This is a genomic window from Halovenus anhuiensis (assembly GCF_037080055.1).
GTDB lineage: Archaea > Halobacteriota > Halobacteria > Halobacteriales > Haloarculaceae > Halovenus.
Genome location: NZ_JBAOJI010000003.1, coordinates 1 through 53783 on the forward strand (window position 1 = coordinate 1; position 53783 = coordinate 53783).

The following is a 53783-nucleotide window of genomic DNA, read 5'->3' on the forward strand; positions in this document are numbered from 1 at the left end:
GTCGCCTCGTGAGCCACGTCGACATCGGACTCCTGAATCTCCATGTACGGCATCGTATCGGAGGTGGAGGTGTTGTCGAACATCAGCGCGTCACACTCGACGGCCGTGGACGATCCCTCGGCACCGTCGGCGATGTGGACGAGTCCGCGGTAGTTGGTGCGGCCACCGTCTTTGCTGATACTCTTCGACTCGATGGTTGAGGAGGTGTTGGGCGCGTTGTGGTAGACTTTTGCGCCGGTGTCGATATCCTGACCCTCACCCGCAAACGCAATCGTGATGTGGTTGTCCGTCGCACCGGGACCTTTGAGGACGGTCGATGGATAGAGCATCGTTGCCTTGGAACCCATCGAACCGGAGACCCACTCCATCGTGGCGTCTGCTTCGGCAATCGCTCGCTTGGTGTTGAGGTTGTAGGTGTTTTTCGACCAGTTCTGCACCGTGGAGTACTGAACGTGAGCGTTCTCACGGACGAAGACCTCGACTCCGCCACTGTGGAGGTTGAACTCCGAATATTTCGGCGCGGAACAGCCTTCGATGTAGTGGACTTCGGAATTCTCCTCGGCGATGATCAGCGTGTGCTCGAACTGACCCATGCCGTCGGAGTTCATCCGGAAGTACGCCTGGACCGGCATTTCGACGGTGGTATCCTCCGGAACGTAGACGAAGGAACCGCCGGACCAGATAGCGCCGTGCAGCGCGGCGAACTTGTTGTCGCTCGGCGGCACGGCTTTGGTCATGAAGTGCTCCTTCACGATTTCCGGGTGCTCCCGAACCGCCTTGTCCATGTCACAGAAGATGACGCCCTTCTCCTCCCAGCGCTCCTGCATGTTCTGGTAGACAATCTCGGACTCGTACTGCGCACCGACGCCGGAGAGAGCGTTCTTCTCAGCCTCGGGAATCCCGAGTTTGTCGAAGGTGTCCTGAATCTCTTCAGGCAGATCCTCCCAGTCGTCGACACCGCCGCGTGTCTCGATGTCCGGGCGGATGTACGGGACGATTTCGTCGATTTCGACCTCGCTGAGGTCTGGTGCGCCCGGCCAGTCGTCGGGCATCGGCATCTGCTGGAACTGCTCCAGCGCGCGGAGGCGTCGCTCGAGCATCCACTCGGGCTCGTCTTTGTCTTCGGAGATGACGCGAATCGTCTCCTCGGTCAGCCCCTTCTCGGCCTCGAAGGCCGATTTTTCCTCTTTCTTGAACTCGAATCGTTTCTCGGTGTCCGTCTCTTCGAGGTGATCTTGGTCTGAACTCATGCTTTCACCTTAGGCTGCCTCGTAGACTTCTTCGCGGACCCAGTCGTACCCCTTGTCTTCCAGCTCCTCGGCGAGTTCGGGACCGCCGCTTTTCGCGACCTGGCCGTCGAGCATCACGTGAACGTGATCTGGCTCGACGTAATCGAGGACACGCTGGTAGTGCGTAATCTGGAGAATTCCTGCGTTCTGCTCGTCACGCAGCGCGTTGATGCCGTTGGAGACATCCTGCAGTCGGTCGATATCCAGCCCGGAGTCGATCTCGTCGAGCACGGCGATTTCTGGCTCGAGGATCGCGGCCTGCAGCACTTCGTTCTGCTTTTTCTCCCCACCGGAGAAGCCAGCGTTGAGATAGCGGTTGGCGAACTTCTCATCCATGTCCAACTGCTCCATCTTCTCCTGGAGGATCTCCTGGAACTCTGCAACACCGATCTCGCCCTCTTCGACGTCCCCCTCCATCGGCGACGTATCGTAGCCGGCGGCGTCCTCGTTGGTCGCCTCCTCGGCCTCTTCTTCCTCCTCCTCGTCGTCCTCGAACAGCTCTCCTCGCTCTTCGAGTTTGGCGTTCAGGGCCGTGCGGAGGAAGTTGACCATCGTGACGCCCTCAATCTCCGCGGGGTACTGGAACCCGAGGAAGATACCGAGTGCGGCTCGCTCGTTCGGTTCGAGGTCGAGCAGGTCCCAATCCTTGAGGTCGTCAGTGATGTCCTCGTCGAACTCGTCGCCGTCGAGCACGAGCGTCACTGAACCGTCTGTGACTTCGTAGGCTGGGTGGCCAGCGATGATCTTCGCCAGCGTGGATTTCCCGCTGCCGTTCGGGCCCATCAGGGCGTGGATCTCGTTGCTCGCGACTTCGAGATCGACGCCGTGGAGGATCTGTTCGCCGTCTTCCTCTGCGACTTCCGCGTGAAGGTTTTCGATTTTAAGTACTGCCATAGTAATCTTAGGTCATCCGAAAAATGGGGTGACTGACGCATAATAGTTTCGCATTTCCTCCTCCTCGTTTCCCTGGTGAGAACTCTATTTTTGATTTGTGGAGAAATTATTTTCAATATCCGCGAACAGACGGTGTCGAAATAATACGCAAACCAGTGCCAAATTCCCTCTAACAGCGGTATTCGGAGAAATATACCGACCTTCGAGGGTGGCTCGTCCAATCTGGCCTCTCAGACAGCGCTAAGCAATGTAATTATCTGCCTGTCAGTGATTTCCGCTCGCGATCACATATACTCGCCAAGACCTTTCTGCTCTTGGCCGGATTTGACCTCTTCCCACGAGACGCCGAGAGCTTCGAGGATACGCTCGATCGGTCCCTTCAGTGTCTTGTCGAGCATCTTCTCCCAATCGATCTCGAACTCCTCGGGGAGTTGGTCGGCGTACTCAAAGCAGATCACGTCGGGGTCGCGTTTGAATTCGCCGTACAGCGGATCATCGTTGACGTTTATCCCCTCCTGCTCCTCGATGCGTTCGAAGAAGTCGGCGTGGACGCGGTCGAGATAGACGCGTTTGGGTTTCGACCCCCGGTCAAAGTTCGTCCCGAGCAGGAGATTCGCGTACTTCGCGCCCCGTACTTGGGCGGTATCGGTGTCGTAGTTGTCCAGTCGCTTACCGATCCCGCCGGGGATGCCGATTTCCTCCGGGCTAACTTCGCCGTTCTGGAAGTCGTCGATCACCTCGGTGACGTAGGTTTTGATCGACTCGATGTCCTCGCCAGTGACGATCCGGTCGATCACCTCTTTCTGGACTTCCTTCGTGATCGGCGCGATATCGGAACGCTGGTGCTCGAAGCCCGTGATGTCGATATCGTCGACATCTTTGCCTTCTTTCCAGACGATGTGGCCGGCGTAGCGTTTCTTTTTGCCGGCCTGGAAGAATCGGCGGTACAGCTTCTCGAATTCGATCTCGAAGCGGTGTTCGACGGCGTTGAGTTTCTCGCTGGCGAACTCGTCGTAGGAGGCGTTGATCTCTTCCTCTAGCTCGAAGGACTGCTCGATTGCCTCTTCCTTCGAGATGTCTGCACCGAGTTCGATCATAACCGAGTCGGTGTCACCATATACCAATTCTTTGTCAAGCTTGTCTGTGATCTCCTCTGTAAAGTCGATCACCTCTCTGCCCGTTGCAGTGACTGCAGCGCCCATCTCCCGGTCGTACAGCCGGAACCGATCCCACCCCAGCACTCCGTAGAGCGACTGTCCGACGAACTGGAACTTTCCGTTTCGGCCGGCGAGCAGGGTGTGATTGTCTTCGACAGTCACGCAGTAGACGCCATCGTCTGCAGTGCTCCGGCCTCCGCTCCGGTGCATTCGGAGGGTGTTCTTCGCATCTTCCGTGACGTAGATTCGGTACGTTCCGCTGTCTTCGTTGTAACTCGCCGTCAGTCCGAGGTGGGTACAGAGGCGGAGCACGTCGTCACGCAGTTGTTCGCTCGCGGTGCTGTACCGCCACGAGTTCGGTTGCCTGTCCCCGTCGCCAGCGATCAGTGTTTCGAGGAACCGGCGCTTCTGTCGCTCGGTGGTCTCGAAGACGAACTCGGGGATGCGTTTCTCGAAGCTATCTCCGCCGCAGGCCGTTTCGAGCCATTTGCCCAGCAGTCGAGACGTGAACTGATATGCTCGTTCGTCAACGTAAGAATCGAATCCCATCCGATCCAGCAGCTCACCGATGCGGGCGTGGTTGTCGGTCGTTCCACCATCAGTCATCGCCTCCTGTGCGATTTTCACCGTCGTAGCACTGCCTCGGAAGTTCTCACCGAACTGCTTGTCCCCGGAGGTGTAGACATTTCCTTCCGTGATGTACCAGGCCAGCAGATCGAGGAAGTCATCACCATCGTAGAACCGCGGGATCCACTTCCGCCCACGCTCGGAGTGGAGGTAAAACTCGGAACAGGCGTCGTCGAGATAGTCCCGATGCTGGTCGAACTCCTCGGCCGAAAAGACGTATCCCGTATCGTCGACTTCCTGTCGGAGGATCTTGTCGGGATACCAGCCGAGTTCGGCCGCCAGCGTGTGTCCATGGACGTCGTTGTTCGCCCAGACCTCGTACTCGCTGTCGAGCAACTCTGTCAGATCCACCTGCTCTATCTCTTCACCACCCGGGCCGTCCCAATCGTGGGGCAGTTCGTAGTTTGTCGCTCGATCGAGTTCTCCTGCCTCGACGAATTGGTACTCGTCTTCGGTGATCCCGTTCGTCTCGTTCTTCCGAACGAGCATCCGATGGTTCGGCGTGACGCTGAAATCGATCTTGCTCGTCTGGATGTCGACCAACTCCCTGCGATACTCCGGATACTCGTGGGTCTCCGTCACCGGCTTGACCTCCATTTGCATCGTCTCTGGATCGAGCGAGTAGACCTCGTCGCCGACCTCCAGGTCACGAATCCCGCGGACGCCGTCCGGTGTCAGCACCTCGGTGTCCGGTGTGAAGCAGTTCATTATGACCTTGACAGCTGCCTGCTGGCGGTCGTACTGGTCGTATTCGGGCTCTTCGGGGTCGTGGTCGTTGCGGAGCGCCTTCTTCTGTTCGCGCTCTTCGAGCAGTTCGTCGACCATCTCTCGGATGGCTCCGTCGGGCTCCTTCCGGAATCGTGTGCCGTTGGGTGCCCGGAAGGTCTCGCCGTCGTACTCTTCAGGATCGACCTTCGTCTCCGGCGAGGCGTTGATCGTCACCATGCACATCGGGTAGAGACTCTTCAGGTCGAGCACGCTGACGTTCTCTCGAACGCCGGAGATTGGATCGAAGACGGCTCCGCCTTCGTAGTCTTCGCTCTCCTGCTGGCCCTTCGAGGGCAGCGCGAACTGGTTGTGGAGTTTGTGCAAGACGTACATGTCGACCGCGTCGCCGGGTGTGGTCGCGTCTTCGATCTTACAGCCGACGAACTGTCGGACCTCGTTCCAGAACGCGATGATGTCCTGATCGCGGTCCAGTTCGACACACAGCTCCACGTCCCGGAGGTTGTACTCCAGCAGTCGCTCGGGGTCGTTCTCCCAGAGGTCGCCGATGTCGCCGGGGTAGCGCTCCTTTCCGATGCCGAGTTCGCGCTGGCCCACGTCTTCCAGTCGGTAGGAATCGAGTTCGGTGAATTTCGTCCGCTGGTAGGCGTAGAGTAGATCGAACATCACTCGGCCTTTCACGTCCGGTCCCTGCCAGTCGCTGCGCCAGACCTCGTTGACCCGCGAGAGACGGTTGTAATCCAGATCGTGGTCGGTTCCATCCTCGAGAACTTCCAACCGATCCAGCAGATACGGCGCGTCGAAATCGGTGAAGTTCCAGCCCGTCGCCAGATCCGGCTCAGTTCGCTCGAAGTAATCGAGGAAGGCTTCGAGCATCGCCTCCTCGGTGTCGAAGACGCGAATATCGTGGTCGAGATGTCGGGTCGCACCGTCAGCAACGTCGATCGGTTCGTAATCAGGGATCTCCTCCGGTGGCTGTTCGCCCGCTGGTGGATCGAACAGCCACAGGATATACTCGTCGTCGTAGGAGTCGTGGCTGGCGATACAGATAATCGGCTCCTCGCCGTCCTCGGGGAAGCCCGAGCGGTCGTCGACCTCGATGTCGAAGGTGTTGACCCGCGGACGAGCATCGACCTCGACCGGTTTGACCTCGTCGTGGTGAACTCGGACCGTTCGGGCACCGTTGGCCGACTCCTCGCTTTCGACATCGCGGGCAGGGATGTGAATGCCGCTGGTGATGTCCTTGTCGATCAGAAACCGGTTCGGGAAGAGAATGTCTGCCTCGTAGTGGTCGAAGTCGTCGCGCATCTGACCCACGTCCCGCGGCGTCTGGCCGAAGATCTTGGTGAGTTGCTCCCCCCGAATAGACTCGTAGGGCTCGCCCTCGTCGTTGGTCTCTTCCCAGTCGGTGATCCGCTCGTATCCCTGCAGACGGTCTTCAGTGAGGTTGTCCGTCGGCGCGTAAAAATAGGGCTTGAACTCGAAGACCTTCGCGTGGACGAGTTCCTCCTCGGCGGTTCGGCCGAAGACGTGGATGATGGGATACTCGTCGTCGCCCCGGCCTTCGATGGTGTAATCGACCTGCATCACGGCCATCTCGACGGTTTCTTCGACGGCAGGAAAGAGCTGTTCGCTCGTATCCACTTCCGCGGCGTTGGTTGCACCACTGGAGCCGGCAACGGCGCGCGCCTCGGCGGCGGGGCGGTTCCCGCCGTCGTCGGCGCCCTCGTCGGTGCCGTCCTCGAAGGCCCCCAGATCGGTTTGAGACATACTACTCGTATGTGCCTGCCCGGGTAAAAACATCCGCGGTCTTCCGGTCGTGCCCGTCAGCTTTAACCGAATACTCCCCGATGGCAGAGGCATGGACGTGCCAGGGGAGTCGGTGACGATCTACCGCGAGACGTTACCCATCCTCGTCGTCTCCCTCGGCGGCGGCTTGTTCTCCGGACTCGTTCTCGAAGGCATGCTCGAAAGCGTCGCGGAGTTTCCCGGATTGCTCGTGATGGTGCCGGTCTTTCTGGCGACCCGCGGCAACGTCTACGGGGCGCTCGGCGGCCGTATCGCGAGCGGCCTCCACCAGGGGCTGATTGAGCCACGACTCCAGTACGACGAGCGGTTGGTCAACGCCGCCCTCGCGTCGCTGGTCAACGGGGTCGGGATCTCGATCGTAATTGGCGTGCTCACGTGGCTCGTGTTGACGATCCTACCGAACTGGGAGCCGGCGATGCTCGTCCAACTGGTCGGGATCATGTTCATCGCAGGTGTGTTGACCTCCCTGGTGATGATCGTCGGCATGCTCGTGCTCATCTTTGCCGGCTTCAAATACGGCTACGACCCCGACAATCTGGTCGGCCCGATCGTTACCACGCTGGGCGATATCTTCGGGATGGTCTTCCTGCTGTTTTCCGTCTGGCTGGTCGGGGTGATCCTCTGATGGTCACGAGCAGTGGCTCGCTAGGCTCCTGGGAGTGGACGCGCATCGTCCGGACAATGTTTCCCCTTCTGGCCGTCCTCTCGGTGATCGTCCTCTGGGCGGGGATCACGCTCGAAAGCGCCCAGTCGCTGTTGGAGGAGTTCGGGATCCTCGCAATCATGGTCCCGACGATGGTCGGGACAGGCGGCAATCTCGGTGCGACGTTGAGTTCGCGACTCTCCACACGCTTTCACCTCGGGACGACCAGCCTCGATCCTCGCGACGAACTCCTCTGGGCCAACATCCTCGCTATCCTCGCCCTCGCCGCCTCGATCTTTACTGCACTGGCTGTTGGTGCCTTCTTGCTCGGGGTTGCCATCGGCTCGACCATCCCGTTTCCGACGCTGCTTTTCATCTCGCTGGTCAGCGGCATGTCTGTCGCCGTCGTCGCAATCGTGTTCAGTTTCGTCGCAACGTATCTCTCCTATCGCTTCGGTATCGATCCCGACGACACGACTATTCCGATCGTGACGAATGTGGTCGACGTATTCGGGATGCTCATCTTTATCGGCGTCTCGACATTCGTCTTAACGTGAGCCGTCGCTCGCCGCAGTTTCGAGAACTCGCTCCGTGGCGTTCCACGTCCCGCGGACGATCAGCACGTCGCCGGCCGTCACTTCCTCCTCGCCGCCCGGATAGAACACCCACTCTCCACTGGACTCGTGGATCGCGATGATCGAGACACCCGGCGTGTCCTCGAGGATGTTCTCGACGGTTCTGTCCGCGAACGCGCTCTGGCTTCCGATCTCGGCCCGCCGGACCGCAACGTCGCTCTCGCGGACAGATTCGGCGATGACCGGATGGGTGTCGATATCTCGGAGAATCCCCTCCGTAATCTCCAGCGCGGCGTCGCTGATCATCTCGCTGCTGCTGGCGAGTCGTAGCAGTCCGCGCAGCGAAACTGGATCGTCGATATCCGCCGCGGCCTGTAGTGCCCAGGCTTCCAGCCGTGAGTGGAGGCTGTCGACCTCGACTTCCAGCGAACTGACTTCTTCGGCGAGTTCCTCGTCGTCGAACAGCACGCTCGCGTAGGCCAGATCGACGGCCAGTTCGCTGACGTTTTTCATCAGGACGATGGTGTCGACGGCCCGTTCGAGGTTGCTGAACTCCGGATCTCTCACCTCCGGTTGTTCGTATCGCTGCGCGGTGATCCGCTGGTACACGTCGGCGACGTTGTCCTCGCTGCCGCGCAGGAGCAGACTATCGCCGGCGGTGAGCCGACTCCTGTCGTCGGGATCCAGTTCCCACCCACTCTCGCTCCGGATTCCGATCACCCGGACGCCCGTTTCGGTTTCGAGGTTGATCTCGCCGAGTGTCTTCCCGGCATAGATCGAGTCCTCAGCCATCGTCGCCTGTTCGAGCACTTCGATCGCTTCCGGGAGGGCGGTCTGGATCGACCCCGGCAGACTCTCCTCGCCGAGGACCAGCGTGGCAATCTCACCGGCGGCGTCGCTGATCTTCTCGGCTGCGCCGATGATCCCCAGCACCGGCGCTAGCTGGCGAGCGTCGTCGGGGTTACGGGCCGCCATCAGCATGTTCATCCGCGCCTGCAACTGCAGCAGATCCATCTGCTGTTCCAGTTGCAGAACCTCTTCGGCGAGATTCTCGCTGTTGTGCAACAGCGCAGAGTAGGCGAGATCAACGATAAGCTCCGAGCTGTCTTTCATCGAACTCAGAAGGTCCTTGACGCCGATGGGCTCGTAGCTCACCGTCCCCGCGTCGGCGTCCGCACCGAACGAATCCATATGTTGCTGTACTCAACTCATCCGTTTGGTTCTATCGGCTGGCCGAGCGGGCACCACTCAGGCTTCCTCGGCCGCTGCCGCACAGACCTCGGCCCACCGGCCTTGCTCTTCAAGATGTGACTGCAACTCTGTCGCGTACTCCTCGACGAGTTGGCTCGCCGCCGCCAGTTCGTCCTCGTCGACGCCGCTGCCGTTGGCATCGCTGCCGTCGAACCCGAAGACGCTTTTCAGCGAGTCGATGACGCCGCCGCTGTCGCTGCCGCCAGCCTCGCCGCCGGGCCGGGCCATTCCCTGCGGAAGATTATCCAGTTCCGGCATGATCTGTTCGAGTTTGTCGGTGTTGGCCGTCATCTCAGCGCTGTCCGGCGTCTCCGGACTGTCGATATCGAACTCGACGGCGGTCATGATCAGTCCCCACTCCTGATTCGAGAACTGTGAGTCGAGCACTCGCTGGTTGAATTCCTGGTCGACGCGCATCCGTGCCCCGGCGAGTTTGTCTCGCCACCCGTTGGTCATACCACTATTTGGGGTAAACTGCTAAAATGGGTTCCGGCTGGTCGTCGGGACCCTCCTCAGAAGTCGACGTCGTCTTCGACGCTAATCTCGGCCTGCAACTCCTCGCGCAGTGCCGCGTGAACGTGGCAGATTCCCTCTGCCCGTTGGACGATATCGTTTACCGACTCGCCGAGGGCTTCCTCGACGTGAATGTCGAAGGAGATGTATTCGAGGTCGTCTTCCTCGTCGAGGTCGGCCCCGACATCGACTTCGATCTCGCCGACGTCGTCGAATCCTTCCTTGTTCGCGCCGACGCGGAAGGCGGGAATGAAACAGGACGCATAGGTCGCGACGAGGGCCTGATTTGGATTCGGTCCCTCCTTTTCGGCCGCGTCGATGCCCAGTTCCCATTCGCCGATCAGGTTCGTCGTTGCGTAGCCTTCCTTGCTGATGCTGGTAACTTCGATGTCTGGCATACGTCTGTCTACGATAGCCGCGCAGAAAACAGTATGTGTTACCGGCGGAGCACCAACTGGGACGCCGGTGAGTCGGCAACCCGTTCCGCAACCACATGTTCATTCTGGTCAGCGGCTCTGTGTTACTGTGTGTCTCGATTGAATCGGCGGACATTCCTCCGGTCGGCTGCGTGTGCCGGACTCGGTTTTGTCGGTCTGTCATCGTCACCGCTCGCCGACGCACAGGCCGGAGTGACCGTCAGCGAGCTATGGCAGTTCCGGACTGAGGGCCCGGTTTTTTCGTCACCGACAGTCGTCGACGGGACCGTCTACGTTGGCAGTAATGACGGGACCCTCTACGCGCTGGACCGAGCCAGTGGTACCGAACGGTGGCGATTTGGGACCGGCGGCGGGATCGAATCCTCTCCGACGGTGGCTGATGGCACAGTCTACGTCGGGAGCTTCGACGACACCGTCTACGCGCTGGACACAGCGGACGGAACCGAGCGCTGGCGCTTTCAGACCGAGGGAGACGTATTCTCTTCGCCAACGGTGGCCGATGAGACCGTCTTCGTCGGGAGTGAGGATGCGAACGTCTACGCGTTGGATACGAGCAACGGAACCGAGCGCTGGCGCTTTCGGACAGCCGGTAAAATCGCTGTCCAGAGTGGAGGACGCGTCCGTTCTTCGCCGACGGTCGCCAACGGGATCGTCTACGTCGGGTGCCGCGATGGGAATCTCTACGCGATCGACGCCACGGACGGAACGGAACAGTGGCGCTTTCCCACCGGCGGGCGGATACGGTCTTCTCCGACGGAATCCGACGGCGTCGTCTACGTCAACAGTTTCGACGACACCCTCTACGCGGTCGGGGCGGCTGACGGTGTCAAGCAGTGGCAGTTCGCGATGCAATCGGGCGGTTTCTCCTCGCCGACGGTGGCTGACGGTACGGTGTACGTCGGCAGCGACGCCGTCAGCGTTTACGCGCTGGATTCCGACACCGGAACCGTAGCGGGTCGGTTCCGGGCGGGGATCAACGGCGTCCGCTCGTCACCGACGGTGGCCGATGAGACTGTCTTCGTCGGCAACGGCGGCGGCAGTATCTACGGCTTTGCTCTCAGTGATGGAACTAGGCAGTGGCGCTTTCAGACGGGCGGGTCGGTCTTCTCCTCGCCGACGATTGTCGACGGGACGCTCTACGCCGGCAGTGCTGATGGCAGCGTCTACGCGCTGACGACAGCGGTGTCGGGCTCGTCCCGGGGGTCGCGTGTCGCGCTCAACACGATGGGACATCACGACACCCGCGCTGACAGAGTAACGACCGAAGATCTTCAGACGGACGGTCCGGCCACGAGCGATCGTGACGAATCTAGCGAACCTGCGGACGATGGAAGCTCTGACGACGCCTCTGGCCGGGGTTTCACCCTTTCCGGGGCAGTCGCTGGTTTCGCCGGGATCGGGTACGCACTGAAGCGTTGTATCGCCACCGCGGAGGCGCCTCTGTCTGATCGGCCGTCACGAAAATAACGACGAGTCGGCAGGGACTCAGTACTCGAAAGTCTCGTCGCCGTCGAGGACAACAGCCTCTGTGCCGGGCGCATTGCCGTCGACCGCCCGCACGAAGTCGTCAGTGTCGATTTCGATCGGTGGGAACGAGTCGTAGTGCATCGGCATCGCGTACTCGACGTCGACCCAGTCGGCGGCGATACCGGCCTGCAGTGGACCCATCGTGAAGTGATCGCCCGCTGGCAGGGCGGCCACGTCGGGTTCGAGATACGAACCGATGACATCTTTCATCTCGGACATCAGCGCCGTATCGCCGGCGTGATAGAAGGTCTCTGAGTCCTCGTCTGCAACCTTCGTCGGATTCGTGTCCGAGACGACGAACCCGGCGGGCATCCCGCCCGTGTTCTGGTAGTCGGTATCGAGGCCGTTGGTGTGGTCGGCCCGGACCATCGTCACGAACGCATCGCCCAGTTCGATGGTGCCGCCGATGTTGAATCCGATCGTGTTGTCCTCGTCGATACCGTACTCCGCGGCGACGTAGCCAGCCAGTTCGGGCGTCGTCGCAACTGTTGTATCCGCGAACTCGCCGACGTGTGCGATGTGGTCGGCGTGACCATGAGTCAGGAGGACGTAGTCGGGATCGAGTTCGTCCGGCGATACGTCGGTTTTCGGATTGTCAAAAAATGGATCGATCAGAAGCGATGTGTCTCCGAGTTCGACTCCCCATGTCGAGTGGCCGTGCCAAGTGAGTTCCATTGCATTCGATACATCGATCACGAGACACTTATAAATAGTCCAACCGGCGAACCTGTGCTCTTGTCTGGATATCAGTCGGCTCTGTATCACTGCTGGCCCCACCAGAGATTTATTTTTATCCCGATCTAAAGGATCGACATGTCCGACAATCGGCAATCACGGCGTGCGTTTCTCACCGCGTCTGGATTGGCCCTGACGACAGCAATCGCCGGTTGTGCATTGAATCCGCCACAGAACAACGCCGAGAGTGAGACGCCGGGCAACTCGAACTTTCCGGAGGATCCGGCGGCTCCGGGGGCGGGCGAACAGATCCCGGCCGATACACAACTCGGGGAGGTCTACGAGGAGACCATCGATTCGGTCGCCGCCGTTCAGGCCGACAGCACGAGCATGCCGAGTCCGGCCGGCGGGACGGCGTGGGTCTACGACGACTCCTATCTGGTCACGAACAACCACGTGATTCGAGGTGCGACCGATATCTATCTCCGGTTCCGGGACTCGGGCTGGCTCGAAGCCGAACTGGTTGGCTCGGATCGGTACAGTGATCTTGCGGTCCTCGAAGCGAGTCGGCTCCCCGAGTCGGCGACACCCCTCGAACTGGCCGACCAGTCCTACCCCGTCGGCACGCAGGTCGCCGCGCTCGGCAATCCGTTCCGGCTGGCTGGTTCCTTTACAACGGGCGTCATCAGCGGCCGTAACCGGACGATTACGATCCCCGACTCACCGTTCTCGATCGCCGACGGTATCCAGACCGACGCCGCGGTTAATCCGGGCAACAGCGGCGGGCCGCTCGTCACACTCGACGGGGTCGTCGTCGGCGTCGTCAACGCCACACAGGGTGACAACATCGGCTTTGCAATCTCGGCGGCGATGGTCCGGCAGGTCGTCCCGTCGCTCGTCGAGTCCGGGGAATACGAACACAGCTATCTCGGGATCGGGTTGTCAGATGTCTCTCCATCGTTGATCGAGGCCAACGACTTCGGCAACTACACCTACGGCGTCTACGTCAACCAGGTCGTCCCCGGTGGTCCCAGTGACGGTATCCTCCGGGGCACACGGACGAGGACTTCCGTCCGGGGTGACCGCGTCGATGTCGGCGGCGATCTGATCATCCGCATGGACGACTGGACGATTCAAAACCGCGAGCGACTCTCCGCCTTTCTCGCGCTGGAAGCAGCGCCGGGCGATACTATCGAGATCGAGGTCGTTCGTGGCGGCGAGACCGAAACGGTCGACGTTACCCTCGGAAATCGTTCAGAGGCCAACACACAACTGTAGCGACCGACCGGGTCACCGCATCTCCGGATCGAGTCGCGGTAGTTCGACGCTGACCGTCGTCCCGTCTGCGTGTTCTTCTGCCGAAAGCTGGCCGCCGAGTTCGCTGGCCAGAATCTCCGCGTGTGCGAGGCTGAGTCGACTCCCGTGCAGCAGTGCTGCGGATTCATCACGTTGCAGAAAGCCCCGTTCGCCTTCGGTCAACTGCTCGCGGTTGTCGGTTATCGAGACGACGATTCGGCGTTCGACCGCAACGTCGATGCTGACCGAGGGCGGGTCGCTGTTTGTGTGTTCGATCGCGTGATCGACAAGTTCGGCGAATATTGTCCGTGCGATATCCGGCACCGACACAGACGGAATCTCCTCGCTGAGTTCGATCTCAACTGGCGGGTGGTCGTCCTGAATCTGCTCGTATAGCCCGGTCAACAGCGCGTCGAGGGCGACGGGAGCCGGTGATTCGACCCGGCGGAGATCGTTGTTGATTCGCTCGGCCTGATCGCTGAGTCGGATTAGCTCCTCGGTCGCGTCGATCAACCGGCCGGAGAAATCTTGGTCGCCGATCGTCTCGTCTTGCTCTGTGATCAGTCGCTCTCCGACGGCGTAGATCACGTTCAGTTTGTTCCGCAACGTGTGCCGCATGATCCGATGGAGGACGCTCAAGTGTTGTTCGCGTTGCTTGAGCGCCGTGATGTCAATTGCGGAGACGATGATCGAACTGACCTCCCCACCCTCGCGCAGCGGGTGGGCGTACAACTCCACGTCGACCAGTGAGCCATCCCGGCCCTGATGGGTCGTCTCCAGCCCGACGATCCGCTCACCGGACAGCACGCGTTCCATAAACGCCTCCCGGGTCGCTGCGTCAGTAAAGAGTGGGTACTGCTCGCTGGAGACGGTCGCTCCCCGCCAGCCAAACGTCGTCGTCGCCGCCCGGTTCCAGCGCTCGATGGTTCCGTCTGCGTCGAGGACCATCATCGGCACCGGCGAGGCCTCGAACAGCGCCTCCAGTCGGGCAATTGTCGTCCGAAGGGTCTGCTCGCGGTCGATCTGCTCGGTGATCTCCCGGCACTGACAGAACAGGAACGAGTCGCCGCCGTCGTAGATCCGCTCGACGGTGATCTCGACCGGCCGGCGCTCGCCCGCGAGCGTCTCGACTCGAATCGGTGCGCCGTTGTCGAAGCGGTCAAGCCGACCGTCCGGGATCTCTTCGAGCAACGCCCGAAAGTCCGCCTGGTCGCTTTCGGGACAGCATTCTCCCCACTGTTGGCCAACGAGTGCCCCCGGTCGGCAGTCGAACAACTCCCCGGCCGCCTCGTTGACATCCGTGATCCGCTCGCTCTCGTCGACGAGCAACACCGGATCGGGCAGCGTTTCGAGAATCGTCTCCAGTGGCACATACGCGGTCTCCGCTGTTCCCGCGCTGTGCCTGTCGGTCATCGCTAGTCAGTCTCTTGGCCTTCCACTTAAATTATTACCGCGAGTATCAACAGAGATACTGCGACAGAGCGGTCGAATCCGTTGTTTATGCACATTCGGCCGCTATACACGGCAGTACCAGACTTGGTATGTCGAGTGATAATCAGCGCCGCGCCACCAAAATTCAGAAGCCGTCAGATATCGCTCTCGAAGTCGTCGAGACCGTATGCTGGTTCGGCACCGCGCCGATCCAGCGTCTCGTTGGCGAGCAGCCAGTAGACGACCGACAGCGCTTTTCGACCCTTGTTGTTCGTCGGGACGACGAGGTCGACGTTGCTGGTCGTGTTATTCGAGTCGCACATCGCGATCACTGGGATGCCGACGGTGATGGCCTCTTTGACGGCCTGTGAGTCACCGATCGGGTCAGTGACGACGATGACATCTGGCTCGATGTAGCCCTCGTACTGTGGGTTGGTCAGCGTGCCCGGGATGAAGCGACCGGTTCGAGCGCGTGCGCCAACGGCGTCGGCGAACTTCTCGGCAGGGAAGCGGCCGTACTGTCGCGAGGAGGCGACGAGGATCTGTTCGGGCTCGTAGTTCGAGAGGAAGTCTGCGGCCGTCCGGATCCGGCTGTCGGTCATCGACACGTCCAGCACGTAGAGTCCGTCGGTGCGGACGCGGTGGATGAACCGCTGCATGTCCTTGGTGTTCTGCTGGGTCCCGATGTGGACACCAGCACCAAGGTAATCCTCGACCGGGATCAGGAGGTCGGCCTCCTCGTCGGACATGACGTCCTCGTCGAGGTCTGGCCCCTCGTCTTCAGGTGGTTCTGCCTCGGCCTCGGCGGCCTCGGCGGGCTGTTCGGCTTCGTCGGTAGTCTCGGCGTCCTCGTCGGCTGTGACTGGCTCCTCCTCGGCGGGGTCGACATCCGACTCGGTTGCGTCGAGACCTTCGTTATCGTTTCCGCTCATACGTTGTGTTCGATTCTGATTAGTTCGTTCAGTTTTGCCGTTCGCTCGCCACCGACTGCGCCCGTCTTGATGAACGGAGCGCCCGTCGCCGTGGCCAGGTGTGCGATCGTCGTATCCTCCGTCTCGCCGCTGCGGTGGGAGACGACTGCATCGTAGCCGTTCTCGGTCGCCAACTCGATGGCATCGACGGTATCCGAGAGGGTCCCGATCTGATTTGGCTTGATCAGGATGCTGTTTGCTGCGCCCTGATCGATCCCATCCTGGAGTCGGGAGACGTTCGTGACGAACAGATCGTCACCGCAGATTAGCGTATCCGTGCTGATGCGGTCGGTCAGTTCTGCGAAGCCGTCGAAATCCTCCTCGTCGAGCGGGTCCTCGACGTAGACGAGGTTGTACTCCTCGATTAGCTCCGCGACGTAGTCGATCTGTTCTTGACGGCTCCGATTTCCGTCGCTGTACTCGTAGACTTCTTCGTCGGCGTCGTACATCTCCGCCGCGGCCACGTCGAGTCCGAAGCGCATCTCGAAGCCGACTTCGTCTTCGACGGCGTCGACGGCTTCTTCGACGACTTCGAAGGCCTCGGCGTCGGAAATCGACGGCGCCCACGCGCCCTCGTCGCCCTTGCCGCAGGCGTGTCCCCGGTCGTCGAGGATGTCCGCGACGGCGGCGTGTGCGGCCGCGTTCGCGAAGACCGCGTCCTCGACGGAGGGTGCGCCGACGGGTGCGACGAGAAACTCCTGAATGTCGGTCGCCTCGGCGGCGTGTTCGCCGCCGCCGACGACGTTTCCGAGCGGGGTCGGCATCTCGTCGCCGCGGAAGGTGCCGCCGAGATGCTGGAACAGTGGTGCGCCCAGCACGTCGGCAGCGGCCTTCGCCGCGGCCATCGAGATGGCCACTGCGGCGTTGGCACCGATTTCGGAGAAGTCCTCGGTTCCGTCTGCGGCGTGCAGTACGGCGTCGACCGAACGCTGGTCGCCGGCGTAGACCTCGCCGACGAGTCTCGGGACCGCCTGCTCGCGCGCACTGGCGATGGCCTCGCTGACGGGGAGTTCGATGGCCTCGTGTTCGCCCGTGCTCGCCCCGGAAGGAGCTTTTGCACGGCCGAAGCCGCCGCTTTCGGTGTGTACGTCGGCTTCGACAGTCGGATTCCCCCGAGAGTCGAGCACGCGTCGCAACCCGACCTCGGTGATGAGCGTCACGCCTGTTCACCCCGCCGCACGGTGAAGGGCAAGACGCCGGAGTCGTACTCCTCGGCCGCGATCAGGATCGGTTCGGTCTGCTCGGTGTCGATCAACACCGGCGCACCGTAGGCTACCTGCAGTGCTCGCGCACCGATGATCCGCGCCCGTTCGTAGCGATTGTCTGTCCGTGGCATGGTTACTGATACGGTGCGACGATATCGACGAGATCCTTGTGCGAAACGAGCATCCGCCGACAGCAGTGTCGTTCGACACCGAGTTCGTCGAGTACCTTGGCCGGATCCTCCGGATCGTCGGCCTCGCGGGTCCGATGTTTGAACTCCTCCCAGTGTTCGCCGACCACGTTACCGCAGGTGAAACACCGGACTGGTACCATCATGGATGATCACCGATAGGATTTCTGGTAGCGCGCCCGGGCACCCGGACCGCCCCATTTCTTGGCTTCGCTCTGTCGAACGTCGTTGACCAGCAGCGACCGGTCGAACTCCATGTACGCATCCCGCAGTTCGGCGTCGTTCGTGTGCTGGACCAGTCCGCGTGCGATGGCTGTCCGGGCAGCGTCTGCCTGGCCCATGACACCGCCACCTTCGACGCTGACATCGATATCGATGCTGTCGCGCAGGTCGTCGTCGGTGATGCGGAATGGCTCCAAGATTTTGAGCTGTGCCATCTCGGGGTCGACGAGTTCGACGGGCTGGGAGTCGATTCGGACTTTCCCAGAGCCGTCACGGATTGTCGCCCGTGCGATTGCCGTCTTCTTCTTGCCTGATGTGTTCGTTACCATGTGACGTTTGCTCCGAGTGATTCACTGATCTCCCCGAGGGAGACGAATTTGATGTTCGATAGTCGATCCAGCGAGGTGCCGTCGAGAATCTCCCCGTCGTCCTCGTACGGATTGCCGAGGTAGACGCGGGTGTTCTCGAGGGCTTCCCGGCCGCGCGGTTTCTTGTGCGGCACCATCCCGCGGATGGAGCGTTTGAAGATGCGGTCGGGCTGTTTCGGGTAGGCCGGCCCGCGGTCCGAGCCGACATCCCGCCGTTTCTGGAAGGTTTCGATGATCTGTTCCTCTCGACCGGTGATCACGGCTCGCTCCGCGTTGACGACGGCGACCGTCTCGCCGTCCAGCGCACGCTCCGCGACGTGGGAAGCGACGCGGCCGAGGATGCAGTCGCCTGCATCTACGACGAGGTCAGCCTCGATCGTGCTGACGCTCATCGGATCACCCGTACGTTCGATCCGTCTTCGTTCTGTTCAAGTGCCTCTTCGAGTTTCATGGTATCGCCAACCTGTTCGATTTTGGTCTGCGCTGTTCCCGAAAAGTCCACGGCGGCGACGGTGACATCCTTCTGCAGGACACCGCTGCCGAGGACCTTGCCGGGCACCACGACGGTCTCGCCAGCCTGGGCGTACCGCTCGATGCGGCCCAGGTTGACTTCTGCGTGAGTGCTCCGGGGTTTCTCCAGTCGGTCGGCGACGTCACTCCAGACGTCGCCCTCGGAGTTCCGGGCAGCCGACTTCAGATCGGCGATGAGACTGTTTAGTCTCGGGTTCGTCTTACTCATGACCTACCTCCTGATGAAAAATGCAGGGAGCAGGATTTGAACCTGCGGACCCCTACGGGACAGCGCCCTGAACGCTGCGCCGTTGGCCAGACTTGGCTATCCCTGCACGTATTCGATGTTGGTGGCCGTCCCCCCAAACCGTTTTCGATTTCTCCGGCGTCGCCGCTCTCCAGCGACGCTGGTTCCGTCCGGGTTCGGGAGGACTGCCCTGTCATAGTTGAATCGATTCTTTCAGTTCCGCAGCGCGATCTTCGATCGTGCCGACGGCCTCGACGACGAGTTCGTCGACGCTGAACGAGCCATCCGTCTCGACATCGAAGACGAACGCGCCGTCGATATCCGTCACTTCTACGTCCTTGCCGGGGTACCGGTTCGTCAGGTCGTTGTCGAAGGCCTCCGTCGGGACGAGTTGGCCGTTCTCCGGCTCGTACCCGCCAGTTTCGACGGCGTCCTCGGCGGCCTGTTCCTGGATGACCCCGCGCAGCACGTGCGGTTCCTCGTCGTCGAACTCGCCGGCGTCGCCGACGACATCGATTTCCTGGAGATGCCGGTAGGAGACGGCCACGCCGCCCTGGTGTTTGGCGTGTTCCTTGCCGACATCGAGGACGGCGTCGGCTTCGAGTTCCAGCCGCTGCCCCTCCTTCAGGTCGATGATCGGGATATTTTCGTCGGCTGGCTGGACCAGTTCGTCACTGGAGACCAGATCGCCCGAGTAGGCCGTCTCCGGCCCTTCGACGTCCAGCGAGAGGGTGACTTCCTCGCCCCCCTGAAACTCACCGGGCGGGGTCGTCAGCGGAACGAGTCCCAGCCGCAGTCCGATCTGCTCGTCGAACATCACGCTCGAGTTCTCGATGAACCGAACGGTGTCGATGCTGAAGGTGGGCACGTCCGCGATCATCGCCCGGCGAATGCCGTTGGCGAAGGCCGGCGTAATCGGACGAACGACGAATCGCGCCGAGCGCTCCGACCGGTCGACGAACTGGACCTCGTAATCCTCCATGTGTTAGAACCCGGCGTTTTTCGGTCCGCGAGTTCCGTCGTGTGGAATCGGGGTCACGTCTTCGATCCGGCCGATTTCGAGGCCGGCTCGTGCCAGCGCTCGAATCGTCGCCTGCGCGCCCGGACCGGGGTTGGTCTGCTGGTTGCCACCCGGACCACGAACGCGGACGTGGACGCCCTCGATTCCCTGTGCCTGTACGTCTTCTGCGACCGCTTCGGCCATCTGCATCGCCGCGTATGGCGAGGCCTCGTCGCGGTTCTGTTTGACGACCGTCCCGCCGCTGGATTTGGCGATGGTTTCAGCGCCGGTCTGGTCGGTGATCGTGATGATCGTGTTGTTGAACGATGCGTGCACGTGGGCAATGCCCCATTTGTCTTCTTCAGCCATTTATTGTTCCTCCGCTCGTTCTGGGTGAAGTTCGTCCGTCAGCGGCGAACTCTCGTCGAATCCGACGGTGCCCTCCTCGGTGACCTCGACCTTGTAGGAGGGGATGCTGACCTGACTCCCCTCGACCGTGATGTGGCCGTGGGAGATGAACTGTCGGGCCTGCTCCGGCGTGTTGGCGTAGCCCTTCCGGTAGACGACCGTCTGGAGTCGCCGTTCGAGGATGTCCGTCACGTCCAGCGCCAGCACGTCGTTGAGTCCGTCCTCGTCGCCGAGCACGCCGATACGTTTGAGTCGGGTGAGGAACTCCTCACCTTCGACGCCCGCTGCGGCAGCGTCGCCGCCGGCCTCGCCGATCAGGCGTCGGGCCTCACGGCGGAACTGTCGCAGTTCCGACTGGGCCTTCCAGAGTTCCTCTTTGTTCTTGAGTCCGTACTTGCCCGACAGCCCCATCTCCTCGGAAATCCGCTCGCCCTGGTATGGGTGATTCGGCGTCTCGTAGAACTTCGTGTTCTGTCCAAGTGCCATTTATTCCTCCTCCTCGTCGCCGCCTTCTGCGGCTTCTTCTTTGATCGCTTCGACGTTGACCCCGATGGTCCCCTCGGTACGACCGGTGGACTTCGTTCGCTGGCCGCGGACCTTCTGGCCGCGCTTGTGTCGAACTCCCTTGTAGGAGTCGATCATCTTCATGCGGTTGATGTCCTGCCGGCGGGTGAGTTCGAGGTCGTTGCCGATCTCGTGGGTTGTCTCGCCGTCGAAGAAGTCGTTGCGGTGGTTCGTGAGCCACTCGGGGACTTCCTCTGCGAAACCTTCGACGTACGATTTGATCTCTTCGATCTCGTCGTCTTCGAGCGCACCGAAGGTTGCGCGGCGGTCGATACCTGCCTTGTCGGCGATAATACGCGCTGATCGCCGTCCAATACCGTCGAGTTCGGTCAGCGACCGCTCGACTGACTTGGTGCCGTCGAGGTCGGCCTGACCGATGCGGACGAAGTAACGAATGTCGTCGTCTTCTTCCTCCGCGTCTGTGGGTTCTTCTGCACTCATGGATGGTGGATGTTACACGTCGTGGCGGGGATTCGAACCCCGGAGGCATTATGCCACATGGTTAGCAACCATGCGCCTTGGGCCGCTTGGCTACCACGACACGTGTAGCTTGTATGTATTTCCGCCCATTGCTGGACTCGGGGCCCGACGCCCCTACACGATTCTATCATGTCTTCCGATGCCGGCCTATTTAAACACAACGATCCCCCTCCCACCTGGTGGCGCTGTCACATACGGCTTCGGTGCTGGTTCCGTGTACGTGGTTCACAACCCTTTTCGCCTGCAATCTCCCTATTTGTAGCTATGAGTACACCGGACGAATCCGCGATCCGCGAGCGCCTCTCCGGAGTCATCGACCCGGACCTCGGCGAAGACATCGTCTCTCTTGATCTCATCAACGGTATCGACATCGACCACGACGAGGAGACGATCTATCTCGACCTCACCCTCGGTGCGCCCTTCTCACCCGGCGAGACCCAAATTGCAGAGGAGACTCGGGAAGCACTCGCTGACTTTTCGTACGACCTCGAACTGTCGGCCTCGGTCGACCGCGGACTCGACCCCGAAGATGAGATTCTCCCACACGTCCAGAACATCATCGCCGTCGCCTCCGGGAAAGGCGGCGTCGGCAAGAGTACCGTCGCGGTCAACCTCGCGGCCGGCCTCGCGGACATGGGCGCACGCGTAGGATTATTCGACGCAGATGTATACGGCCCGAACGTCCCGCGGATGGTCGACGCCGACGAACGACCCTCTGCGACTGAAGACGAACAGATCATCCCGCCCGAACAGTACGGAATGAAATTAATGAGTATGGACTTCCTCCTCGGCGAGGACGACCCGGTCATCTGGCGCGGCCCGATGGTCCACAAGGTCCTCACCCAACTCTGGGAGGATGTCGACTGGGGCTATCTCGATTACATGGTCATCGACCTGCCGCCGGGCACCGGCGATACCCAACTGACGATGCTCCAGAGCGTGCCCGTCTCCGGCGCTGTCATCGTCACGACGCCGCAGGATGTCGCCATCGACGACGCCCGCAAAGGACTCGAAATGTTCGGCGAACACGAGACGCCCGTGCTGGGAATCGTCGAGAACATGTCTTCGTTCCACTGTCCGGACTGCGGCGGCCGACACGACATCTTCGGCAGTGGCGGCGGCAGCGAACTGGCCGACGACGTACAGTTGCCCTTCCTCGGCGAGATTCCACTCGATCCGTCGATCCGTGAGGGTGGCGACGACGGCGAACCGATGGTCCTCGGCGAGGGCGAGACCAGCGAGAAACTCCGAGAGTTCGCCCACACGACGGCAGATATGCAGGGGATCATTCACCGCCGACAGAAGAGCGGTCGGTAGTCCCCGGTTGCGAACCCAAAGATTCCTATCGTTTTCGCTGTACGTCTCGTAACGAATGGCAGAGACGCCGCCAGCACAGTCGACGAGACGGATCGTGCCGGATCCACCGCAGGGATTTACGGGTCCACGCCGACTCGGACAGTCTTCGCTGATTCTTACCGTTGGCGGTGCTGTGCTCACGCTCGTCGCGGGTGTCGCGTTTTTCAGCCTCTACACGACCGTTCAGCCGGGTGGTATCGACTGGGCTGCAGGTCCGATCACGCTGTGGATTCCGCCGGTTGCCGGAATCGTGCTGACGGTTCTTTTCCACGAAGGAACCCACGGGCTCGCCTACCGATATTTCGGCTACGAAATCGAATACGGCATCTCTTGGCGTGGGTTCCACACGGCCGCACCCGGTCAACTGCACAGCAGGCGAGAGAGTATCTGGATCACAGTCGCGCCGCTACTCGTCGTGACACCCATCGGTCTGTTTTATCTCTTCTCCCCTGTCCAACCACTTGCACAGGTCGGGCTCTATCTGCTGGTGCTCAACACAGCAGGATCGATAGCTGACCTCGAACAACTCGGCCGACTACTCGGGGTGCCCCGCGACTCCTTGGTCTGTGATGGAGCGGAAACGTACATCTACCTCCCGACAGACACAGTCTAATCAGATCCCTTTGCTCATCAGGTGACTGCGGAGGATATCGGCCTCGCGGTTCGCCGTTGCGGGGTTGATCAGCACCACAGCGTCGTCTTCGTCGAATGCGCCCGATTCGGCGAGTTTAGTCAGACCAGCGACGGCCGTCGCGCCGGTCGCGCTCACTGGCACGCCGTCCTGAGCGAGGGTCGTCCCGGCTTCGAGCAGTTCCTTGTCCTCGACGGCGACTGCGCCACCGTCGGTCGCATCGAGTGCGTCCAGCACGTACTCGCCGCCCTCCGGATCCGGAATCTCCAGCGCGCCTGCGATCGTATCTGGCTGTTCGACCGGCGTGATTTCCTCGTTGCCTTCCCACGCCTCGACGATGGATGCACAGCCGTTGGGCTGGGCGGCGTACAGGCGCGGCACGGCTTCGATTGCGCCCGTCGCGGCGAGTTCTCGGAAACCGCGGTGGATGCCGAGCAGTCCAGTGCCGTGAGCGGTCGGGTGGACGACGGCGTCGGGCGCGCTGCCGACGCTTTTGGCGAGTTCGTAGGCAATCGTCTTCGCACCTTCGTGGCGGAACGGCGTTCCGAACGGCGCGAGCGAGTACCAGTCTTCATCCTCGCTGGCGGATTCGAATGCCTCGGCGGCGTCGCCGTAGCGGCCGCCGACGACGTTCATCTCGCCGCCGTGGACGTTGATCATCGCCTTCGTCTCGAATGTCGCCCGCGAGGGGACGAAACTCGTCGATTCGAGGCCTGCGCGGGCGGCGTAAGCCGCGGCCGACTGGCCGGCGTTGCCGGTCGTCGGCAGCGCAACCGCTTCGACGCCGTGTTCCGCCGCGGCGGCGACGGCGACAGCCATCTCCCGGTCGGTGATCCCACCGGTCGCGTTGCGCGCCTCGTCTTTGAGATGGACTCCACCAACGCCGGCCTCCTCGGCGAGCGTCGGGCAGTCGACGGTCGGCGTCCCGCCTTCCTCGACTGTGGGGATGGCGTCGACAGTGAACGGCAGAACATCGGCGAACTGCGCGAGTCCCGCGGCGGAGTCACCGCCGAATAGCTGATCGTGGGCGGTTTCGAGCACGCTCTCGTCGTAGACTGGTTCGAGCACGCCGCCGCAGTCCGCACAGCGGTTCGGCCCGTTGATACCGAACTCCGTGCCGCAGTCCAGACACCGAAGCCCGTCGAAGCCGTCAGTCGTTTGCATACTGGGGGGTTGGACTGCGCTCACTAATTCCTGCCGTCTGCTCCGGATCGGTGAGAACGGTGGGAGAATTGCTCAGATCGCTGGATCGTTTCTTCTCTGAGACTGTTGGCTCTGATGACAAAAATGATATACGTTCCGTATCTCAATCGTATATCGAGATGAGCAGTCGGTTATTGCCGGAGAGTTGGTTACTCCGACTAATTATCGGGTTGGGTGTTGTGACCGCGGTGGTCATGTCTGGAGAGGTTGTTCTCATTGTCACCGGAGTGGTTTCGATTCCTGATGGTTACACGACGGCGTTCTTTACTTCGGTTCTCTCTGTCGCCGGATTGCTGTACGGCGGCTACTGGACGTGGGTGAACGATATTTCTCCGGAGCGGTACCGCCGGTTGACCGGCTGGTGTTTCGCGGGAGCGGGGCTGTTTCTCGTGATCAATCTCGGATTCATGCTGGCGATCCCGCCGGAGTCCCTGTTCATGACCGTGAGCTGGATTCGCTGGGCCGTCAGTCTGGGCGGTGTGATCGGGCTGGCACTCGGTCTCTTCGAGGCGCGAGCGATCGAACGCGCCGTCGAAGCCGAGCGAAGTCGTCTCCGCCGACAGGAACTCCAGCAGGAACGTGACCAACTCGACGAGTTCGCTGGTATCGTCTCTCACGACCTCCGAAACCCGCTCAACGTCGCCTCTACACGGCTCTCTCTCGCCCAGGAGGAGTGTGACAGTGAACATCTCGACGACGTATCGCGGTCACTCGAGCGGATGGACGAACTGATCGATGACCTTCTCACACTCGCCCGGCACGGCCAGACGGCACGGGAGACCGAGCCGGTTGATCTCGGAGCCACCGCTCGGCTCTGCTGGGAGACCGTCGAGACGACAGATGCGACGTGTGAGGTTACGGTCGACAGAACCATTCTCGCCGACGAGAGCCGACTGCGGCAGTTGCTGGAGAACCTCATCCGCAACGCAATCGAACACGGCGGCGAGGACGTGACCGTGACGATTGGCGAACTCCCCAACGGATTTTACGTCGAGGATACGGGCCCCGGAATCCCCGAGGAGATCCGCGAGTCCGTCTTCGAGACTGGCTGCTCGACGACCGAGGCGGGAACGGGACTCGGTCTCAGCATCGCCGAGGAAATCGCTGAGGCCCACGACTGGGACATCGAGATCACTGATGGCTCAGACGGCAGGACACGGTTCGAGATTACCGGCGTCGTGTTCGCTGCGGAGTAGTTCGGGCACGCTGGGGCCGAGCGGCCGACTCCTCGTAGCCATTTTACTGATGGGCGACAACGTCCCGAGTATGACCGATGTGATCGTCGCCGGCGGTGGACTGGCTGGACTCGTCGCCGCCCGACACTTGGCGGCCAAGGGCGCGGACGTGACTGTCTTCGAGCAAAACGACGATGTCGGCGGCCGCGTCCGAACCGACCACGGTGATGGGTTCACCTTCGACCGCGGATTTCAGGTGCTCTTTACTGCCTACCCCGCCGTGCAGGACGAACTCGACCTCGCGGCGTTAGATCTGCGTGCGTTCCGGCCCGGCGCGATTCTCGCCAAACCCGGCGAGCGTTCGACGCTCGCTGATCCGCTGCGCGACCCGAAGGCGCTGCTGCCGTCGCTGCTCAACCGCGACGTATCGTTCGGGGACAAACTCCGGACGTTCAAACTCCGCTGGGCGATGAGTCGCAAACCGATCGCCGATATCCTCGCCGAAGACCACGAGAGCATCGACGACGCCCTCCGTGGACTGGGGTTCTCCGAGCAATTCCGCGACCGTTTCGCCGCACCTTTCTACGGCGGGATCACGCTCGACCGCTCGCTGTCGACCTCTCGGCTGGTCTTCGAGTACACCTTCAAGATGCTGTCGACCGGCAAGATTGTCGTCCCGAGTGCGGGGATGCAAGCAATTCCCGAGCAACTCGCCACGTCTGCTCGTGAGGCGGGCGCGACGCTCGAAACCGGGCGGACTGTCCACTCCCTTTCACACGATTCCGACGGTGTTGAGTGTGAGATTGACGGCGAGACCATCGAAGCCGATGGTGCCGTGGTGGCTACAGACCCGAAATCGGCCCGCGAACTAACCGACTGCGAGGGCATTCCGACCGACGGCGACGGCTGTGTCACGCAGTACTTCTCGCTCCCGGAGACCCAGCCGCTGGGGACCGACGGTCGGCTCATTCTCAACACCGTCGACGACAGACCGAACCAGATCGCGCCGCTGTCGGCTGTCGCGCCGGAGTACGCCCCCGACGGCCAGCAACTGCTGAGTGCGACGTTCCTCGGGACACCCGAGGAAAGCGACGAGGAACTGGCTGCGGAGGTACGGGATACCCTCGAATCGTGGTATCCGAAACACAGCTTCGGCGAGCTAGAACTGCTCGAAACACACCGGATCCCCTTCGCACAGTTCGAGCAACCATCCGGCTTCACCGAGGAACTTCCCGCGGCCGACGCGCCGGAGGGACCGGTCTATCTGGCCGGTGAATTCACCGAGTGGTCCTCGATTCAGGGGGCGATGGAGAGCGGGCGGACCGCGGCGCGTCTCGTTTCGCGGGACCTCTAATCACCCCTCGACGACGATGGCACCGTGCATCCCGACGGCTTGGTGCGGTGTACAGTAGTACAGATATGCTCCGGTTTCCTCGACCACCGTTGTGTAGGTGCGGGTTTCGCTCTGCACTATCTCCCCACTATCGAATTTGCTCGCGCTTTCCTCGGCCGAGACGACGTTGTGAGCACCGCCCTCTCCAGTCCACTCCCAGACGATTTCAGTTCCGGGATCGACAATCACTGCCGGCGGATCGAACGAGAGTCCGCTCTCACCGCCCCCGACTGAAATCGTCACCGAGTCCTGTCCCGTGAAGTCGGTGAACTCCCCGTCGTACTGTTGGGCATCGTTATCTTCGAGGTACTCGTCGGCCTTTGCGGCTGGGCCGTCGTAATCCGGTTCGGGTGGTTCTGAATCGCCATCGTTCGTCCCGTTCGGTTCGGCCTCACCGCCTTCTCCGACGACGACAGCACCCCACATCCCTATCGCGCGATGTGGCTGGCAGGCGTAGAGGTAGTTCCCCTCTTCTTCGAACGTCGCCGAGTACGTCGTTTCTTGCTCGGCGACCGGATCACCGCTGTCGAACGCTCCTTCGGGTTCCATCGCGAGGACGTTGTGCGCACCGCCGTCGCCACTCCATCGCCAGGTCACCTGCGTGCCAGGAGCGACCTGTACAACGGGCGGGTCGAATGCGAGTCCATTCTCTCCACCGCCGACTGTGATCTCGACAGAATCCGATTCAAGCATGTTGGCGATCTCTCCGTCGTAATTCTGCGTATCGCGCTCTCTGAGCGCGTCGTCGACTGGGGCGGGTGGTGAGTCGAGCGCCGCTGTGGTGTCGCCTGCTGTTACACCGTCATCGTTCGGTTCCTCGTCGGGCTGGTCTCCGTCCGAGTTATCGTTATTTTCGGCCGCGTCTTCGTCGACACAGCCAGCGAGGAGGGCAAGACCGACACCAGCACCGAGCCGCCGGAGGTACGTTCGCCTGTTTGTCATCCTTCATTTTCCACGTAATTTACAACTCGTATCAGTCTTGTGGAGCGTTTCTGGAAGCGAAACAAACTCTACTTTCTCAGAGTCCTTCGAGGGCTCGGAGTTTAGAGGCCACGTCTGAGGGCATTCCGCTCGGGCCGTCGTTCACGCGGTGTGTCGGGATGAAAATCGGCGCGGGATTGGCTGCGAGGGCGTCCTGTACCGCGGCCAGATCATCTTCGTCCTCCGGACTGCGACCGGGAACCATCATCGTCACCTGTCTCACTGTTCCGCTGTCGCCGTAGGGAATCTCTCGGACTTTCTCCAGTACGTCTCGCTTGTCCGTCGCCATCGTCAACGCGACAGTCACGTCCGCGAACTCGTCTTCTTCGCCCTGCAGATACGCCTCGATACGGTCGAGTAGTTCGTGCGTTGACTCCGCCTCGGCGTCGGGTTCGTACGGGAACTCGACGGAGAGGACCCGTCCCTGTGCGATGCCGAGTTGCACGTACCGATCCAGAAAATTCGACTCGCGTGCGTAGATGCCGGCGTCTTCCATACACTGAGTGTCGGCGTCCCGAGGTTTGTGTGTGTCGACGGGGGCGCGGTGGTGGCGTTCAGTTAATAGCTGTATTGCGGAGCGTAGCGATGTAACTGACCCGGAAGCCCCCTCGCGTTCGACCGGTTGTGACTCGCTGTAGTCCTCGGATGGCGTCATGCGGTCCTTGCGTCGTCTCACCGGACCGAGCACTCAGTCTTTTCCAGTCCCACCCAACAGTGGCTTGTGCAGGACACCTCCGCGTATTTGAACACCATGTGCTCAGTGCCACGAGGATTTACGGTCGTCCAGTCCAATCTCCCGGCGATGGTCGGACCCGTCGTCGGAGACGCCCCCGAGTACGACATGACTGACGAGCATCGCGTCCCCTGGGTGCTGGGTACCCAACTCCACCCCGAGGTGGGACCGCTCGGCCGCGCCCCCGAGGGGAGTCGCGTGCTCATGATCGAAGCCCACGACTTTGCCCGCCGCAAACCGTATCACCACGACAAACTCACGCTGGTCTTCGCCGCGATGCGGCAGTTCCGGGATCAACTCCGCGACCGTGGCTACGCTGTCGAGTACATCCAGGCCGACACCTTCCGCGAGGGATTGGCGACCTACTTCGAGGCCTACCCCGAGGATACCCTGGTCGCGATGCGCTCGCCGAGTTACCGCAGCGGGCCGCGGATGGCCGAACTCGTCGGTGAGGTCGGCGGCGACCTCGAAGTCGTCGACAACGAACTGTTCGTGAGCACACGGCAGGCCTTCGACGAGTGGGCCAACGGCGACACCGACTCCTTCCGACACGAGACGTTCTACCGGTGGATGCGCCGCGAATCGGGCGTCCTCCTCACAGACGACGGCAATCCGGTCGGCGGGGACTGGAACCTCGACGAGGAGAATCAGGAGTTCCCGCCGCCGGAGTGGGACTCGCCGGAGCGTCACGAGGTCGAGCACGACGCGACCGTCCGAGAAGTCAGCGAGTGGGTCAGCGCGGAGTTCGAGACGTGGGGTGATGACGAAGCGTTCGTCTGGCCGACGACCCGGGAGCAGGCACTCGACGTACTGGATCAGTTCTGCGATCAGCGACTCCCCGAATTCGGCCCGTATCAGGACGCGATGCGGAGTGAGGACTGGGCGATGGCTCACGCACTGCTCAGTCCAGCAATCAACCTCGGTCTCTTGCATCCGTGGGAGGCGATCACCGAAATCGAGGAGGCGTACGAATCGCGTGAAGACGTTCCGCTCAACTCCGCAGAAGGTGTCCTCCGACAACTGCTCGGCTGGCGGGAGTTCATGCGGCACGTCTACCGCCACGCGATGCCAGAACTTGCTTCGGCAAATCAACTTGGTGCAACCAAGCAATTACCTGACTTGTATTGGAGCAGCGAGACGGAGATGAACTGCCTCGCCGAGACGGTCGAAGACGTTCACGAACGCGGCTACGCCCATCACATCCAGCGGCTGATGATCCTCGCCAACTTCGCCACGCTGTGGGGGGTCGAACCCGACCAACTGAACGACTGGTTTCACGCCACCTACGTCGACGCCTATCACTGGGTGACGACGCCGAACGTCGTCGAGATGGGCCAGTACGGCTCCGGCGTCTTCGCGACCAAACCGTACGTCTCCTCGGCGAGTTACGTCGACCGGATGAGCGATTACTGCGGCGACTGCCACTACTACAAGACCAAAGATACGGGCGACCGGGCCTGTCCGTTCAACGCACTGTACTGGGACTTTCTGGCTCGCAACGAGGAGCAACTCCGGAGCAACCATCGCATGGGGCTGATGTACAGCCACGTCGACACCAAACGGGAGAACGGCGACCTTGCCGAGATCAGAGACCGGGCCGATGAGCTTCGAGCGATGGCCGAGGCTGGCGAGTTATGACTGCGACACTCCGGCGGTTCTCCGGTCGTATCTGTCGCTGAGTACTCCGCCAATTCCCCCGAGCAGGCCCGGAATCACAATGCCCACGAGCAGCGTCGGAGCCATCATTCTGATGGGCGTAATCGCGCCGTGGCCGAGGACGAGCGCAACGCTCACGATGAGTGTCACGGGAACGTAGCCGACCGCGATGGAACTGCCTGTCCGGAAGCCAGTTCCGACCCGGTCCCGGACGTGCTGGGTGACGACGAAACCGGCCACCACGAGCACGGTTGCGAGAACGACGGTGTACGGGACAACTGGCCACTGCACGGTGAACTGCCAGACCGGCAGGTGGGCCGCGTGGTGAACGAGGAGATAGCCGATACCGTCCGAGCGTTCCCAGACGCCGGTTGCGGGGGCAACGCCGGCGAGTGCGGTCCCGACGATCACTGCAACCCCGAGCAGATAGGCGGCTCCGCCGGCAACCAGACCGCTCGCCGCCGGTGACTCCTCCGGAGCGGACAGAAGCGCCATACCACTCGTTCAGCGCAGCGACGCAAAAATCGTTTGCCGATGACTTGGCCTGTGAACAAGCCGGAGCGGGAACCGCGGAGGAGATCCAGCGACCATCTGTCGCGTCGCAGTGAAGATCCCAGCCCCAAGCCGTGGTCTTTTTACTTCCTAACTGCTTGCAGTATGACAATGAACGGCAATCGATTCGGTCGGCTCTTTCAGGTGACGACCTTCGGTGAGTCTCACGGCGAGGCGATGGGCTGTACAGTCAGCGGCTGTCCGGCCGGCGTCGAACTGAGCGAGGAGGACATCCAGGCGGAACTCGACCGACGGAAACCGGGTCAGTCGATGATCACTACCTCCCGGGGCGAACCCGACGAGGTGTCGATCAAATCTGGAGTACAGGACGGCTACACAACCGGGACGCCAATCGGGATGGTGATCCAGAACAAAGACGCCCGCTCGGGCAAGTACGAACCCTTCGTGACCGCTCCCCGACCCTCCCACGGCGACTACACCTACTCGGCGAAATTCGGAACGCGCAACTGGGGCGGTGGGGGGCGCTCCTCCGCACGCGAGACGGTCAACTGGGTCGCTGCGGGTGCAATCGCCAAACAGGTCTTCGAGCAAAGCGAGTACGACATCCAGGTCAAAGCCCACGTCAACCAGGTCGGTGACATCGAGGCCCCTGAGGTGAGTTTCGAGGAGATGCTCGAACACACCGAAGAGAACGAGGTCCGGTGTGCTCACCCCGAGACGGCCGAGAAGATGCGCGAGGCAATCGACGAATACCAGCAGGAAGGTGACTCCATCGGTGGCTCTGTCTACTTCGAGTGCCGTGGTGTCCCTCGTGGACTCGGCGCGCCACGATTCGACTCCTTCGCCGCCCGCCTCGGGCAAGCGATGTTCTCCATTCCGGCCACCAGCGGCTTCCAGTTCGGCAAGGGCAGGGAGACGCGGACCATGCGCGGTATCGAGCGCAACGAAGACTGGGAGTTTGACGACGGCGAATCTCACCCCGAAACCGTCAGCGAGGAGGGCGACCCCGTCCCGGTTGGCAACGACCACGGCGGTCTCCAGGGGGGCATCACGACCGGCGAACCGATCTATGGCGAGGCCACCTGGCACGCCCCGACGAGCATCCCGAAAGAGCAGACGACCGCGGACTGGGAGACCGGCGAGCGCAAGGAGATTCAGGTCGTCGGCCGACACGATCCGGTGCTGATGCCGCGAGCGGTGCCTGTCGTCGAGGCGATGCTCCGGCTAACGATTCTGGACTTCATGCTGCTGGGCGGGCGGATCAATCCTGACCGACTCGACGACCAGCCGGGCGAATACGACACCGAGTATCATCCGAGTAGCCCGGTCGACGATCCCGATAACGCCGACACTCACGCCGAAAGCGTCGACGAATAGCGACCATGTTCCAGATCCCCCAGCTCGTTACCCAGCTTGCGACAGAAACCTACAGCGAGTTCGGGCTGCTCCAGCCCGATAAGGGGACCACAGCACTCGAACGGGAGTACACCGACCGAACGTCGGGGTTCGTCGAAGTCGGCGACAGTCGTATCCACTACCGGGAGGCCGGTGATCCATCGGATCCGACGGTCGTGTTGCTCCATGGAACCTACTCCTCGTTGCATACGTGGGACGGCTGGGTCGCCGAACTGAAAGATCGATACCACGTCCTCCGGCTCGACATGCCCGGATTCGGCCTGACCGGACCGCGCCAGCAGGGCGAACACACGCTCGAATATCTCATCGAGACGGTCGGGAAGTTCTGCGATGCACTCGGCGTATCGGGAGTGACGCTGGTCGGGAATTCACTGGGCGGCGGCATCGCGTGGCGACTCTCGGTCGATCGGCCGGATCTCGTCTCTCAGTTGATCCTCATCGACGCCGGCGGCGCGACGCTCTTGGCTCGACTCGCGGGGAACCTGATGACTCTCGGCACGGATTTTGTGCCGCGATACGTCACGCCTCGGCTGATCATCCGGCTGATCATCAGAGACGCCTACGGTGACGAATCGAAGGTTACACCGCAGTTAGTCCGGCGATACCACGATCTGTTACTCCGCTCCGGCAACCGCAGCTCGGTGCTGGAAATCGCGCGCAACTATGCGGCTGACCACCCCGGCGGCGAAGTCGACGATCCGTACGGATCACGACTCCCGTACCTGCCGTCATCGTACAATCCATCGCCACACATTCTGGACAATTACGACATCGAGGCCGTCTCGGTCCCGACGTTGTTCCAGTGGGGCAGCGAAGACGAGTGGTTGCCACTCGCCTTCGGCAAGCAACTGGCCGAGCGAATCCCGGAGAGTCACTTTCTCACCTACGACGGCATCGGCCACATTCCGATGGAGGAAGTCCCAATCCCGACGGCCCGGGACGCCGACCGGTTCCTTCTTGACTACCAGTGAATTTCCCTCGTGAGAATCTGAACAGGTGGTCGATATTATCACAGACCTTTCAGCACGAAATATTGATCATATGAGTATATGAGTCACAGTTAAGTATATAGAACGATAGAATCAGCCTACGCCGATGGCTTGTGTGACTCATTCACAGACTGGGTGCTCTTGGTGTGTGGCCGCATATCGTCTTTCTGCTCGGATCGACTCGTCCGGTGGGGGGATCTAGACATGCTGGCGTTTCCACTCACGACAGGGATTCAGATGGCACAGTCGGTCGTTTCCGAGACCTACAGCGAGATCGTTCCGTTCCAACCGGACCGTCCTCGTCGAAATCTGGAGCGAGAGTACGTCAGCGACACGTCCAGATTTATCGACGTCAACGGGACAGATATCCACTACCGGATCGAAGGAAACGCCGACGGGCCGACACTGCTGCTGATCCACGGGACCTATTCGTCGCTTCACACGTGGGATGGTTGGGTCGACCAGTTGACCGAGAAGTTTCGGCTCGTCAGGCTGGACCTGCCCGGATTCGGACTGACTGGTCCGCGGGAGGACGGCCCGAACCGGCTGGAGGGGCTCATCGAGGCGGCAGGTAACTTCTGTGACGAACTCGGGCTCTCCGAGATTGCGGTCGCGGGCAACTCGCTGGGCGGTGCCGTCGCGTGGCGGCTCTCGGTCGACCGGCCGGATCTGGTCTCGAAACTCGTCTTGCTCGATGCTGGCGGCGCGACGCTGTTGTCGAAACTGGGTCGAAAGTACTCTCCTCTCGGCAGCGATTTCGTGCCGCGGTACGTCACGCCCCGGTCGGTCATCAGACTGATTCTCAAAGACGCCTACGGCGACCCGTCGAAGGTCACGCCGGAGTTGGTCCGGCGGTACCACGACCTGTTGCTCCGATCGGGGAATCGACGTGCTGTCATCGAAATCGCGCGCAACTACCAGCGCGAACACGACGACAGTCACAACGGCTGGGAACTGCTCGACGTGCGTCCGCCGGCGCTGCCTTCCAGTCCGGATCTGCACCCGAACGTGCAAGACGACTACAGCATCGCCGACGTGTCGGTCCCGACGCTGTTTCAGTGGGGCAGCGAAGACGAGTGGCTCCCGATGTCGTTCGGCCGGGAACTGGCCGACGAAACGCCCGACGCCGTCTTCCAGAGCTACGAGGGTATCGGACACATCCCGATGGAGGAGGCACCGACGCAGACTGCAGCAGATGCGGCCGCGTTCCTCCGAGCGACGGACTCGGCCTGATCGGGTTCGTTCCCCGAACTGGTTCGGTACTACTGGCTGATTGCTGTGTTCCGAACCGAAGCATTAAATCCGGCATGCCAATAACTGCCAGCTAGAACGATCGATGACACGAGAACTGACCCGACGAGACCTGCTGGGAATTGCCGGTGCTGCTGGCTCTGTCGCGCTGGCCGGGTGTGGCGGTGTGCTCGGTGACAAACGCGGCGTGCCGGGAACGCAGGGGACGAAAACCGATAGAGACGACGACGACGGCGGCAGTACGGTCCCGGAAGGTGTCCCGGAAGCAGTCCACAATTGGCTGATGGAAGGCGACGGCGGACAGGCGGCACAGATCTACTCCAACGAGCCATCGGCTTCCGATATGACCGGCCAAGACAGCGCGACCATCGCTGTCGGTGCAGGTGCCCAGGGCGTCGCCTTCGATCCGCCGCTCGCAATCGTCAGCACCGGAACGGAGGTCACGTGGGAATGGACCGGTGAAGGCGGTGCTCACAACGTCGTTACCGACATCAACTCCGGTTCCGTCCCAGTCGATATTGAACTCGATAGCGGTCAAGCACAGAGCAGTGCCGACACCACCTACTCCTTCACGTTCGAGGAGACCGGTGTCGCACCGTACGTCTGCATCCCACACCGTGCTGTTGGGATGATCGGTGCAGTCGTCGTCCAGGAGTAACAGCCTCTCGCCTTCTTTTCGTTCCCGCTCGTCGAAGAGATGCTCGGCCAGAATCGGTGTGACGGTCTCAACCCACCAGTTTCCCGCTCGGGATGCCCGCCACGCTCGCAATCTGTTCAAACATCTGGTCTTCGCGACCGAAGTGAGTGAAGCCTCGGGAGAGTTTGTTCTCCCGGTGGGCAGTACGGCACTCGCCCGCTAGATCTCGTTCGTGGTTACTCTCGTTCGTCGAAGAGATGCTCGGCCAGAATCGGAACGAACGTACCGATGTCGGTCACCATTCCGACGGCCTGAGCGCTCCCGCGGTCGACCAGTTGCGTGACGGTGGCCGGGTTGATATCCACACAGACCGTTCGCGTGGTCGACGGCAGACAGTTTCCGACCGCGACGGAGTGCAGTAGTGTCGAGAGCATCATGACGAAATCGGCCTCGTGGGCCTGCTCGCGAATCGCGTTCTGTGCCTCGATAGCGTCGGTGATCGTCTCCGGGAGCGGCCCGTCGTCGCGGATCGATCCCGCGATCACGTACGGCACGTCGTTTTGCACGCACTCGTACATCACACCTGATTCGACTAAGCCGTCCTCGACCGCGTCCTCGATGCCGCCGGCGCGGATAATCTCGCTGATCGTGTAGATGTGGTGTTTGTGCCCCTTCCGCGGGTGGTCGAGTTCCTCGGTATCCATCCCCAACGAGGTGCCATACAGGTCCCGTTCGAGGTCGTGGACGGCGAATCCGTTACCGATCGAAAGCATGTCGATGTAACCCTCTCGGACGAGTGCTGCCAGATCTTCTCGCGCTCCCGAGTGGATCAGCGCCGGTCCACAAACTGCCAGGACTTTCCCATCTTCGCGTTTGGTCTCCTCGATGGCTCCCGCAATCTTCCGAATCGTCGACTCTGACGGTCGCTCTGAGGAGACTCCGCCCTGCATGAAGCCGAAGGCTCCCTCGGAGTCACGCGGTCGATCCGGCGGATTGACGCGAATCCCCGCGTCGCCGGTCACGATCATGTCGTCCTCTTCGACGGCGTTGAGCACTTTTGTGTACGCGCGTGGGTCGTCACCGTCTTCGACGACAACCGCACAGTCCATCTCGATGTCTTCGACGGGGACCCACTCGCCGTCGTAGCGGATATCGGTTGGGTGGTTGGTCGTCGAATAAAAGCCCTTGGGGACGACCTGATCTTTCGGTGCTGGCTCCAGCGTGGCGTCGGCCGGGTCGGCCGGATTCGCGCCGTTCTGGTGGAGTTCGTGGATGATCGACTGCAGCGTCTCCTCGTCGTCGGCCTCGACGAGCAACCGAGCGTAGGACTTCTCGGTTTTGCTGCGGCCGATATTGAACTCCTCGACCTCGAAGGAGCCGCCCATCTCCATGATTACCCGGAACGAAGTCTCCATCATCCCCGAATCGATGATGTGACCGTCGAGTTCGACAGTCCGTGAAACAGTCATGCCCGAAGGCTAGCGGCAGGCCACCAAGACGGTTTTGGGTTACAGAGAGCGGTCAGTCCGCCTGCAATCGCGGATCGATCTGTTCGCTCACCTCTTCCAGTACAGAACCAAGCTCTTCGTGCAGCGTCTGCATCTCTGTGATCACCTGGTCGTATTCGTCGGTATCTCCTTTGTTGGCTGCCTCTAACGCTGATTTCTTGGCGGCGAGGCTGAAAAACTGCTGGACTCGCTCATCGTACTCGCTTCGCTGGAGAAGAGTATCGACGAGGTCGAGTAACTCTTCGTTGTCGATGGGCTTGGTCACGTACGCGTCGAAGGCCATCTCGACGATATCGACACCGGGTTCGACGGCTGTCAGCATCGCGACCATCGCTGAGAATCCCTGCTCGGTGAACTCCGCGAGCACTTCGTCGCCGGACATCCCCGGCATCCGTCGGTCGAGTAAGACAACATCGACCGATTCGTCCATCGCTTCGAGGGCGTCGTCCCCACTCGTCGCGAGTCGGGTGTCGTAGTCCATCCCGACAACTGTCTCGTATGCCTCAGCGAGTCCTCTCTGATCCTCGACGATCAAGACCGTTGGCGCTGATCCTGTCATGTCTGTAATTGGTGCCGATACCACCGACTGCGGATCCTCCGGACAGGTTCCTGCTTTCCCCACTGCCCCCCATTCGGTCCGTATCCCAGCACTCGGCCCGCAGTTCGCCGGCGGCCCGTTTCGTATGCTACCAATTGTGAAGATGCCCTCAAGTAAGTTGTGTCCACATTCAATTCAGCGATAATATTTTGTCGGTCAATACCTAGTCTCAAGTATGCCCATCATGTCGAGTGACGACTTCTCGTTGCATCGGGACGAGTGCGATGCGGCCGGAGATGGAATGCCGATTTCGGATCTTCCTGACGAGGTCGAGTCGATCGACGATCTCGACTGTGAGTGCTGGGACGATATCAACTCACTCGCCGACCTCTCCTCGACGTAAGATTCCAAAATCTTTTGAACCCACTCCGGAGAGATACCGTAGCCGAATGGTCCCGTCTGCGTTCGTACTGGCTGGTGTCGCACTCCACGAGGTCTCTCGATGAGTGCCCCGACGATGCACGTCGGCTTCGTCGTCTACGGGGGACTCGATGGAGTCTCTGGAGGCGATGGAACGCGGGACCGTCCCTATCGCCGGCGGTCTCGGCGGTGCAAGCGAGTTCATCACCCACAACGAGAACGGCTTTCTCGTCGGACCGGCTGATGCGCACGCGCTTCGGAACATTCTGAGCCGACTCTGTTCAGATCGTGACCGTCTCGCCGAACTCTCGGCTGCCGCCACAGAGACTGCAGCAGACCATCCGACGTGGGGCCGACTCGTTCGCCCGAGCCAGAGAATTTATGTTGAATCAGGCTGGTCTTCTCGAATAACCCGACTTCTCCGAACTCGAAAAGTACTTATCCAAGATGTAATTAGATGTAATTAGATTATGGCAGACCAAGCGAACTTTCCGGAGTATCTGGACGTCGATTACACCGAGGGTGAGGGCGAAGACCCCGCCGATTACCCGTCGATCGAGGATAAAGTAGAGAAAGCAATCGAAGTGACCCGTGAGGGCCTCGAACAGTACGAGAACCCGGTCGTGATGTGGACGGGTGGGAAAGACTCGACGCTGACGCTGTATTTCATCAAGGAGGTCGCCGACCGCTTCGACCTCGAAGTTCCGCCGGTCGTCTTCATCGACCACTACCAGCACTTCGACGAACTCATCGAGTTCACCAAGCACTGGGCCGACGAGTGGGATCTGGAACTCATCTGGGCCCGCAACGAGGATGTCGGTAACTACGTCGAGGAGAACGACCTCGAACCGGGCGACGACATCCCCGTCGACGCCCTTTCCGAGCACAACCAACACCACATCCGCGACCTGCTGGAGTACGAGGAGGACACCTTCCCGTTCCTGCTCGACACCTACGTCGGCAACCACCTGCTGAAGACGGTCGCGCTCAACGACACGCTCGAAGAGTACGATGTTGACGCCGTCCTCTCCGGTGTCCGCTGGGACGAGCAGGAAGCTCGTGCCGACGAGACTTTCTTCTCGCCGCGTCACGACCCGGACATCTACCCGCCCCACGACCGCGTCCAGCCGATCCTCCAGTTCGCCGAGGCTGACGTCTGGGACACGTTCTGGAACTTCGTCGTTCCGGATACTGTCGAGGGCTACCCGGACGACGGCTACGTCCCGCAGGGTCAGGACGACCTCCCCGAGGGCGTCGAGAAAGACGACGTTCCGGTCTCGCCGAAGTACTTCGCCGGATTCCGCTCGCTGGGCAGTGAGGTCTCGACGGACAAATCCGCCGAGGAACCCGCCTGGCTGCAGGATATGGCGAACACGACCGAGCGCGCGGGCCGCGCCCAAGACAAAGAGGACCTGATGGAGCGCCTGCGCGACCTCGGCTACATGTAAACTGCCGGCAAAACGTATTCTTCTCTGATTTTTCGACTGACGCGACCGGCAGGACTGCTAACTATCGCGCTACTCCACGTAGACGCGGGTAACGTGGCCCCCACAGCCACACTGGTCGATATACTCCCACTCGATTGTCTGGCCGTCGTAGGCCGAAAGCTCGTCGTACAGGAACGTTTCGGGATGGCCCAGTTCTCCGTGCGTGACGAGATTGACGTGATTTCCCGGAACGGTGTGTTCGATAGCGTCGATCCCGTCGCGGACCGCACGCTCGGGGTCGTCGGCGTACTCCGGCGTTTCGAGATTCACGGACCAGGAGTTATCGTGCATCTCCTCGGTGACCGGTTCGGCGTCGTGATCGTGGTCGTGGTCGTCTGTGGCTCCCATGACCTCCGATTCGCCGTGAACACACTTGATTCAGTGTCTACTTCCCGAAAACTGGGAACGGGTCGTATGCGAACGCGAGGGAAGATGTTCGCAGATACGCACACGTCAGTGTCGGCACAATCGGTTGCATGGCAAAAAAGGCGTTTCTGTTGTTGAGTTTGCCCGAGCGGCCCGGGAAATTCGCGAACCCGCTCACCGACGCCCGCCAACTCGACGAGGCGGAAGGGGTCTCTGTCGACGGGACCGAACACGCGCCCGACGTTGCCGCGCTGGAAGCCGACGGCTACGAGTTACATCTTGTGTAGCGAAGGTGTTCGGGTGAATGGCCATCCCCGTCGCTGACCAATTCGTTTCCATGACCGAGCAAACTACCGCCGGGGGCGTTGTCGTCACGTTCCACCCCCAGCGGTGGGTCGAAACTGCCGCCAAGGCCCACGAGTCGGGCCGGAGACAGCTATCCGATGCGGAGAACCGAGAGACGACTTCCTTCACTGTCCCGCGTGCGGACGCGACCGATCAGGAGGGCAATCGCTATCCGGACGAATCCTACGAAGCGAATCAACTGGTCACCCACGAGCAGGCCCCGGAGTGGGTGACCGACTGGGACGGCCCGTATTTCGTGACGACCGAAGCGTCCGACTGACGCGGAGACGTCCGACTCCGCTCGCTCAGTGATTTTGGACGGCGTCGAGCACTTCCTCGTAATCCGGTTCGTTGGTCGGATCGTCGGCGACCCAGTCGTAGGCAATCTCGCCGTCGTTGTCGATGACGAATACGGCACGGTTGGCGATGCCGTGCAGTCCCAGGTCTCCGATATCTATCTCCAGCCCGTAGGCTCGAATCGCTTCCCCGGACATGTCGCTGACGAGGTCGAACTCGATGCCGTGTTCCTCGCGGAAGACTCCCTGCGAGAACGGCGAGTCGGCACTGAGACCGATAATCGTCGCTCCGGCATCCTCGAAGTCGTCGAGATGGTCCTGGAAGGCGATCATCTCGTTGGTACACGGTGGAGTGAACGCACCGGGGAACGAGGCGAGCACAATCGGGCCATCCCCGATGTGGTCGGCGAGGTCGAACGGTTCGTGGTCATTCGTTCCCACTGTCGCTGTGAATGTCGGCGCATCGTCGCCTGTCTGTGGTGTCGACATGTTCATAGACACGGCTGACTACCGGATAAAACTGGAGCCGAACGAGTGTGGTATTGGCTGCTGAGACGGCTACGACTCCTCACGGGGGTCTTGTACCAACTCGTACAGCCCGGTCGGATCGTGTCGCTTCTCGACGTATTCTGCTGCAACCAGCACATTCAGCCGATTGTGAACGTGTTGACGGGAATAGTCCAACTCCTCGGCCAGGTAGCCGACCGTACAGCGACCACCCGCCAACATCTCTAAAATTGCGTAATCGGCTTCGGTCAGATCTACTCCCACGCTACCTGTCTACTCACGAGTCCAGCATGTATTACTTTCTAACTCCAACGCCTGATTTTCCATATACAGTAGACAAATAGTAAACTACAACACGAGCCCATACATACGATAACGGGAGAAGCGCGTCATAGGAGAACGGCTGTGGCCGCCTGCTGGGACAGGCGACCGCGCTTCTCTAGGGTGAGAAGCAATGCAATCTACGAGAGAGATACACAAAGAGGTTATCGAGAATCGTTCCGACAACCAGCGACAGCGATTGGCATGGAGGCACGGATGAGTTGGCAATATCGCGACGCAGACTTTCTCCGCGAGCAGTACGTCCACAACCAGAAGTCAGCCCCCGAGATTGCAGACCTCTGCAACGTCTCTTCGAGTACGATCAGTCGATGGTTGGATCGCCACGGAATCGAGCGGGACCGTCGGTATCAAGACCGGGAGTGGCTCCTCCGACAGTACGTCTTCCGACAGCGAGATCAACACGAGATCGCGGCAGACTGCGGTGTTGCGGAGTCGACGATCTGCTACTGGCTCTCGCGACACGACATTACCGATGGTGAATCGATGGAATCGGGCATGTGCGAATCCTGTGGGGGGTCGTTTCGCTACTACCCCTCCGTCGGAACTCGGAAATTCTGCTCGACTGCGTGCGCAAACGAACCCCGGAAACGGCAGGTCGAAGTCACCTGTCCAAATTGTGACGAGTCCTTCGAGCGCTGGGCATCGCTCGACACTCAATACTGCTCGATGGCCTGTTGGGGTGCGGATCACGAAACCGACACTGACGGCTATTATCTCGGACTCTGGCAACGACAACGCGAAAAAGCTCTCAAACGTGATAGCTATGAATGTACTGTCTGTGGAATCACGGACCACGCACATCGGGAGCGATTTGGACGTGGACTAGAAGTCCATCATGAGACTCCAGTCCGGTTATTCAAACAGTGGAACAAACCTCCAGAACACGCACATGTCTTAGCTAATCTCACGACTGTCTGCCGAACACATCATCCAGATGCTCCCGGCAGTACCGTTGAACTGACCGATTCTTGAGGATGCAGATTTTTCTGCGCGACCTTGAAAGAACATGTAGGAAAACTGGGGAGTGGGTTTGGGCAGATTTGAACTGCCGGCCTCCTCCATGTCAAGGAGGTGTCATAACCGAACTAGACCACAAACCCTCGCTTGCAATCAATGGTTGACGGCAGGGATAATTAAAGGTCACGGATTCGTCCCGACGCCGTACGGGAGTGATCCACTGGCGAGGCAGAACCGACGCCGGTCTACGACACAATCTATTTGCCCCCGCCGGTCGGGGGTATGGGTATGTTCGTTCTCGTCAATCTGAAAGCCTACCCGTGCGATCCAGTCGAAGTCGCAGAGGCAGCAGTATCCGTCGATAGTCCCGGGGCGGAAGTCGCAATCGCTCCCCAGGCCGCACACATCGACGCCGTCGCCGACACCGGCGTCCAGACGTGGGCCCAACACGTCGGTTCCGTAGACCACGGCAGCCACACCGGGAGCACGCTCGCCGAGGCCGCCGCCGACGCCGGCGCGACCGGGACGCTGCTCAACCACTCCGAAAACCGGCTGAAACTCGCCGATATCGACGGCAGTCTCGACGCGGCCGACCGCGTCGGCTTCGATACCTGCGTCTGTGCGAACAACCCCGACCAGATCCGCGCCGCGGCGGCGCTCGGTCCCGACGCCGTCGCAGTCGAACCGCCGGAACTCATCGGCACCGGAACGCCGGTCAGCAAGGCCGATCCGGATATCGTCCGCGATGCTGTCGAGGCTGCCGAATCGGTCGATCCCTCGGTCGATGTCTACTGCGGCGCAGGGATCTCGACCGGGGACGATGTCGTCGCGGCCCGCGAACTCGGTGCCGAGGGTGTCCTGCTCGCAAGCGGCGTCGCAAAGGCTGACGATCCGGCCGAAGCACTCGAAGACCTCGTTTCTCCACTGTGATCTGAAACGCGGGGCGCAGGCTCTTTGCCTCCGCAGGCCAAGAGTCGCGTATGCGTGTTGCCGTACTCGGCGCTGGATACGCCGGACTGACCGTTGCCCGCCGTCTCGAACGTACACTTCCTCCGGACGCAGATCTCGTCGTGGTCGACGAGTCGACGGAACACCTTCTCCAGCACGAACTCCACCGCTTGATCCGATATCCGGATCTCGAATCCGCGATCACCGTCCCGCTCGAAAATATTCTCTCGCGGGCGGAGATCCGCCAGGCCACCGTCGCTGATCTCGACGCTGATGCCGGCACCGCAACGCTCGAAACCGCCGACGGCACTGAAACGCTTTCTTACGACCTCGCAGCCGTCTGTCTCGGCTCCAAAACCGAGTTTTATGGGCTCGACAGCGTCGAAGAGAACGCGCTCCCGCTGAAGTCGATCGCAGACGCGGACGCGATTCGTACGGCCGCGCTGGAGAATCCCAGCGGAACCGCCCTCGTCGGGGGTGGCGGCCTCTCCGGAATCCAGGCCGCGGGCGAACTCGCCGCGCTCTCCGAGGAAGAAGGACTGGATCTCGACGTTCGGATCGTCGAGATGGCCGACCGGATCGCTCCTGGATTTGACGCCGCTTTCGCCGAAGCGGTGCAGGACGAACTACTCGCGCGTGGCGTCACCATCGAAACCGGCGTCGCCGTCGACTCGGCCGAGGAAGGGACGGTCCACCTCGAAGACGGCCGCTCACTCTCGGCGGCGGTGTTCGTCTGGACCGGCGGCATCCGCGGCCCGGCCGCATTCGGCGGCGAACGCCGGCCGACCGCTCGTGATCTCCAGATCAGCGACAGCACGTTCGTGGTCGGAGATTCGGCCGCAATCACCGACGAGAACGGACAGGCCGTCCCCGCCAGCGCCCAGACCGCAGTCCGTCAGGCACGTGTTGCCGCGCGGAATATCGCGACCCTCGCCGGCGCGGACGAACACTCGGACACATCGGTCGCAATCAGTGTCTCCGACGAGAACGAACCCGTCGCATCTGACGAGCACCCACCAGCCGATTCTTCGTCCGAGCTCTCGGTGTACCGGCCGGAGACGGCCGGCTGGGTTGTCAGCGTCGGAGATGGGGCCGTCGCGCAGGTGGGCCCGTTCGTCTTCAGCGGCGAACCGGCGAAGGCGGCCAAAGCCGTCATCGGCGTCGGCCATCTCGGCTCCGTCGGCGCGATCAGACAGGCCTCGGATCTGGTCGCCGAGGAACTCGACTGGCCGACCGCGAGCGGCAAACTCGACAGATTCGACGGGCGGCCGTCTGACGTGCTCCCGACAGATCCAGGCTCGCCGAGCGAATTCGGCGGCCCGGCCCTGTCCGTCCTCGCTGCCATCGAAGGCCTGTTTGGCGACGACCAGTCCGTCGACCTGACAGCACTCACTCGACCGACGGACCGAAGCTACCCCGGAAGCATGGTCCAGCAACTGCAGCAGACCATGTTCGGTTCGCTGGATGCGATGTTCGGCGGTACTGACCGGGACGGAGAGGGCGAGGCGGTCGAAATCGACGTGGTCGATAAAGGACCGGAAAAGGACGGCGACAATGCCGACGAGGCTGACGGGACAGCAGACGACGGCAATAACTGACTGGTCTCTGACTGCCGACCTGAATCGAGGCTCGCTCCTTCGGACGATAACAACCATTTTGCCGACTCCCTCCCGACTTCGGGTATGGTTTCGGAACTGTTCGACGACTCCCGCTGGGAACCCGTCGATGCCTTCGAGCTTACCGATATCACGTACCACCGCGGGACCGACGTGCCCGCGGTCCGCATCGCCTTCGACCGGCCGGACGTGCGCAACGCCTTCCGCCCGGAGACGGTCGATCAACTGTACACTGCGCTGGATCACGCCCGCCGTCAGCCCGATATCGGCTGTATCCTGCTGACAGGCAACGGCCCATCCTCGAAAGACGGCGGCTGGGCCTTCTGCTCGGGCGGCGACCAGCGAATCCGCGGCGAAGACGGCTACGAGTACGAAGACGACAGCGAGGAAGCCGCCGCGCAGGAAGGCTTAGGTCGCCTGCATATCCTCGAAGTCCAGCGACTCATCCGATTCATGCCCAAGCCGGTCATCTGCGTCGCGCCGGGGTGGGCCGTCGGCGGCGGCCACTCGCTGCACGTCGTCTGTGACATGACCATCGCCAGCGAGAACGCGATTTTCAAACAGACCGACGCCGATGTCGGGTCCTATGACGCCGGCTTCGGATCTGCCTACCTCGCCCGACAGGTCGGCCAGAAGAAAGCCCGCGAGATTTTCTTCCTCGGCCGGGACTACGATGCCGAGGAAGCCGCCGAGATGGGGATGGTCAACGAAGTGACCGACCACGAAGAGCTAGAAGATGTGGCGCTTGAGTGGGCCGACGCGATCACCCGCAAGTCACCGATGGCGATTCGGATGCTCAAATACGCCTTCAACATGATCGACGACGGCATGGTCGGCCAGCAGGTATTCGCCGGCGAGGCGACGCGATTGGGCTACATGACCGACGAAGCACAAGAAGGACGAGACGCCTTCAACGAGAAGCGCGAACCGAACTTCCGGCAGTTCCCGTGGCACTACTGAGTGCTCAGACGCCCAACTGCCCGCGGACCATCGTGACCCCGGTTTTGAGATACGAGGGCCGAGTGATCTGATCGTGTTCCGCGCGAGTGAGTTTGAAATCGAAGATGTCGATGTTGTCTGCGAGATGGGCGCGTGAGGTCGACATCGGGATGGTGATGACGTTCTCGTGCTGGGTGGCCCACCGGATCGACACCTGCGGCCCGCTTTTACCGTAGCTTCGGCCAATATCGGCCAGCAGGTCGTCGTCGATAGCGCCGCCGTTGGCCAGCGGACTGTATCCCGTCAGGGTCACGTCCGAATCCTGGCAATAGGAGAGCAATTCCCGCTGTGGCCACCACGGATGGAAGAGCACCTGATTGGTGAAAATCGGCACGTCGGAGAGTTCCTGTGCACGCTTGAGTCGATCCACACCAAAGTTACTGACGCCGATAAATCGGGTCAGATCCTGGCGGACACACTCGTTGAGACCGTCGATCACGTCGGGGAGATCCGCCAGCGGATGCGGCCAGTGGATGAGGAGGAGATCGACCTGCTCGACGCCGAGGAGGTCGACGCTCTCTCTGGCCGACTCGACGATGTCCTCGACACTTCGGTTGGTCGGATCGACCTTCGTGGTGAGAAAAATCTCAGACCGGTCCACGTCGGATTCTGTGATTGCCCTGCCGACAGCAGTCTCGTTTTCGTACAACTGGGCCGTATCGACGTGGCGATATCCCACGTCGAGTGCCATCGAGACGCTCTCGTAGGCCACCTCGGGCTCCATCTGCCACGTTCCGACACCGACTTTGGGGACTTCTACGCCCGCCTGCGTGACGTACTCCATGTACTCAACTTGGGGCTGAACTTTCAAATGGATACTGATACCGGTGGTCGGTGACACCCTATATTTTCAGGTCTTTTCAACAGTTGGGAACAGTTCCCCGGCCCCTGGAATCACGAAGGGGCGTATATCTACCCACCCGCAAAGTTGAGGTGTACAATGACCTTCGATTTCCCCAGCAGGCGGCGATTCATCGCCGGTGCCGGTGCGATCGGTACTGCGGCGTTCGCGGGCTGTATCAGTGATTCTGCGACCGATGACGATCCTGCAGAGAGCGACGAGAACAAAGACGACGGCTCGACCGGCTCGACTCAAGAACTGCCAGACTATCCCTACACGGGCACTCCCGTCACGATAGACCTCTCCGAGCAGGGTTACGAGACGACGCTACAGACCGTCTCGGCCAGACACGAAGTGGTCGCCGAGGAGTCGAAAAACGGTCCCGTCGAACTACCCGAAGTGTGGGCCTGGAAGGCCGACGACCACGAACCGAGCATCCCCGGACCGATCTATCAGGTCCCCGAAGGCGAGGCATTCCAGATCCACTACGAGAACACCCACAAACGCCCGCACACGGTTCACACCCACGCCGTTTACAAGGACTGGGAAGACGACGGCGCACCGTCGGGTGGCTCCTCACGGATCAACCCCGGCGAGAGCTACACCTACGACTACGTCGCCGACGAACCCGGCGTCCACGCCTACCACTGCCACGTCCAGACCGACACCCACCTCGACATGGGGATGTACGGGATCCTCCACGTGATCCCCGAGGAGCGCGAACCGGTCGACAAGGAGTACTACCTCACGCTGCGGGACTGGGACTCCCAACTCCACGACAGCCACGTCTACGACGACGTTTCCTACGACCCGCGCGAGCGCAGTTCGGACACCTACACCATCAACGGCCGTTCGGCCCCGACGACGTTCCACCCCGAGAAAGGGTCACCGCTGGTCGTCGAAGACGGCGACCGAGTGCGGGTCCATCTGGTCAACGCCGGCTACGAGTCCCACCCGTTCCACACCCACGGTCACCGCTTCGAGGTCGTCCGCGATGACGGCGCGCTCGTGCCAGAGGCCGCCCGCCACGAGAAAGATGTCGTCGACGTTGCGCCGGCCCAGCGAAGGACCATCGAGTTCACCGCCGAGGCCGATCCGGGAATCTACCCGGCTCACTGTCACAAGGCCCACCACGTCACCACCGAAGGCAAATACCCAGGCGGGATGGCGACGGCCATCGTCTACAAGCAGGTCATGGACACCGAGGAGTTCCAGGGCGTGATGGACGCCGCCGGATTCGAGGGGTAATCCGACTCTCGCAGTCTGGTCGTCGCTGGCGGGAACACGTACTTTTTTTGTGTCAGTCATCTACCTGTGAGTAATGGTCGACAGAGACGAGGTCTGTGTTCTTATTCCGACGTACAACGAGGCCGAGGCAGTCGGTGAAGTCATCGAGCGGTTTCTGGCTGTCGGCTACGAGAACATCCTCGTCATCGACGGCGGATCGACCGACGGCACCCAGTCAGTCGCCGCCGACGCCGGCGCGCGCGTCGTCGAACAGAGCGGTGAGGGGAAAGGTCAGGCGGTCCGCGAGGCCGTCGGGATAATCGACGCCCCCTACGTGTTGATGATCGATGGCGACGCGACCTACCGGCCCGAGCAGGCCGACAGACTGGTCGAACCACTCCAGGACGGCCGGGCCGAACACGTTATCGGCGACCGCTTTGCCGACATGCAGTCGGGAGCGATGACCCGCCTGAACCAGTTCGGCAATCGGATCATCAACCGCGTGTTCAGTTTCGTCCACGGCCGTGATTTACAGGATATCCTCAGCGGCTACCGCGCGTTCACGACAGATTCGTTCGACCAACTCTCACTGACGGCCGACGGATTCGGCATCGAGACGGAACTCGCCGTCGAGTGTGTCCGTCACGACATCAAGACGATGGTCGTTCCGGCCACCTACGAGGCCCGGCCTGAGGGCTCGGAGACGAACCTCCGGCCGTTCCGCGACGGCGGGAACATCCTCCTGACGCTGTACCGACTTGCGAAAAAGAACAATCCGATCTTCTATTTCGGCAGTATCGGCGTCGTCAGCGGCCTCGTCGGTGTCGTTCTCGCGGGATTCGTCGCCTTCTCGTGGATCGCGTACGGCATCTCACGGGAGGTCATCGCGCTGGCCAGCGGCGTGGCCATTCTCTTTGGCCTCCAGTTGGTCATGTTCGGCGTGCTCTCGGATCTGATCGTCACCGCGAACCGCCAACAGCGACAGCAGTTCCAGCGAATCGAAAAAAAGATCCAACGACTCGAAGACACTCGACGCGCTGAACCCGACAACCCGGGTCAATCTATCGACGGCGAGGAGACGGTAACCGTCGCCGACGACTCCGAGTAGCCCGTCTTCGCGATCAGAACGGAACCAGTGCGCGGAGTTTGCCGATGATCCCGGTCGAGTTGCGCTTTTCCTCGAAGACCGGATGCATGGCGTTGAGGAGATCTTGTTTTGACTCGAAGCTGTCGCGCTCACAGGCGTCGAGTGCCTCCCCGAGGCTAACCTTCGTCCCCGACGGATCGACGGCAAGACGGAGGTCACCGTGTGCCGATCGCAGTTCGGTCGCCGAGATCGGAAACGTCACGCCCCGATCGTCGACCCGCGCCTCCAGGGCGACGATGCCGAACTCGACGGTGTCCGGTTCGTCGTCCAGATCGTTCGATGGTGGCCGTGCTGCCATTATCGAAGCCATAGCCATCGAACCCGTTAAGCGTGCTGGCTCGTCAGAAAGAGAGCACCCGCCGACCCCAGTTACTCTGGACTCTCGTAGTCCGGGTTGGTCATCTGTGCAGACATCGGTGCCGGGTCACCCTCGGTGAGGTTGTACTCCGAGAAGTCCTCGACGCCCGCTTCCGTGAGCAGTTCTTCGTCGTAGACTGCGTTACCGGTGAACTCCGCAGGGTCGCGGCTGAGGATTTCGAGCACGGTATCCGAGACGATCTGTGGCGTTCGCCAGTCGTCTTCGGTTCCCATGCCGAAGTATCGCGTCGCGCGTGTGTCGATTGCCGTCGCGGGCCAGAAGGCGTTACAGCCGATGTCGAAGTTGCTGAGTTCGCCGGCCAGCGACAGCGTCATGAAGGTCATCCCGAGTTTCGACCAGGTGTACGGGCCACTGCCGGGCGCGCGGTCGGTCTTGATCGGCGGTGCGTTCGTCAACACCCACGTGTCCTTGTCTTCGATGCTCTTCAGGTGGTCGACGAAGTAGTGACAGGTGAGGTAGGTGCCGCGGACGTTGACGTCGTTGAGCAGATCGAAGCGGTTCGGTGGCAGATTCTCGATCTTTTCCGGCTGGATCGCGCTGGCGTTGTTGATGACGATGTTTATCTCGCCGAAGTGATCGATAGCCTCCTCGACGGCGGCCTCGACGTTTTCCTCCTCGCGGACGTTGAGTTTGATCGGCAGCGCCTCGACGCCGTGTTCCTCGGCTTCGCGGGCGGTCTGCTCGATTGAGCCTTCGAGGTCTTTTTCCTCTTTGTAGTCGTCCTTCTCACTGGTTTTGCCAGTCGAGACGATGTTACAGCCCTGTTTCGCGAGATCGAGAGCGATAGATTTGCCGATGCCGCGGGTCGTTCCCGTGATGAATGCTGTACTGTCTGAGAGATCTGGTCGGTTGATACCCATCCTCAGGCGATTCGATGGCGACCCTAATAAGCGTGGCCGTACGGCGGTGACCGAAGCCCATTTGGCTGCGCTTTCCTTATAGACGACCGTGACAGCGGAGTACGAGGCGGTCGTGTACGACCTCGATGGAACGCTCGCGCGACTGGCAGTCGACTGGGAGCAGGTCCGCGAGGACGTGGCCTCGAAGTTACGCGCCCGAGATATCGAGGTCGAGGAAATGAGTCTCTGGGATCTCTTCGAGCACGCTCACGGTGGCCCGCTCGAACGGGCTGTCGAGGAGGCAATCGAAGCACACGAACGCGAGGGCGCCCGCCGCTCGGACCGACTGTCGCTGGCTGACGAACTCCCGCTCGACGTTCCGGTCGGCGTTTGCTCGCTCAACTGCGAGGCGGCCTGCCGAATCGCGCTGGAGATGCACGGACTGGATCGACACGTCCAGACCATCGTCGGTCGGGATACCCTCGACTCGTACAAACCGGATCCCGAACCCCTGCTACACGCGATCAGGGGGCTCGATGCCGAACCGACAGCGGCGCTGTTCGTCGGTGATTCCGAGAGTGACGAACTCGCTGCCGAGCGGGCTGGAGTCGAGTTTCAGTACGTCGCAGACCGAACGAGCCGGTGACTACAGCCACCGGCGAGCGACCTCGTAGGCGGCGCTCGCAGGAACGAGCACCCACAGCAGGACGAAGCCGATCGTCTCCGGCGAGGGCGCGGATTCGACCAGCCCACTGTAAAAGAACAGCGCCCCAGTCGCAATTGTACCGACAACGCCAGCGACGTAGTTCGGATCACGCCACGAGGTTGGGAATCCCGAAGTAGCCATATTTTCCACTCCAACTGAAGCTTACTGCTCGCCGGCGTCAAACTCGTGGCCACACTCCGGACAGCAGACTTCGTCGTGGCGCAGTTCGACGCTGTGTTCGCGCACGTCGCGCATCACTTCGGTGATCCGGTCCTCGGCTTCGAGTTCCTCCTCGACGGAGAGATTGACCCCCTCGACTTCCAGCAAGAACTTCGCTACCTCGGTGGCCTCGTACATCACGTCGTCGAGTTCCTCGGCAGTGAAGAAATCAGACATCGCGCCATAGAGGAAGGTTGCACCGGATTTGCGGACCTTCTCCTCGAAGGAGTGTCGGGCCTGATTGACCGCCTGCGGGCTGTAGGTGTCGGTCATGAAGGGGACGAGATGCGGGAGATTCTCGCCGATTTTGGTCATCTCGACGCCGGTCTCCGTTCGGAAATCTGCACAGAGGCGAGCGATAGCCCACTCTCTGGCCGTAATATAGGTCCGCTCGCGGAGGAATTCGTTTGCGCGGTCGTAGGTGGAGCCGTCGATTTTCGAGAACTTGGTGTAGGCCTGTACGTCTTCGGGGACGCCTGGCTCGGCCGTCTCTCCCGGGGTATCGTCATCTGTCGAGTCCCCGCCGACGAACTCCTCGGCGTCGGGCGTCGGACTCTCCGTGTGTTCGCTCGTCCCTTCGGAGTCGGTTGGTTGATCATCCGACTCCGCTTCGGGTGGCTGTCGAGATTCATCGGGCATATTCGTGGCTGGTGCGCCGAACTGAAAAACATATCCGATCTGACGACCGCCCGACCGGGAGTCGTCGCTGATCTTTTATATACGGCGGTCGTCGAAACAGATATGCGCGTCCTCCTCGGGATCGAAGACACAGATCACGGGATCAAAGCACTCGAGACCACTGTCGAACGGGCGAAAGAGACCGACGACGAGTTGACTGTCGCCGTCTACGCCACGGACGGTTCGGTCGACGAAACCGAATCTGCCGTCCGCGACCGGATCGAGACGCTCGGTGCGGACTGCTCGGTCGAACGAATCGAATCTGAGCCGGGAAGTCGGCTGGTCGAACTCGCCGAACGCGACGGCTACGACCAGATCGTTCTCTCCGGGGGCCAGCGAAGCCCGCTGGGCAAGATCAAACTCGACGACGTCCACGAGTTCGTCCTTCTCAACTCTCGAACGACGGTGAAACTCGTCAGATGAGCGTCGAATATCCCGACGAACCGGTTGATGGATTCCCCACTCCGCCCCGAACGGTAACCGACCGCGAGGGTCGTGAGATCCACCTCGACCGCGCGAGCGGCGATCCGGATCCACTCGTCGAGATGTATCTCGACTTCGAGTCCGAGGACCGAGCGCAGGGGATCCCACCCACGAACGAATCGGATATCCGCGAGTGGCTGGATACAGTGATGACCGACGACGGCGTCCACGTGATCGCCCGACACGACGGCGATGCCGTCGGCCACGTCATGCTCGTCGGCGACAGCGACGGGGCATACGAACTCGCGATTTTCGTCTTGCAGCCATATCAGGGCGCGGGGATCGGTACCGCACTCGTCGAGACTGTGCTCGGGGCTGCTGCCGAGAAGGGTATCGACCGCGTCTGGCTCTCTGTCGAGCGGTGGAACAAGCCAGCGGTGAATCTCTACGAGAAAATTGGGTTCGAGACCTGCGGCGGCGAGCGCTTCGAGCGGATGATGTCGCTACGGTTGGCGTGACGGCTGTTTTTTGAGTAATTCAGACCGACAGCACCGGCTGTTGGGCGTACTCGAGGACGTACAGGGCGGCTTTCCCGAGAATCTCTTCGGGAGAGCCGTGGGAGGTCACACGGGGGACGACCAGAAAGTCCGCGCCGAGATTGTCCGCAACCGTCAGAATGACACTGCCCGGCGTCTGGTCGAGACGGTCGACGGAGAAGCCGATCGCTCCGGATTGAGTCAGTTCGACCGATCCGTCTTCGGGCAGATGTTGGCGAGCGTGGCCTGTGATCCACTGCTGGCGTTCGGCAACGACGCCGCTGTCGAGATCACCGGTTTCAAGTCCGCGGACGATCCGCTGGTCGATGACGTGAAGCAAGTGAAGATCCGCATCGTAGCGGTCCGCAATTTCGGCGGCGTACTCCGCTGCCTCGGCGGCATCTTGAGTGTTGTCGGCAGCCGAGAGGACGAGATCGATATCGAGAGCCATGCGCGGTATTCCGGCGGGCGAGTAAAAAAAGCCGCCGGTCAGATCGCGCTCCGAGGGGAACGGTCGAACCCACCCGTTTTTTGTGCTGCCCCCCGATTGATCGCATATGTTCGAGACTGTGGTGATTGCCACCGACGGCTCCGAAAGTGCCGAACGGTGCGTCGAGACGGCGGTCGATTTCGCGTCCCGGTTCGACGCCGAGGTGCACGCCCTCTACGTCGTCGACACCGACGAGATCGAAACCTCACCCGACGAGATCCGTGACGATCTCGAAACCGCTATCGAGAAAGCCGGTGACGAAGCGCTCTCCTTTGCCCAACAGGAAGCAGGCGAGTCGATCGATCTTACCACCGGTGTCCGCGAAGGTGAGCCAGCGGCGGAGATCATGGAGTACGCCGACGAAATCGACGCCGATGTTATCGCCGTGGGGACGCGCGGCCGCCACGGCGACCACGCCTTCCTGCTGGGGAGTGTCGCGGAAGCGGTCGTTCGCTCGGCCCCCCAGCCCGTGTTGACCGTGCGACAACTCGAAGAGGCCGAGGCCGCCTGACTCGTAGACCGACCGGGGTGCTTTTGAGGGTTGCTCTGCTGGTGTGCGTATGAAAGATTGGCTTATCGACGACGACCGACTCTCCATCGGTCGCAAATCTGTCCTCCCGGGTGAAGGTTTCTTCCGACCGGATTCGATCGAGGCCGAACAGGAAGAACGCGAGGCTGCCGAGACGCTCGCGGGTGCCTCAGTTGTCGTCGCAGCAGACCCCGACGCCGACGGACTCGCCTGTACGGCACTGATCCGACTCGCTCGCGGCGACGGGGCACTCCTTCCGACCAGCCCACACGAACTCAGGGACAATTTCGAGTGGATCGCCGAGTACGCCGACGCGGACGCGGAACTGTTCGTCTGTGATCTCTGTCCCGACAGTGAGGACGATATCGCCGACCTGCCGGCAGTCAGTGAGCGACTCGAAAGCGTCACCTGGTTCGATCACCACCAGTGGGACGACGACCTCGCAGACTCGGTCCGGGCCGCTGGCGTCGACCTCACCGTCGGCGACTCTGAG

General features: G+C 61.3%; 65 protein-coding genes and 3 tRNA genes (1 of these 68 running past the window's edge). 31 read left to right on the top strand and 37 right to left on the bottom strand.

All coding sequences use genetic code 11. The annotated features are described in order from the left end of the window. From sufB to V8P86_RS08685, 3 genes are all read right to left on the bottom strand, one after another. The coding region (sufB, locus tag V8P86_RS08675) for a Fe-S cluster assembly protein SufB (RefSeq protein ID WP_336326867.1) at positions 1–1250 on the bottom strand (1250 nt) is incomplete at its 3' end. Positions 1251–1259: 9 nt separating this feature from the next. Next, the gene (locus V8P86_RS08680) at positions 1260–2183 is read right to left on the bottom strand and encodes an ABC transporter ATP-binding protein (protein WP_336326868.1); all 924 of its coding nucleotides are present in this window, start codon (positions 2181–2183) and stop codon (positions 1260–1262) included. 284 nt (positions 2184–2467) lie between these two features. Then, entirely contained in the window at positions 2468–6463 is a 3996-nt protein-coding gene (locus tag V8P86_RS08685; RefSeq protein ID WP_336326869.1) for a DNA polymerase domain-containing protein, read from the bottom strand. 91 nt (positions 6464–6554) lie between these two features. Between V8P86_RS08685 and V8P86_RS08690 the strand changes: the two genes are divergently transcribed. Together V8P86_RS08690 and V8P86_RS08695 are read left to right on the top strand one after the other, a co-directional pair. Next, positions 6555–7127 (top strand): magnesium transporter, encoded by a 573-nt coding sequence (locus tag V8P86_RS08690; protein ID WP_336326870.1) that lies wholly within the window; start codon positions 6555–6557, stop codon positions 7125–7127. Beyond that, positions 7127–7702: a magnesium transporter gene (locus tag V8P86_RS08695; protein ID WP_336326871.1), complete on the top strand. Its 576-nt coding sequence runs from the start codon at positions 7127–7129 to the stop codon at positions 7700–7702. The genes V8P86_RS08690 and V8P86_RS08695 overlap by 1 nt, the downstream gene beginning before the upstream one ends. Here the strand turns inward: V8P86_RS08695 and V8P86_RS08700 are convergent. From V8P86_RS08700 to V8P86_RS08710, 3 genes are read right to left on the bottom strand one after another with little or no spacing between them, the layout of a single operon-like run. Then, positions 7694–8911, bottom strand: coding sequence for a potassium channel family protein (locus tag V8P86_RS08700; protein WP_336326872.1), 1218 nt, complete (start codon positions 8909–8911; stop codon positions 7694–7696). The two genes, V8P86_RS08695 and V8P86_RS08700, sit on opposite strands and share 9 nt — an antisense overlap. 57 nt (positions 8912–8968) lie before the next feature. Continuing rightward, entirely contained in the window at positions 8969–9427 is a 459-nt protein-coding gene (locus V8P86_RS08705; RefSeq protein ID WP_336326873.1) for a DUF5799 family protein, read from the bottom strand. Positions 9428–9483: 56 nt separating this feature from the next. Continuing rightward, a complete protein-coding gene (locus V8P86_RS08710; RefSeq protein ID WP_336326874.1) occupies positions 9484–9882 on the bottom strand; it encodes an OsmC family protein in 399 nt (132 codons plus the stop codon). A gap of 129 nt (positions 9883–10011) precedes the next feature. On the opposite strand from V8P86_RS08710, the gene V8P86_RS08715 reads away from it, so the two are divergent. Further along, positions 10012–11388: an outer membrane protein assembly factor BamB family protein gene (locus V8P86_RS08715; RefSeq protein WP_336326875.1), complete on the top strand. Its 1377-nt coding sequence runs from the start codon at positions 10012–10014 to the stop codon at positions 11386–11388. A gap of 18 nt (positions 11389–11406) precedes the next feature. Here V8P86_RS08715 and V8P86_RS08720 read toward each other — a convergent pair whose 3' ends face one another. Then, the gene (locus V8P86_RS08720; RefSeq protein ID WP_336326876.1) at positions 11407–12123 is read right to left on the bottom strand and encodes a metal-dependent hydrolase; all 717 of its coding nucleotides are present in this window, start codon (positions 12121–12123) and stop codon (positions 11407–11409) included. 138 nt (positions 12124–12261) lie between these two features. On the opposite strand from V8P86_RS08720, the gene V8P86_RS08725 reads away from it, so the two are divergent. After that, on the top strand, positions 12262–13401 hold the full coding sequence (locus V8P86_RS08725) for a S1C family serine protease (RefSeq protein WP_336326877.1): 1140 nt from the start codon (positions 12262–12264) through the stop codon (positions 13399–13401). A gap of 12 nt (positions 13402–13413) precedes the next feature. Here the strand turns inward: V8P86_RS08725 and V8P86_RS08730 are convergent, their stop codons facing one another. The 14 genes from V8P86_RS08730 to V8P86_RS08795 all read right to left on the bottom strand — a co-directional run bounded on the left by V8P86_RS08730 (position 13414) and on the right by V8P86_RS08795 (position 21074). Next, the gene (locus V8P86_RS08730; RefSeq protein WP_336326878.1) at positions 13414–14832 is read right to left on the bottom strand and encodes a PAS domain-containing protein; all 1419 of its coding nucleotides are present in this window, start codon (positions 14830–14832) and stop codon (positions 13414–13416) included. 173 nt (positions 14833–15005) lie between these two features. Beyond that, on the bottom strand, positions 15006–15782 hold the full coding sequence (gene rpsB / locus V8P86_RS08735) for a 30S ribosomal protein S2 (RefSeq protein ID WP_336326879.1): 777 nt from the start codon (positions 15780–15782) through the stop codon (positions 15006–15008). After that, positions 15779–16981, bottom strand: coding sequence for a phosphopyruvate hydratase (gene eno / locus V8P86_RS08740; protein ID WP_336326880.1), 1203 nt, complete (start codon positions 16979–16981; stop codon positions 15779–15781). Before eno ends, rpsB begins: the two co-directional genes overlap by 4 nt. Next, a complete protein-coding gene (locus V8P86_RS08745) occupies positions 16978–17157 on the bottom strand; it encodes a DNA-directed RNA polymerase subunit K (RefSeq protein ID WP_336326881.1) in 180 nt (59 codons plus the stop codon). Before V8P86_RS08745 ends, eno begins: the two co-directional genes overlap by 4 nt. 2 nt (positions 17158–17159) lie before the next feature. Continuing rightward, positions 17160–17360 carry a DNA-directed RNA polymerase subunit N gene (locus V8P86_RS08750; RefSeq protein WP_336326882.1) on the bottom strand — a complete coding sequence of 67 codons (201 nt, stop codon included), beginning with the start codon at positions 17358–17360 and terminating at the stop codon, positions 17160–17162. 6 nt (positions 17361–17366) lie between these two features. Further along, positions 17367–17765 (bottom strand): 30S ribosomal protein S9, encoded by a 399-nt coding sequence (locus tag V8P86_RS08755; RefSeq protein ID WP_336326883.1) that lies wholly within the window; start codon positions 17763–17765, stop codon positions 17367–17369. After that, on the bottom strand, positions 17759–18196 hold the full coding sequence (locus V8P86_RS08760) for a 50S ribosomal protein L13 (RefSeq protein WP_336326884.1): 438 nt from the start codon (positions 18194–18196) through the stop codon (positions 17759–17761). Before V8P86_RS08760 ends, V8P86_RS08755 begins: the two co-directional genes overlap by 7 nt. Further along, the gene (locus V8P86_RS08765) at positions 18193–18543 is read right to left on the bottom strand and encodes a 50S ribosomal protein L18e (RefSeq protein WP_336326885.1); all 351 of its coding nucleotides are present in this window, start codon (positions 18541–18543) and stop codon (positions 18193–18195) included. Before V8P86_RS08765 ends, V8P86_RS08760 begins: the two co-directional genes overlap by 4 nt. 21 nt (positions 18544–18564) lie before the next feature. Further along, positions 18565–18649 (bottom strand) — tRNA-Leu (locus tag V8P86_RS08770). 105 nt (positions 18650–18754) lie between these two features. Beyond that, the gene (locus V8P86_RS08775; RefSeq protein WP_336326886.1) at positions 18755–19543 is read right to left on the bottom strand and encodes a DNA-directed RNA polymerase subunit D; all 789 of its coding nucleotides are present in this window, start codon (positions 19541–19543) and stop codon (positions 18755–18757) included. A 3-nt stretch (positions 19544–19546) separates the two neighbouring features. Beyond that, positions 19547–19930 (bottom strand): 30S ribosomal protein S11, encoded by a 384-nt coding sequence (locus V8P86_RS08780; protein ID WP_336326887.1) that lies wholly within the window; start codon positions 19928–19930, stop codon positions 19547–19549. After that, positions 19931–20455, bottom strand: coding sequence for a 30S ribosomal protein S4 (locus V8P86_RS08785; RefSeq protein ID WP_336326888.1), 525 nt, complete (start codon positions 20453–20455; stop codon positions 19931–19933). Next, complete coding sequence (locus tag V8P86_RS08790; protein ID WP_336326889.1) at positions 20456–20974, bottom strand: 30S ribosomal protein S13; 519 nt, start codon at positions 20972–20974, stop codon at positions 20456–20458. A gap of 17 nt (positions 20975–20991) precedes the next feature. Continuing rightward, positions 20992–21074, bottom strand: a tRNA-Ser gene (locus tag V8P86_RS08795). 203 nt (positions 21075–21277) lie between these two features. On the opposite strand from V8P86_RS08795, the gene V8P86_RS08800 reads away from it, so the two are divergent. Both V8P86_RS08800 and V8P86_RS08805 read left to right on the top strand, forming a co-directional pair. After that, the gene (locus V8P86_RS08800; protein WP_336326890.1) at positions 21278–22330 is read left to right on the top strand and encodes an Mrp/NBP35 family ATP-binding protein; all 1053 of its coding nucleotides are present in this window, start codon (positions 21278–21280) and stop codon (positions 22328–22330) included. 55 nt (positions 22331–22385) lie between these two features. Further along, complete coding sequence (locus tag V8P86_RS08805) at positions 22386–22982, top strand: DUF3267 domain-containing protein (protein WP_336326891.1); 597 nt, start codon at positions 22386–22388, stop codon at positions 22980–22982. Here V8P86_RS08805 and V8P86_RS08810 read toward each other — a convergent pair whose 3' ends face one another. After that, entirely contained in the window at positions 22983–24164 is a 1182-nt protein-coding gene (locus V8P86_RS08810; protein WP_336326892.1) for a threonine synthase, read from the bottom strand. It lies immediately after the preceding gene. Positions 24165–24397: 233 nt separating this feature from the next. Between V8P86_RS08810 and V8P86_RS08815 the strand changes: the two genes are divergently transcribed. Both V8P86_RS08815 and V8P86_RS08820 read left to right on the top strand, forming a co-directional pair. Beyond that, a complete protein-coding gene (locus V8P86_RS08815; protein WP_336326893.1) occupies positions 24398–25399 on the top strand; it encodes a sensor histidine kinase in 1002 nt (333 codons plus the stop codon). 70 nt (positions 25400–25469) lie between these two features. Beyond that, on the top strand, positions 25470–26732 hold the full coding sequence (locus V8P86_RS08820; RefSeq protein ID WP_336326894.1) for an NAD(P)/FAD-dependent oxidoreductase: 1263 nt from the start codon (positions 25470–25472) through the stop codon (positions 26730–26732). On the opposite strand, the gene V8P86_RS08825 is transcribed toward V8P86_RS08820, so the two are convergent. After that, positions 26733–27713 (bottom strand): halocyanin domain-containing protein, encoded by a 981-nt coding sequence (locus V8P86_RS08825; RefSeq protein WP_336326895.1) that lies wholly within the window; start codon positions 27711–27713, stop codon positions 26733–26735. It abuts the gene before it with no gap. Positions 27714–27789: 76 nt separating this feature from the next. Continuing rightward, on the bottom strand, positions 27790–28248 hold the full coding sequence (locus V8P86_RS08830) for an MGMT family protein (RefSeq protein WP_336326896.1): 459 nt from the start codon (positions 28246–28248) through the stop codon (positions 27790–27792). A gap of 345 nt (positions 28249–28593) precedes the next feature. Between V8P86_RS08830 and V8P86_RS08835 the strand changes: the two genes are divergently transcribed. Next, on the top strand, positions 28594–30123 hold the full coding sequence (locus V8P86_RS08835; RefSeq protein WP_336327288.1) for a cryptochrome/photolyase family protein: 1530 nt from the start codon (positions 28594–28596) through the stop codon (positions 30121–30123). Here the strand turns inward: V8P86_RS08835 and V8P86_RS08840 are convergent. Continuing rightward, the gene (locus V8P86_RS08840; protein WP_336326897.1) at positions 30118–30636 is read right to left on the bottom strand and encodes a DUF7978 family protein; all 519 of its coding nucleotides are present in this window, start codon (positions 30634–30636) and stop codon (positions 30118–30120) included. The genes V8P86_RS08835 and V8P86_RS08840 overlap by 6 nt on opposite strands. A gap of 168 nt (positions 30637–30804) precedes the next feature. On the opposite strand from V8P86_RS08840, the gene aroC reads away from it, so the two are divergent. The 5 genes from aroC (at position 30805) to V8P86_RS08865 (ending at position 35170) form a co-directional block, all read left to right on the top strand. Continuing rightward, entirely contained in the window at positions 30805–32031 is a 1227-nt protein-coding gene (gene aroC / locus V8P86_RS08845) for a chorismate synthase (protein ID WP_336326898.1), read from the top strand. Between the two features lie 5 nt (positions 32032–32036). Further along, on the top strand, positions 32037–33041 hold the full coding sequence (locus V8P86_RS08850; RefSeq protein ID WP_336326899.1) for an alpha/beta fold hydrolase: 1005 nt from the start codon (positions 32037–32039) through the stop codon (positions 33039–33041). A 222-nt stretch (positions 33042–33263) separates the two neighbouring features. After that, positions 33264–34292, top strand: coding sequence for an alpha/beta fold hydrolase (locus V8P86_RS08855; RefSeq protein ID WP_336326900.1), 1029 nt, complete (start codon positions 33264–33266; stop codon positions 34290–34292). 103 nt (positions 34293–34395) lie between these two features. Continuing rightward, complete coding sequence (locus tag V8P86_RS08860; protein ID WP_336326901.1) at positions 34396–34968, top strand: halocyanin domain-containing protein; 573 nt, start codon at positions 34396–34398, stop codon at positions 34966–34968. A gap of 58 nt (positions 34969–35026) precedes the next feature. Next, positions 35027–35170 carry a hypothetical protein gene (locus V8P86_RS08865; protein ID WP_336326902.1) on the top strand — a complete coding sequence of 48 codons (144 nt, stop codon included), beginning with the start codon at positions 35027–35029 and terminating at the stop codon, positions 35168–35170. A gap of 13 nt (positions 35171–35183) precedes the next feature. On the opposite strand, the gene V8P86_RS08870 is transcribed toward V8P86_RS08865, so the two are convergent. Further along, positions 35184–36416, bottom strand: coding sequence for an ornithine cyclodeaminase, nickel-pincer nucleotide-dependent (locus tag V8P86_RS08870; protein WP_336326903.1), 1233 nt, complete (start codon positions 36414–36416; stop codon positions 35184–35186). 52 nt (positions 36417–36468) lie between these two features. Next, complete coding sequence (locus V8P86_RS08875; RefSeq protein ID WP_336326904.1) at positions 36469–37014, bottom strand: response regulator; 546 nt, start codon at positions 37012–37014, stop codon at positions 36469–36471. A 214-nt stretch (positions 37015–37228) separates the two neighbouring features. Between V8P86_RS08875 and V8P86_RS08880 the strand changes: the two genes are divergently transcribed. The 4 genes from V8P86_RS08880 to V8P86_RS08890 all read left to right on the top strand — a co-directional run bounded on the left by V8P86_RS08880 (position 37229) and on the right by V8P86_RS08890 (position 38861). Further along, positions 37229–37396: a hypothetical protein gene (locus V8P86_RS08880; RefSeq protein ID WP_336326905.1), complete on the top strand. Its 168-nt coding sequence runs from the start codon at positions 37229–37231 to the stop codon at positions 37394–37396. Positions 37397–37495: 99 nt separating this feature from the next. Next, positions 37496–37657: a hypothetical protein gene (locus tag V8P86_RS08885; protein WP_336326906.1), complete on the top strand. Its 162-nt coding sequence runs from the start codon at positions 37496–37498 to the stop codon at positions 37655–37657. Next, positions 37584–37880 carry a glycosyltransferase gene (locus V8P86_RS18920; protein WP_442909385.1) on the top strand — a complete coding sequence of 99 codons (297 nt, stop codon included), beginning with the start codon at positions 37584–37586 and terminating at the stop codon, positions 37878–37880. Before V8P86_RS08885 ends, V8P86_RS18920 begins: the two co-directional genes overlap by 74 nt. 3 nt (positions 37881–37883) lie before the next feature. Then, positions 37884–38861 carry a phosphoadenosine phosphosulfate reductase family protein gene (locus V8P86_RS08890; protein WP_336326907.1) on the top strand — a complete coding sequence of 326 codons (978 nt, stop codon included), beginning with the start codon at positions 37884–37886 and terminating at the stop codon, positions 38859–38861. Positions 38862–38930: 69 nt separating this feature from the next. Here the strand turns inward: V8P86_RS08890 and V8P86_RS08895 are convergent, their stop codons facing one another. Further along, complete coding sequence (locus V8P86_RS08895) at positions 38931–39248, bottom strand: CGCGG family putative rSAM-modified RiPP protein (RefSeq protein WP_336326908.1); 318 nt, start codon at positions 39246–39248, stop codon at positions 38931–38933. 128 nt (positions 39249–39376) lie between these two features. Between V8P86_RS08895 and V8P86_RS08900 the strand changes: the two genes are divergently transcribed. Both V8P86_RS08900 and V8P86_RS08905 read left to right on the top strand, forming a co-directional pair. Continuing rightward, on the top strand, positions 39377–39553 hold the full coding sequence (locus tag V8P86_RS08900) for a hypothetical protein (protein WP_336326909.1): 177 nt from the start codon (positions 39377–39379) through the stop codon (positions 39551–39553). Positions 39554–39603: 50 nt separating this feature from the next. Beyond that, positions 39604–39891, top strand: coding sequence for a hypothetical protein (locus V8P86_RS08905; protein WP_336326910.1), 288 nt, complete (start codon positions 39604–39606; stop codon positions 39889–39891). Positions 39892–39916: 25 nt separating this feature from the next. On the opposite strand, the gene V8P86_RS08910 is transcribed toward V8P86_RS08905, so the two are convergent. Further along, entirely contained in the window at positions 39917–40396 is a 480-nt protein-coding gene (locus V8P86_RS08910; RefSeq protein ID WP_336326911.1) for a redoxin domain-containing protein, read from the bottom strand. A gap of 69 nt (positions 40397–40465) precedes the next feature. Continuing rightward, on the bottom strand, positions 40466–40678 hold the full coding sequence (locus V8P86_RS08915) for a helix-turn-helix domain-containing protein (RefSeq protein ID WP_336326912.1): 213 nt from the start codon (positions 40676–40678) through the stop codon (positions 40466–40468). 273 nt (positions 40679–40951) lie between these two features. On the opposite strand from V8P86_RS08915, the gene V8P86_RS08920 reads away from it, so the two are divergent. Further along, the gene (locus V8P86_RS08920; RefSeq protein WP_336326913.1) at positions 40952–41728 is read left to right on the top strand and encodes a hypothetical protein; all 777 of its coding nucleotides are present in this window, start codon (positions 40952–40954) and stop codon (positions 41726–41728) included. Between the two features lie 53 nt (positions 41729–41781). Here the strand turns inward: V8P86_RS08920 and V8P86_RS08925 are convergent. Beyond that, positions 41782–41856: transfer RNA gene (locus V8P86_RS08925), tRNA-Val, on the bottom strand. A gap of 145 nt (positions 41857–42001) precedes the next feature. Between V8P86_RS08925 and tpiA the strand changes: the two genes are divergently transcribed. The 3 genes from tpiA (at position 42002) to V8P86_RS08940 (ending at position 45237) form a co-directional block, all read left to right on the top strand. Further along, on the top strand, positions 42002–42643 hold the full coding sequence (gene tpiA / locus V8P86_RS08930; RefSeq protein ID WP_336326914.1) for a triose-phosphate isomerase: 642 nt from the start codon (positions 42002–42004) through the stop codon (positions 42641–42643). 50 nt (positions 42644–42693) lie between these two features. Continuing rightward, on the top strand, positions 42694–44259 hold the full coding sequence (locus tag V8P86_RS08935) for an NAD(P)/FAD-dependent oxidoreductase (RefSeq protein WP_336326915.1): 1566 nt from the start codon (positions 42694–42696) through the stop codon (positions 44257–44259). An 84-nt stretch (positions 44260–44343) separates the two neighbouring features. Then, positions 44344–45237, top strand: coding sequence for a 1,4-dihydroxy-2-naphthoyl-CoA synthase (locus tag V8P86_RS08940; RefSeq protein ID WP_336326916.1), 894 nt, complete (start codon positions 44344–44346; stop codon positions 45235–45237). A 4-nt stretch (positions 45238–45241) separates the two neighbouring features. On the opposite strand, the gene V8P86_RS08945 is transcribed toward V8P86_RS08940, so the two are convergent. After that, on the bottom strand, positions 45242–46060 hold the full coding sequence (locus V8P86_RS08945) for an aldo/keto reductase (protein ID WP_336326917.1): 819 nt from the start codon (positions 46058–46060) through the stop codon (positions 45242–45244). A 156-nt stretch (positions 46061–46216) separates the two neighbouring features. Between V8P86_RS08945 and V8P86_RS08950 the strand changes: the two genes are divergently transcribed. Further along, positions 46217–47365, top strand: coding sequence for a multicopper oxidase domain-containing protein (locus V8P86_RS08950; protein ID WP_336326918.1), 1149 nt, complete (start codon positions 46217–46219; stop codon positions 47363–47365). A gap of 73 nt (positions 47366–47438) precedes the next feature. Beyond that, positions 47439–48452, top strand: coding sequence for an S-layer glycoprotein N-glycosyltransferase AglJ (aglJ, locus tag V8P86_RS08955; protein ID WP_336326919.1), 1014 nt, complete (start codon positions 47439–47441; stop codon positions 48450–48452). 13 nt (positions 48453–48465) lie between these two features. Here aglJ and V8P86_RS08960 read toward each other — a convergent pair whose 3' ends face one another. Beyond that, on the bottom strand, positions 48466–48789 hold the full coding sequence (locus tag V8P86_RS08960; RefSeq protein WP_336326920.1) for a DUF5789 family protein: 324 nt from the start codon (positions 48787–48789) through the stop codon (positions 48466–48468). Positions 48790–48860: 71 nt separating this feature from the next. Further along, positions 48861–49730 (bottom strand): SDR family oxidoreductase, encoded by an 870-nt coding sequence (locus V8P86_RS08965; RefSeq protein ID WP_336326921.1) that lies wholly within the window; start codon positions 49728–49730, stop codon positions 48861–48863. Positions 49731–49818: 88 nt separating this feature from the next. On the opposite strand from V8P86_RS08965, the gene V8P86_RS08970 reads away from it, so the two are divergent. Then, positions 49819–50355 (top strand): HAD family hydrolase, encoded by a 537-nt coding sequence (locus V8P86_RS08970; RefSeq protein WP_336326922.1) that lies wholly within the window; start codon positions 49819–49821, stop codon positions 50353–50355. Here the strand turns inward: V8P86_RS08970 and V8P86_RS08975 are convergent, their stop codons facing one another. Then, positions 50356–50556 carry a hypothetical protein gene (locus V8P86_RS08975; RefSeq protein WP_336326923.1) on the bottom strand — a complete coding sequence of 67 codons (201 nt, stop codon included), beginning with the start codon at positions 50554–50556 and terminating at the stop codon, positions 50356–50358. Between the two features lie 21 nt (positions 50557–50577). After that, a complete protein-coding gene (locus tag V8P86_RS08980) occupies positions 50578–51273 on the bottom strand; it encodes a DUF5806 family protein (RefSeq protein WP_336326924.1) in 696 nt (231 codons plus the stop codon). 102 nt (positions 51274–51375) lie between these two features. Between V8P86_RS08980 and V8P86_RS08985 the strand changes: the two genes are divergently transcribed. Continuing rightward, positions 51376–51735: a universal stress protein gene (locus V8P86_RS08985; protein WP_336326925.1), complete on the top strand. Its 360-nt coding sequence runs from the start codon at positions 51376–51378 to the stop codon at positions 51733–51735. Continuing rightward, on the top strand, positions 51732–52253 hold the full coding sequence (locus V8P86_RS08990; RefSeq protein WP_336326926.1) for a GNAT family N-acetyltransferase: 522 nt from the start codon (positions 51732–51734) through the stop codon (positions 52251–52253). Before V8P86_RS08985 ends, V8P86_RS08990 begins: the two co-directional genes overlap by 4 nt. 19 nt (positions 52254–52272) lie before the next feature. On the opposite strand, the gene V8P86_RS08995 is transcribed toward V8P86_RS08990, so the two are convergent. Beyond that, a complete protein-coding gene (locus V8P86_RS08995; RefSeq protein WP_336326927.1) occupies positions 52273–52722 on the bottom strand; it encodes a universal stress protein in 450 nt (149 codons plus the stop codon). A 106-nt stretch (positions 52723–52828) separates the two neighbouring features. Here V8P86_RS08995 and V8P86_RS09000 point away from each other — a divergent pair, with 106 nt between their 5' ends. Continuing rightward, positions 52829–53272, top strand: coding sequence for a universal stress protein (locus V8P86_RS09000; RefSeq protein WP_336326928.1), 444 nt, complete (start codon positions 52829–52831; stop codon positions 53270–53272). A 49-nt stretch (positions 53273–53321) separates the two neighbouring features. Beyond that, positions 53322–53783: the 5' end (the start) of a DHH family phosphoesterase gene (locus V8P86_RS09005; protein WP_336326929.1), read on the top strand. It continues 624 nt past the right edge of the window; only the first 462 of its 1086 coding nucleotides appear in the window; its start codon is at positions 53322–53324; the stop codon falls past the right edge of the window.

Coding starts and splice junctions, on each gene's coding strand:
- V8P86_RS08680 (WP_336326868.1), bottom strand. CDS start 2,183: ATGGCAGTACTTAAAATCGAAAACCTTCACGCGGAAGTCGCAGAGGAA.
- V8P86_RS08685 (WP_336326869.1), bottom strand. CDS start 6,463: ATGTCTCAAACCGATCTGGGGGCCTTCGAGGACGGCACCGACGAGGGC.
- V8P86_RS08690 (WP_336326870.1), top strand. CDS start 6,555: ATGGACGTGCCAGGGGAGTCGGTGACGATCTACCGCGAGACGTTACCC.
- V8P86_RS08695 (WP_336326871.1), top strand. CDS start 7,127: ATGGTCACGAGCAGTGGCTCGCTAGGCTCCTGGGAGTGGACGCGCATC.
- V8P86_RS08700 (WP_336326872.1), bottom strand. CDS start 8,911: ATGGATTCGTTCGGTGCGGACGCCGACGCGGGGACGGTGAGCTACGAG.
- V8P86_RS08705 (WP_336326873.1), bottom strand. CDS start 9,427: ATGACCAACGGGTGGCGAGACAAACTCGCCGGGGCACGGATGCGCGTC.
- V8P86_RS08710 (WP_336326874.1), bottom strand. CDS start 9,882: ATGCCAGACATCGAAGTTACCAGCATCAGCAAGGAAGGCTACGCAACG.
- V8P86_RS08720 (WP_336326876.1), bottom strand. CDS start 12,123: ATGGAACTCACTTGGCACGGCCACTCGACATGGGGAGTCGAACTCGGA.
- V8P86_RS08725 (WP_336326877.1), top strand. CDS start 12,262: ATGTCCGACAATCGGCAATCACGGCGTGCGTTTCTCACCGCGTCTGGA.
- V8P86_RS08730 (WP_336326878.1), bottom strand. CDS start 14,832: ATGACCGACAGGCACAGCGCGGGAACAGCGGAGACCGCGTATGTGCCA.
- rpsB (WP_336326879.1), bottom strand. CDS start 15,782: ATGAGCGGAAACGATAACGAAGGTCTCGACGCAACCGAGTCGGATGTC.
- V8P86_RS08745 (WP_336326881.1), bottom strand. CDS start 17,157: ATGCCACGGACAGACAATCGCTACGAACGGGCGCGGATCATCGGTGCG.
- V8P86_RS08750 (WP_336326882.1), bottom strand. CDS start 17,360: ATGATGGTACCAGTCCGGTGTTTCACCTGCGGTAACGTGGTCGGCGAA.
- V8P86_RS08755 (WP_336326883.1), bottom strand. CDS start 17,765: ATGGTAACGAACACATCAGGCAAGAAGAAGACGGCAATCGCACGGGCG.
- V8P86_RS08760 (WP_336326884.1), bottom strand. CDS start 18,196: ATGAGCGTCAGCACGATCGAGGCTGACCTCGTCGTAGATGCAGGCGAC.
- V8P86_RS08765 (WP_336326885.1), bottom strand. CDS start 18,543: ATGAGTAAGACGAACCCGAGACTAAACAGTCTCATCGCCGATCTGAAG.
- V8P86_RS08775 (WP_336326886.1), bottom strand. CDS start 19,543: ATGGAGGATTACGAGGTCCAGTTCGTCGACCGGTCGGAGCGCTCGGCG.
- V8P86_RS08780 (WP_336326887.1), bottom strand. CDS start 19,930: ATGGCTGAAGAAGACAAATGGGGCATTGCCCACGTGCACGCATCGTTC.
- V8P86_RS08785 (WP_336326888.1), bottom strand. CDS start 20,455: ATGGCACTTGGACAGAACACGAAGTTCTACGAGACGCCGAATCACCCA.
- V8P86_RS08790 (WP_336326889.1), bottom strand. CDS start 20,974: ATGAGTGCAGAAGAACCCACAGACGCGGAGGAAGAAGACGACGACATT.
- V8P86_RS08800 (WP_336326890.1), top strand. CDS start 21,278: ATGAGTACACCGGACGAATCCGCGATCCGCGAGCGCCTCTCCGGAGTC.
- V8P86_RS08805 (WP_336326891.1), top strand. CDS start 22,386: ATGGCAGAGACGCCGCCAGCACAGTCGACGAGACGGATCGTGCCGGAT.
- V8P86_RS08810 (WP_336326892.1), bottom strand. CDS start 24,164: ATGCAAACGACTGACGGCTTCGACGGGCTTCGGTGTCTGGACTGCGGC.
- V8P86_RS08815 (WP_336326893.1), top strand. CDS start 24,398: ATGTCTGGAGAGGTTGTTCTCATTGTCACCGGAGTGGTTTCGATTCCT.
- V8P86_RS08820 (WP_336326894.1), top strand. CDS start 25,470: ATGACCGATGTGATCGTCGCCGGCGGTGGACTGGCTGGACTCGTCGCC.
- V8P86_RS08825 (WP_336326895.1), bottom strand. CDS start 27,713: ATGACAAACAGGCGAACGTACCTCCGGCGGCTCGGTGCTGGTGTCGGT.
- V8P86_RS08830 (WP_336326896.1), bottom strand. CDS start 28,248: ATGGAAGACGCCGGCATCTACGCACGCGAGTCGAATTTTCTGGATCGG.
- V8P86_RS08835 (WP_336327288.1), top strand. CDS start 28,594: ATGACTGACGAGCATCGCGTCCCCTGGGTGCTGGGTACCCAACTCCAC.
- V8P86_RS08840 (WP_336326897.1), bottom strand. CDS start 30,636: ATGGCGCTTCTGTCCGCTCCGGAGGAGTCACCGGCGGCGAGCGGTCTG.
- aroC (WP_336326898.1), top strand. CDS start 30,805: ATGAACGGCAATCGATTCGGTCGGCTCTTTCAGGTGACGACCTTCGGT.
- V8P86_RS08850 (WP_336326899.1), top strand. CDS start 32,037: ATGTTCCAGATCCCCCAGCTCGTTACCCAGCTTGCGACAGAAACCTAC.
- V8P86_RS08855 (WP_336326900.1), top strand. CDS start 33,264: ATGCTGGCGTTTCCACTCACGACAGGGATTCAGATGGCACAGTCGGTC.
- V8P86_RS08860 (WP_336326901.1), top strand. CDS start 34,396: ATGACACGAGAACTGACCCGACGAGACCTGCTGGGAATTGCCGGTGCT.
- V8P86_RS08870 (WP_336326903.1), bottom strand. CDS start 36,416: ATGACTGTTTCACGGACTGTCGAACTCGACGGTCACATCATCGATTCG.
- V8P86_RS08875 (WP_336326904.1), bottom strand. CDS start 37,014: ATGACAGGATCAGCGCCAACGGTCTTGATCGTCGAGGATCAGAGAGGA.
- V8P86_RS08880 (WP_336326905.1), top strand. CDS start 37,229: ATGCCCATCATGTCGAGTGACGACTTCTCGTTGCATCGGGACGAGTGC.
- V8P86_RS08885 (WP_336326906.1), top strand. CDS start 37,496: ATGAGTGCCCCGACGATGCACGTCGGCTTCGTCGTCTACGGGGGACTC.
- V8P86_RS08890 (WP_336326907.1), top strand. CDS start 37,884: ATGGCAGACCAAGCGAACTTTCCGGAGTATCTGGACGTCGATTACACC.
- V8P86_RS08895 (WP_336326908.1), bottom strand. CDS start 39,248: ATGGGAGCCACAGACGACCACGACCACGATCACGACGCCGAACCGGTC.
- V8P86_RS08900 (WP_336326909.1), top strand. CDS start 39,377: ATGGCAAAAAAGGCGTTTCTGTTGTTGAGTTTGCCCGAGCGGCCCGGG.
- V8P86_RS08905 (WP_336326910.1), top strand. CDS start 39,604: ATGACCGAGCAAACTACCGCCGGGGGCGTTGTCGTCACGTTCCACCCC.
- V8P86_RS08910 (WP_336326911.1), bottom strand. CDS start 40,396: ATGTCGACACCACAGACAGGCGACGATGCGCCGACATTCACAGCGACA.
- V8P86_RS08920 (WP_336326913.1), top strand. CDS start 40,952: ATGAGTTGGCAATATCGCGACGCAGACTTTCTCCGCGAGCAGTACGTC.
- tpiA (WP_336326914.1), top strand. CDS start 42,002: ATGTTCGTTCTCGTCAATCTGAAAGCCTACCCGTGCGATCCAGTCGAA.
- V8P86_RS08935 (WP_336326915.1), top strand. CDS start 42,694: ATGCGTGTTGCCGTACTCGGCGCTGGATACGCCGGACTGACCGTTGCC.
- V8P86_RS08940 (WP_336326916.1), top strand. CDS start 44,344: ATGGTTTCGGAACTGTTCGACGACTCCCGCTGGGAACCCGTCGATGCC.
- V8P86_RS08945 (WP_336326917.1), bottom strand. CDS start 46,060: ATGGAGTACGTCACGCAGGCGGGCGTAGAAGTCCCCAAAGTCGGTGTC.
- V8P86_RS08950 (WP_336326918.1), top strand. CDS start 46,217: ATGACCTTCGATTTCCCCAGCAGGCGGCGATTCATCGCCGGTGCCGGT.
- aglJ (WP_336326919.1), top strand. CDS start 47,439: ATGGTCGACAGAGACGAGGTCTGTGTTCTTATTCCGACGTACAACGAG.
- V8P86_RS08960 (WP_336326920.1), bottom strand. CDS start 48,789: ATGGCAGCACGGCCACCATCGAACGATCTGGACGACGAACCGGACACC.
- V8P86_RS08965 (WP_336326921.1), bottom strand. CDS start 49,730: ATGGGTATCAACCGACCAGATCTCTCAGACAGTACAGCATTCATCACG.
- V8P86_RS08975 (WP_336326923.1), bottom strand. CDS start 50,556: ATGGCTACTTCGGGATTCCCAACCTCGTGGCGTGATCCGAACTACGTC.
- V8P86_RS08980 (WP_336326924.1), bottom strand. CDS start 51,273: ATGCCCGATGAATCTCGACAGCCACCCGAAGCGGAGTCGGATGATCAA.
- V8P86_RS08985 (WP_336326925.1), top strand. CDS start 51,376: ATGCGCGTCCTCCTCGGGATCGAAGACACAGATCACGGGATCAAAGCA.
- V8P86_RS08990 (WP_336326926.1), top strand. CDS start 51,732: ATGAGCGTCGAATATCCCGACGAACCGGTTGATGGATTCCCCACTCCG.
- V8P86_RS08995 (WP_336326927.1), bottom strand. CDS start 52,722: ATGGCTCTCGATATCGATCTCGTCCTCTCGGCTGCCGACAACACTCAA.
- V8P86_RS09000 (WP_336326928.1), top strand. CDS start 52,829: ATGTTCGAGACTGTGGTGATTGCCACCGACGGCTCCGAAAGTGCCGAA.